This window comes from Streptomyces sp. NPDC020489 (assembly GCF_044386545.1).
Taxonomy (GTDB): domain Bacteria; phylum Actinomycetota; class Actinomycetes; order Streptomycetales; family Streptomycetaceae; genus Streptomyces.
Map to the genome: position 1 here is coordinate 193962 of NZ_JBIRUZ010000008.1, position 57671 is coordinate 251632.

Consider the following 57671-nt stretch of genomic DNA (forward strand, 5'->3'; position numbering starts at 1 on the left):
AACTGGATCCTCGCCGCCCTCAGTTGCGCGCTGTTCCTGGGCCTGGGCGCCTCGGGTGTGAACATCGACCCGACCGTGTGGCTGATGCTCTACGGCAACGCCTCCGCCCTCCAGATCGGCCTCTACGTCTGGAACCGCCGGCACAACGTCTCGCCTCACGAGCCGGAGGGCTCCGGCGGTGTGGCCGGCATGGTGATGTCCGCGCTGTCCGCCCCGCTCTACGCCAAGGCCCTGATCGACTCCGCGCTGCGCCGCAAGAGCAAGTTCGTCGTCACCCCCAAGGGCGACTCGGCCAGCCCCGACCGGTGGTTCGGGACCTTCCGCTACCACTGGTACTTCATCGCCATCTTCGGCGCCTCGATCGCCGCCGGCTTCGTCTACGGCCACTCGCACCCCGCGATGATCATCTGGGCGATCTTCGCCATGCTGATCACCGCGACGCCGATCCTCGTCTGGCGGCACATGCTGCGTCAGGAGAAGAAGAAGCCCGCCGCGGAGCCGCAGAGCCCGGCGGCCCCGGCGCAGCAGCAGTACCAGCCGCAGCCGCTGCCGGCCCAGCACGCCCCGGCGCAGAAGCCGAGCTGGGCCGCCTCGAACGCCCCGCACGACAGCGGGAGCGGCGCAGGCGGGGGCAACGACCAGACCATGCAAATCGCCCTGGGTGGACTTGGGGGACGTAAGGAATGAACGACCGTGCCGGACGCCGTCGGGCCCGTCGCCTAGCGATAGGCACGGCGGTGGTACTCGCACTGGCCGGGATGAACGGGCCGTGGCTCTACCGCTTCGGGACCGAGAAATACCACCAGTACCAAATCAACAAACCGGAGTACAAGGCCGAGAACGGCAAGTGGGAGGTCGTCGACTTCCCCGAGGAGTACCGGCAGAACACCATCCACGCGGCGCTGCTGCGCACCGGCAAGGTGCTGCTCGTCGCGGGGTCCGGGAACAACCAGGACAACTTCGACGCGAAGAAGTTCGACACCCGGATCTGGGACCCGGTCAAGGGCACCATCAAGAAGGTGCCCACGCCCACCGACCTGTTCTGCACCGGCCACACCCAGCTGGCCAACGGCAACCTGCTGATCGCGGGCGGCACGAAGCGGTACGAGAAGCTGAAGGGTGACGTCACCAAGGCCGGCGGCCTGATGATCGTCCACAACGAGAACCCGGACAAGCCGATCACGCTGCCCGCGGGCACCAAGTTCACCGGCAAGGAGAACGGCAGGACGTTCGTCTCCAAGGACCCGGTCGTCGTGGAGCGGGCCACCAAGGTCTTCGACAAGAAGACCGGCGTGTTCCTGCGCAACGACCCCGGGCTGGGCCGGATCTACGTCGAGGCGCAGAAGTCCGGCGCGAAGTACGAGACGGGCACCCAGGACAACTACCGGATCCAGGGGCTCTCGGGCACCGACGCGCGCAACACCTACGGCATCGCGCAGAAGCTCGCCCTCGACAAGAAGGACTTCCAGGGGATCCGGGACGCCTACGAGTTCGACCCGGTCGCCGAGAAGTACATCAAGGTCGACCCGATGAACGAGGCCCGCTGGTACCCGACGCTCACCACCCTCAGCGACGGCAAGATCCTCAGCGTCTCCGGCCTCGACGACATCGGCCAGCTGGTGCCGGGCAAGAACGAGGTCTTCGACCCGAAGACCAGGACCTGGACGTATCTGCCGAAGACCCGCCAGTTCCCGACGTACCCCGCGCTGTTCCTCATGCAGAACGGCAAGGTCTTCTACTCGGGGTCCAACGCGGGCTACGGGCCGGACAACGTCGGGCGTGACCCGGGCGTCTGGGACGTCGACACCAACAAGTTCACCAAGCTGCCGGGGCTCAGCGACCCCAAGCTGCTGGAGACCTCCGGCACGGTGCTGCTCGCGCCGGCGCAGGACGAGAAGTACATGGTGGTCGGCGGCGGCGGGGTCGGCGAGTCGAAGCAGTCCAGCGACAAGACCCGGATCATCGACCTCAAGGCGGACGACCCGAAGTTCGTGGACGGGCCGACGCTGGAGAAGGGCACCCGGTACCCGAACATCTCGGTCCTGCCCGACGACTCCGTGCTGGTGTCGGGCGGTTCGGAGGACTACCGCGGGCGCGGTGACTCGAACATCCTCCAGGCGCGGATCTACCACCCGGAGACCAACACCTTCGAGCAGGTGGCGGACCCGCTGGTCGGCCGGAACTACCACTCCGGGTCCATCCTGCTGCCCGACGGCCGGGTGATGTTCTTCGGCTCCGACTCGCTCTACAGCGACAAGGCCAACACCAAGCCGGGCGAGTTCGAGCAGCGCATCGAGATCTACACGCCGCCGTACCTCTACCGGGACTCGCGGCCCTCCCTGTCCGGCGGTCCGCAGACCGTCGAGCGCGGCGGGTCCGCGACGTTCACCTCACGGCACGCCTCGACGATCGAGAAGGTGCGGCTGATCCGGCCGAGCGCGGCGACGCACGTCACGGACGTCGACCAGCGGTCGATCGAGCTGGACTACAAGGTGTCCGGCGACAAGATCACGGTGACGGTGCCGAAGAACAGGAACCTGGTCCAGTCGGGCTGGTACATGCTGTTCGTCGACGACGACCAGGGGACGCCGAGCAAGGCCCAGTGGGTCAAGGTGCCGTAGAGGCCGTCATCCGGCTGCGACGCCGTCGTGGCCGGTCGCACAAGTCCCCGCGCCCCCCAGGGGCGCGGGGACTTGGCGTTACTTGGAAGCCTTCGCCAGGTTCAAGGCGTACGCCGGCCACCACTGGCCCGCCTTCGGGCCGCCCTTGCACTCGCCGTCCGACTCCCCCGGGCGCTTGACCCAGACGTACGCGTCGACCAGCGGGTCCGCCGTCTTCGTCGTCGGGGTCTCGCCGAGCGCGCGGCCGGGCGGGTTGCACCAGCGTTCGTCGGCCTTGCCCTCGTTGTAGGGGCCGTTGCCGTTGCGGCTGGTGTCGATCACGAAGTGCTTGTTGCCGACCTTCGCCGACAGCTGCTTGCCGTAGGCGATGGAGTCCTCGGTGGAGTAGAAGTTGGAGACGTTGACCGAGAACCCGTCGGCCTTGTCGACGCCCGCCCACTTCAGCGGCTCGAAGATCTGGTCCGGATGACCCCAGCCGGCGTTGCCCGCGTCCAGGTAGACCTTGGTGTTCTTCAGGGACTTCAGCTTGCTGATGGCGCCCTGGAGGAGGTCGTAGCGCTCCTCGTGGAACTCGTCCTGGGTGCAGCCGTCGACCAGGTGCAGGATCGCGTCCGGCTCCAGGACCACCGTCGCCGCGCGGTCCCCGATCCCCGCGGCGACCCCGTCGATCCAGCTCCGGTAGGCATCGCCGTCGGCGGCGCCGCCCTGCGAGTACTGACCGCAGTCGCGGTGCGGGATGTTGTAGAGGACCAGCAGGGCCGTACGGTCCGCCTTGTCGGCGGCCTCGGTGAAGCCGCGCGCCTCCTGCTCGGGGTTCTCCGTGCCGATCCACTGACCGGTGGGCTGCTCGGCGATCTTGCGGATCTGTTCGGCGTCCGCGTCCTTGCCGGCCTTCTCGTACTCCGCGACCTGCTGGGCCGCGTTGCCCTCCGGGTTGACCCAGAACGGGTCGGTGCCCTTGGGCTGTTGCGTGATCCTGGCGCCGGACGACTCGTCCGGATCGTCCTTGTCCCCGGAGGAGGAACATCCGGCGATCAGCAGTGCCGCCCCCAGCACCATCGCGGACGTCCTCATTCCGGCCCCCCTCGTGCCGTACATCAAAATCCCCCTCGGTGGGCAGTCCAAGGGTCAATCCTGACATACGTGCCCTGAGGCCAGGAGATCGCCTGCGGCTTGTCGGGGAGCTGTTACAGCGGTGGTGGGCAAGCAGGGGGGCGTCGGGGGGTGGGGGTTGTGGGGCGGGGGTGGGGGTGGGGGTGGGCGTTACGGGGCGGGGGCGGGGGTCGCGGGGCAATTCGCGGTGACATGTATCGCCGGCACATGGTGGAGAAGCGGCGCCGGCCGACCTGGCGTCAAACGGCCTCTAGGCCTCGGGGGTCATCGGCTCTACAGTTTCCTGGAGAAGGCTTCAGACCCCGGCCTACTGTCCACCACATCTGGCTTGCGAACCTCCCGCGTCCGGCGCCGGGTTACTCCCGCATCCCGTGCGCCCGCGGTTGAGGACCAGCCCGGTCGGCGGCTTCAGGGGGAGCGGGCCGCCGACCGGGACTGGTTTTGGGGGCGTGGAGCGCCCGGGTGGGTGGATCTCCGGGTGCGTGGATCGCTGGGTGGGTGGATCTCCGGGTGCGTCGCCGGTTTCTAGAGGCCGGTGCCTGTCAGGTATGCCGAGACGATCACGTTCGCCGTGTAGCTGCGGGTCGACCGGTCGAAGGTGCCGCCGCAGGTGATGAGGCGCAGTTCCGAGCGGCCCCGCTCATGGGTGGCGTAGGCCTGGTGGGCGTCGAAGCGGTCGCGGGCCACCACCTGGACGTCGTCCACCGTGAACTCCGCGACCCTGCCGTCGTCCCGGATCACCCGGATCGTCTCGCCCGGCTTCAGCGCGCTCAGCCGGTAGAACACGGCGGGGCGGGTCTCGGTGTCCACATGCCCCACCATCAGCGCGGCCCCGGCCGCCCCCGGCCTCACCCCCGCCGCGTACCAGCCGACCACGCCCGCCTGCTCGAACGGCGGCGGGTCGATCGCGCCGTCCCGGTCCAGTCCGCGCGCCACCACCGGGGCCTGCACACCCAGCCCGGGGATGTCTACGCGCTGCGGCAACGCCGGGCCCAACGGCCTTACCGCGGGCGGCAGATCGACATCGGGCGGGCGTCCCACCGCCGCGACGTCGCCGGTCGTCGGGGCGGATATCCCGTGCCGTACGTCCGTCACCTCCCGGCCCCACAGCCACAGGCCCAGCAGCAGCATCGCCCAGGCCACCCCGGTCAGCAGGCGGCCCGTTCCCCAGGGGCGCACGTCAGTCCGTCCCACGGCCCCGGCGGACCCTTCGCAACGCCACCGCCGCCGCGGCCACCGCGGCCAGCACCAGGCCGGTCACCGCCTGCGCGGTTCCCGGGCCGGCGTCGTCCACCGACGCGAGATGGGCGGCGCCGCCACCGCCTGCGCGGACGGGCGCGGTGGGGGTGGTGGGGGGCGCGGGGGTCGTGGTGGGGTGCGGGGTCTTGTCCACGACGTTCAGTGCCGACCTGCGGGGCGTGTCACCGCAGGTGAACTCGACGTCGTAGGAGCCTGCCCTGAGGTCCGTGCGGATCCGGGTCTCGCCGGTGAGGGTGCCGGCGGTGCCGGAGAGCCGCACGTCGGCGACGAAGGCCGTGGAGGTCGCGGTGCCCGTCCTGGTGGCGCAGCCGTTCACTCGGAGGGCGATGTCGGTGCCGGGGAGGGGGGTCGAGGGGGTGACCGTGACGTCGGCGCCTTCGGCCGCGCGTGCCGCGTGTGCCGCGGGGGTGGTGACGGTGGTCACGGCGGCGGTGACGGCCGTGGTGACGGTCAACAGTCCGGTGCAGAGCGTGAGGCGTAGTGGACCCATCGTGAACCTCCAGATATGTGGAGAGTCCCCCGGGGGCGGCGGGCCCGCATCCTCAGGGGGCCGCCGCTGCTCCGTATGAGTCGTCGCGTTGTGGTGGGGGGTGCGTTTTGGGTTCGGGGTGCGTTTTGGGTTCGGGGCGCGTTGTGGGTTCGGGGCGCGTTGGTGCGTTTCCTGTCAGATGCGGTCTACGAGGTCCGCGATCGAGTCCACGATCTTGGACGGGCGGTACGGGAAGTTCTCCACCTGGTCCGGGCGGGTCAGGCCGGTGAGCACCAGGAAGGTCTGCATCCCCGCCTCCATGCCCGCCAGTACGTCCGTGTCCATACGGTCGCCGATCATCGCGCTGGTCTCCGAGTGCGCGCCGATCGTGTTCAGGCCGGTGCGCATCATCAGCGGGTTGGGCTTGCCCGCGAAGTACGGCTGCTTGCCGGTCGCCTTGGTGATCAGGGCGGCGACGGCGCCGGTGGCGGGCAGCGCGCCCTCGGCGGAGGGGCCGGTCTCGTCGGGGTTCGTGGCGATGAAACGCGCGCCGTCGTTGATGAGCCGGACCGCCTTGGTCATGGCCTCGAAGGAGTACGTGCGGGTCTCTCCGAGAACGACGTAGTCGGGCTCGTGGTCGGTCAGGATGTAGCCGATGTCGTGCAGGGCGGTGGTCAGACCCGCCTCGCCGATGACGTACGCCGTCCCCTCCGGCCGCTGGTCGTCCAGGAACTGCGCGGTGGCCAGGGCGGAGGTCCAGATGTTCTCGATCGGGACGTCCAGGCCCATGCGGCGCAGACGGGCGTGCAGGTCGCGCGGCGTGTAGATCGAGTTGTTGGTGAGGACCAGGAAGGGCTTCTCGGACTCGCGGAGCCTCTTGAGGAAGGCGTCGGCGCCGGGGATCGGTACGCCCTCGTGGATGAGGACACCGTCCATGTCGGTGAGCCACGATTCGATGGGCCTGCGGTCTGCCATGTGCGGGATCTCCTGCCGTACGCATGTACGCGGTGCTGCGTCGGGCCCAGCCTAGACAGTGGCCGGATCTTGAGGGAATGGCCGACTTCGGGTCGGTTCATCGGCTCATCGGCGGCGGGTCAAGAGGAGGGTGCCGCCGGTGGTGAGGAGGAGGGCGGCGGCGAGGGTGCGGGCGGCAGTGGGGGTGGGGGCGGTGAGGCCGGTGCCGGCCAGTTCTTCGCGGTGGGGTGGGGTGGGGGTGCGGGGGCTGGGGCTGGGGCCGGTGGGGTCGGGGGTGGTGGGTGAGTCCGGCTCGGCCTCGATCGTGAAGCGGTAGTCGTTGGACTGGCCCACCCAGTCGCCGTCGTCGTCGTGGCGCTGGACCACGGCCGCGTTGGCGGTGATCTCGTTCGGTACGGCGTCGGAGGTGAGGGCCAGGCGGACCTTTACGGTGAGGGTCTTGCCGGGGCCTACCGTGACGCCCTTTCCGCCGAAGGCGCCGACGAGTTCGTCCTGGTCGGTGGGTTCGAGGCGGACTGGGCGGGGGGTTGTGCCGTCGTAGAACTCGAGCTGGGGCTGGTCGCGTTCGAGGGTGTGCTTCTCGTCGACCAGGACGATGACCGGGTGGATGTCCTCGCAGGTCCGGCGGGTGGTGTTGGTGAGGTCCAGGTACCAGGTGCCGTAGCCGCCGCCGGCCTCGTAGGTGTCCGGGCCGCCGTGGATGCGGGTGGTGAGGGGGAAGGTGCGGGTGTCGTGGGTGGTGCAGGTGGTGGGGGCTGGGGCCGCCGCGGCGTGGGTGGAGGTGGGGAGGAGGAGGGCGGCTGCTGCGGCTAGGGGGAGGGAGAGGGGCGTGAACAGTCGCATGAACACATGACCATGACGGGTGGGGGGTGGGATTGGGGGGTGGCGCTCCGGGTGGGGGTGGAATGCCGCCCGATCGGCGGGTGGGGGTTGCGTCTCCGCGGTGCGTTGTGGGTCGGGGCCGCACCGGGGGGTGTCCGTCCTCGGTCGGGCGGAACTGCGGGACCAAGCTGTGCCGTAGGTCGGACGCCCGACACTGCGGGCGGGCACCCCCCGGTACGTCCCCTTCCGCCGTGGCGCCAGTGCGGGTCACCTCCGGCCCGCGTCACCCCTTCCCGCCGTGGCGCCGGTGCGCATCTTTCAGCCCGTCCGGCGTTTGAGGACGAGGCCCCTTCAGGGCCGATGGGGGTCTGGGGGCGCAGCCCCCAGGGTTTGGGCGGGGGTGGAGGGGCGGCAGCCCCTGGGTATGGGACGGGTAGGGGCGGCGGGGGCGAGGAGGGCTTGAGGCAGTCGCGGCGGTGGCGGTCCGTGGGGGCGGGGCCCAGGCCCCGGTGCGTTTCAGGCCTCTGGTCTGCCGAACAGCGGGGCCAGTACGAGGTGCGCGGCGCCCGAAGCCACCTCGCGGCCGGTGTGGGTGGCCAGTCGTACCGGCACCGGCGCCTCCCCCACCCTGCGGGCCCGCTCCGCGAGGACCGCCGCCGTGCCCCGCGTGAAGCGTTCGGGGTGTTCTGCCACGGTGCGGCCGCCCAGCAGGACGATGTCGATGTCCAGGAGGGCGACCAGATTGCCGGCCCCCGTGCCCAGGACGCGCGCCGCCTCCTCGATGTCGCCGCGCGCCACCGCGGCGAGGCACAGCGCCTCCACGCATCCGCGGTTGCCGCAGCCGCACGGCGGACCGTCGAGCTGTACGACCTGGTGGCCGAACTCGCCCGCCCCGGTGCGCGCCCCGCGGTGCACCGTGCCGCCGAGGACCAGGCCTCCGCCGAGGCCCGCTCCGAAGTGCAGGTAGGCGAAGGACTCCCCCGCGCCGGCGACCGCCAGTCCGAGGGCCGCCGCGTTGGTGTCCTTGTCCACGACGACCGGTGCCCCGAGTTCTCGTTCCAGGGTCTGCCGTAGCGGAAAGCCGTTCCACTCGGGGAAGCCGGTGACCCGGTTCAGCGTGCCCCGGGTGTGGTCCAGGGGGCCGGGCAGGCCGATGCCCACGCCGAGCGGGGGCGTGGAAAGGGGCTCGGTGAGTGTCGCCACCTCGCGGGCCACGCCCTGGACGACGGCCTCCTCGCCCGCGGCCAGGCCCAGCGGGGCGGTGCGCTCGGCCAGCACCGTGCCGGTGAGGTCGACCAGTACCGCCCTGAGCTCGTCGCGGTCCAGGTGGACGCCGACCGCGTGGCCGGCGTCCGGTACCAGCCGTAGGACGGTGCGGGGTTTGCCGCCGGTGGAGGCGCGGTGGCCCGCTTCGGCGGCGAGGCCCTCCTCTCGGAGGCGCGCGGTGATCTTGCTGACGGCCTGGGGGGTGAGGCCGGTGCGGTCGGCGAGTTCCAGGCGGCTGATGCCCTCGGGGCCCGCGGTGCGCAGGAGGTCCAGGAGCAGGGCGGCGTTGTGGGTGCGCAGGCCGAGCAGGTTCACTCCGGGGAGGTGCCTGCCGCTCGTCGCCTTCTTCGTCCTGTCCACGCCGCCATTCTCCCCGGCGCTTGCACTTTGGCAACAGCGTTGCGAAAGTGGGACGCATGACTGGTACCCCTCTCCGCGTGGGCCTCGTCGGTTTCGGCCTCGCGGGCTCCGTCTTCCACGCCCCGCTGATCGCCGCCACCGAGGGCCTGGCGCTCGACACCGTGGTCACCTCGAACCCCGAGCGCCAGGCGCAGGCCCGCGCCGCGTACCCGGACGTGACGGTCGTCGCCTCAGCCGAGGAGCTCTTCGAGCGGCGGGCCGGCGAGCTGGATCTGATCGTCGTCGCCTCGCCCAACAAGACGCATGTGGCCCTCGCCACCGCCGCCCTGGAGGCGGGTCTGCCCGTCGTCGTCGACAAGCCCGTCGCCGGTACGGCCGAGGAGGCTCGGAAGCTGGCCGCGCTCGCCGAGGAGCGGGGGCTGCTGCTCTCCGTCTTCCAGAACCGGCGGTGGGACAACGACTTCCTGACGCTGCGAGGGCTCCTGGAGCGCGGCGAGCTGGGAGACGTGTGGCGGTTCGAGTCGCGGTTCGAGCGGTGGCGGCCGCAGCCCAAGGGCGGGTGGCGCGAGTCCGGCGATCCCGCAGAGATCGGAGGTCTGTTGTACGACCTCGGCAGCCATCTCGTGGATCAGGCGCTCGTGCTCTTCGGCCCCGTCAGCGCCGTGTACGCCGAGTCCGACGTCCGGCGGGCCGGCGCCGAGGCGGACGACGACACCTTCATCGCGCTCACCCATGCCAACGGCGTGCGGACGCAGCTGTACGCCACCGCCACCACGGCCCAACTCGGGCCCCGTTTCCGGGTGCTGGGCTCGCGGGCCGGCTATGTGAAGTACGGGCTCGATCCCCAGGAAGCGGCCCTGAAGGACGGCGAGCGGCCGGGCCGGGCCACCGAGTGGGGCGTGGAGCCCGAGTCGATGTGGGGCCGGGTCGGGGCCGGTGAGTCGCCGGTGACCGGGGGCGGCCGGGCCGAACCGACCCTCCCGGGTGACTACCCCGCCTACTATGCGGCCGTGGCGAAGGCCCTGCTCGACGGCGGTCCCAACCCGGTGACCGCACTGGAGGCGGCCGCCGCTCTCGACGTGCTCGAGGCGGCCCGCCGTTCGGCCCACGACGAAGTGGTGGTGAAGCTGTGACGCACAGCGGCGAGTTGACCCCGAAGTTCCACCCGGAACTGACTCCGCCCCTGGAGGAGTTGGAGGCCCAGGAGCGCCGCCTGGTCTTCCGCCGGTTCACCTACGAGGACGCGTGGGCGCTGGGTTCGCTGCTGGTGGAGATGGCCCGCGAACGGCAGGCCCCCGTCGCCGTCGACATCCACCGCGCCGGTCAGCAGCTCTTCCACGCCGCCCTGCCCGGCTCCACCCCGGACAACGACGCCTGGATCGACCGCAAGCGCCGGGTCGTGGAGCGCTACGGCTCCGCCTCCTACCTGGTCGGCGCCCGTTTCCGCGCCAAGGGCACGACGTTCGAGGACAGTTCACGCCTGGACCCCGACGCGTACGCGGCCCACGGCGGTTCCTTCCCGATCAACGTGGAGGGCGTGGGGGTCGTGGGCACGGTGACGGTGAGCGGCCTTCCGCAGCTCCAGGACCACAAGTTCGTGGTGGAGGCGTTGGAGCGGTTCCTGGAGAAGGACTCCTAGGCCCGCTGCCCGTGGGGCTCGGGGAACTGCGCGGTCGCGCAGTTCCCCGTCCCTCAGGCGTCCTTGAGTTCCTGCCGCTGACGTCCGAGGCCCTCGATCTCCAGCTCCACCACGTCCCCGGCGCGCAGGAACGGCTTGGGCTCGGGCTGGCCGAGCGCGACCCCGGCCGGGGTGCCCGTGTTGATGACGTCCCCGGGGTACAGGGTCATGAACTGGCTGACGTACCGCACCACTTCCGCCACCGGGAAGATCTGCTCGGCCGTGGTGCCGTTCTGCTTCAGCTCGCCGTTGACCCAGAGCTTGAGGGAGAGGTTCTGCGGGTCGGGGACCTCGTCCGCCGTGACCAGCCAGGGACCCAGCGGGTTGAACGTCTCGCAGTTCTTGCCCTTGTCCCAGGTCCCGCCCCGCTCGATCTGGAACTCCCGCTCGGACACGTCGTGCGCCACCGCGTACCCCGCGACATGCGCGAGCGCCTCGGCGTCGGACTCCAGGTAGCGGGCCGTACGTCCGATGACCACCGCCAGCTCGACCTCCCAGTCGGTCTTCGCCGAGCCGCGCGGCACGAGCACGGTGTCGTTCGGGCCGACGACGGTGTCCGCCGCCTTGAAGAAGATCACGGGCTCGGCGGGCGGCTCGGCCCCCGTCTCGCGGGCGTGGTCGTGGTAGTTCAGGCCGATGCAGACGATCTTGCCGATGCGGGCGAGCGGCGGTCCGACGCGCAGCCCGGTGGTGTCCAGCGACGGCAGTTCGCCGGCCTCCGCGGCCCTGCGGATCCGCCCGAGCGCGGCGTCGTCGGCGAGCAGGCTTCCGTCGATGTCCGGGACGAGACCGCTCAGGTCCCGCAGCGTCCCCTGGGCGTCGAGCAGCGCGGGCGTCTCCGCTCCGGCCGTACCGACTCGCAGCAGCTTCATGATCACAATCTCCCTCGATCGCGGGCCGCCATCCCATGGGTGCAGCCATCGGATGACTGGTCGATCCTCCAAGGTCGGCGTCCGGTCCGCAATACCCGGTTCACGGACTGGACCGCCGACCTCGCGTGGCCGGCGGGGCTCAGCGGTACAGGCAGGCCCGCTCCACCGCGCTCCAGGTCGTGCTCGTGACGACGTACAGCGCCGCCGCCAGCGGCACCACCGCCACGGTGAAGAGCGTGAAGAAGGACATGAACGGCATGACCTTGGTCATCGCCCCCATGCCGGGCACCGGTTGCCCGTCCATCACCGGCACCGCCGGGTTCGCGGCCATCATGCGCCGCGTACGGCGGAAGTTGAACGCGGCGACGGCGGCGACCAGCGCGAACAGCCCGACGTAGACCAGCCCGGCTCCGCCGAACATCCCGCCGCTGTCGAGCGCGTCCGCCCAGTGGGCGCCGAGGGGTGCGGCGAACAGCTGGTGGGTGAGCAGCTCGTTGTGCGTGTTCGAGAACAGGTGGTAGAGGAGGAAGAAGGCGGGCAGCTGGCACAGGCTCGGCAGGCAGCCGGACAGCGGTGACACCTTTTCCTCGGCGTGCAGTTCCAGTACGGCCTTCTGGAGCTTCTCGGGGTGCTTGGCGTGCTTCCTGCGCAGCTCGGCGATCTTCGGCTGGAGTTCGGTCCGGGCCTTCTGGCCCCGTGCCGCCGCCCGGGACAGGGGGTGGACGAGGAGCCGTACGAGTGCGGTGAACAGGACGATCGCGCCGGCCGCGGCGGACGCGCCGAGCAGCGGCTGGAGGAGGTCGGCGAGTTGCTCGACCAGGGTGGCGAAGACGGACATGGGTGAGCCCTCCGGGGGTCTCGTCAGTGCCGGGGCGGGCCCGGATACGGCGATCCGGGGTGGTGAGGCGGCATGACGACCCGCGTGGGGTCACCCGTGGGTGTGCGGTGCCCTACGCGGCGGTCGTCCGGAGGGCGTGTCCGGGGGCGCGGGGCCTGGTGCGGCCCTTGGCGTCCGGGTCGCGTTGCGGCAGGAAGGCCGTACGGCGGTCGCGGTCGCGGATGGCCGTACGGACCCGGGTGGGCGGTACGGCGGGCGCGCAGCGCGAGACGACGAGGGAGCAGGCGGCGAAGGCGGAGCCGGCCGCGGCGGTCGCGGCGAGCGCGACGGTGGCGGAGAGGCTGCCGGTGTCGAGCAGGGCGACCTGGAGGACCAGGAGCAGCAGGGCCACGGCGGGCCGCGGGTTGCGGATCATCGGCTGCTCCCTTCCGTCTGTCGTCGGCCGTCTCGGGTGCCGCTGTCGGTTATACCTGATCGACGACGACCGGCTCCAGCAGCCGCTTGGGCTTCAGCAGCGCCCGGCTGACCGGATCCGCCGGGTCCGGATCGAGTCCGGGGCCCGGCACCATGAGGACGTCGGCGGGCGGTACGACGGTTGCGCAGGCGGGGCACTCGCCGTACCCGCCGAGTTCGGTGCCGCACTCGGCGTGCCGGAAGATCCGCAGCACCGTCCTGTCGTAGTGCTCACGGCCCCAGCGGCCGAGCGCGCGGACCACGTGCCACAGTTCGGTCCCGCGCGCGGTCAGGACGTACTCGTCGCGCGGTGGCGACTCCTGGTACCGGCGTCGCTCCAGGACCCCCTCCTGCGTGAGCGTCTGGAGGCGGGAGGCGAGGACGGCGCGCGGGATGCCGAGATGGACGAGGAAGTCGTTGTAGCGCCGCACGCCGTAGAGCGCGTCGCGGACGACGAGGAGTGTCCAGCGCTCGCCGACGATCTCCAGCGCGCGGGCCATCGAGCATTCCTGCGTCACGTAGTCCTTGCCCAGTGCCATGACGTCCACCTTAGCCACTTTGCGAACTGTTGGTTCGGTGATTGAACCGACGCTGTTACGGTACTCCGCATGACTAGGTTCATTGAACGAACCGTGACCGTGGCGCGGGACACGGCACCGGTGACCACCGCGAGACCGGGCGCCACGCTCGCCCTGACCAGCGCTGCCACCGCCGTGGCCCTGATGACCTACACCGCGCCCATGGTCACGCTCCCCGACATCGCCGCCGCCCTGCACACCCCGCTCTCCGCGCAGGCCTGGCTCCTGAACGGCACCCCGCTCGGCCTCGCCGCCCTCCTGCTCGTCGCCGGCACCCTCGCCGACGACTACGGCCGCCGCCGGGTCTTCGTCGCCGGCACCCTCGCCCTCGGCCTCACCACGGTCCTCGGCGCCCTCGCCACCACGACCTGGCTGTTCACCCTGGCCCGGGTCGCCCAGGGCGCGGCCAGCGCGGCACTGCTCGCGAGCAGCCTCGGCCTGATCGTGCACGCCTTCCCGACACCGGCCGGACGGCTGCGGGCGACCGGGGTGTGGGGCGCGTTCGTGAGCGGCGGGATCGCGCTGGGGCCGGTCGTCGTCGGCGGGATACCGAGTTGGCGACTCGCGTACGTCGTCCTCGGCGCGGCCGCCGTGGTCGTGGCCGCCTTCTCCCTCCGCCGGCTGGCGGAGTCCCGCGCCCCGCGCGGCGGCCGCCCCGACCTCGGCGGGGCCGTGACGTTCGGGCTGGCCCTGGTCGGTCTGGTCGCCGCCCTGACCCTCGGCCGGGACGGCTGGCTGCGGGCGCCGGTCGGGCTGTTGCTGCTGGCGAGCGTCGTCCTGCTGGCCGTCTTCGTCGCGGTCGAGCGGCGTACCGCGACCCCGATGATCGACCTGGACCTGTTCCGCCGCCCCCGTTTCCTCGCCTCGTCCGTCAGCGGGCTGTTCACGGGCCTCGCGGTGATCGGCCTGTTCAGCTTCCTGCCGGCGCTGCTCCAGCAGACCCTGGGGCTGTCCGCGATGGACACCGCGTGGCTGTTCCTGCTGTGGTCCGGGCTGTCCTTCACGGTGGCCCTCCAGGCCCGCCGGCTGTCGGGACGCGTCTCGCCGCGGCACCAACTCGCCCTCGGTTTCCTCCTGCACGCGGCCGGGGCGCTCTCCATGCTGGGCGCGCTCGACGCGGGTTCCTGGGTACGGCTGCTGCCGGGACTCGTGGTCGCGGGCATCGGCAGCGGCCTGCTGAACGCCGCGCTCCCGCTCCTCGCCGTGGACTCCGTACCGGCCCAGCGGGCGGGGATGGGGTCAGGAGCCCAGCAGACCTTCCGCTACGTCGGCTCCTGCGCCGGCGTGGCCCTGACGATCGCCCTCGCCACGTCGTCGGACGGCGGGCTCGCGCGCGGTGCGGACGTGGCGATGGTGGTGTCGGCGGGGTTGGCCGTGGTGGCGGCGGGGGTGGTGGGGGCGTTGCGGGAGAGGGCGTGAGGGGTGGCCGCCTGGGCCGCCCCTCGGAGCCGAGGTTGTCAGTGGGTCCTGCGGCCGGGCGCCCCTGGGGGGCGACGGCGTCGCGGCAGGCGGCCGGGGGCTGCACGCCTGTGTTCGGACGCTTACCACCGGGGCGTGCTCCCGCTGGAGAGGCGGCGCCAGGGAGGACGCGACGATCGGTCTGGGGCTCGCGGGGCTTGGGGCCCGGCGGCGGGGGGCGCGAGCGCTGGAGGTCAGGGCGCGGGCGACGCCCTACCGGGGGCGAGAAGAGACCAACGTGCCCCACACCACCAGGCGGTAGCGGGAGGTGTACTCCGGGGTGCAGGTGGTGAGGGTGAGGTAGTGGCCGGGCCGGGTGTAGCCGTGGGCGGGGTGGACGATCGAGCGCGGGATCTCGCGGAGCACTCCCGAGTCGCGGGCGGAGGTCTGGGCGAGGGTGGTGTCGACGGCGTACGTGTAGACGGCGGTCCTGGTCTCGACCTCGACGGTGTCCCTGGGGGCGAGCCGGTCGAGGTGACGGAAGGGCTCGCCGTGGGTGTTGCGGTGACCGGCGAGGGCGAAGTTGCCGGACTGGCCGGGCTGTTGGGTGCCGGGATAGTGACCCACGTACCCCTTGTCGAGCACGCCCCGCCTGGCGATGCCCTCGGCCACGGGGACACGGAGGCCGAGGCGGGGGATGGTGAGGATGGCGTAGGCCTGGGACCCATCGGGCCGCTCCGGGCGGGTGCCGGCCGACACGTCCTGCCGTGAGGCACCCGGCCGGGAGGCGTCCCCGGACCCGGCACCGTGAGCGGGTGCCCCGGACTCGCCCCCGGGAGCGGCGACTTCGGAGCCGGAGGACGAGTCGGTCCCCCACTCCCGCTCCAGCGCCTCCACCGTGCGCTCGGCGCCCCGCCTGGCCTCCTCGTTGGTCCACCACAACTGGTGCGCCACGAGCAGCAACAGCACGACCCCGACGGTGACGAGGAGCTCGCCGCCCGTCCACCACACGCGCCGTCGGCGGGCCCGTCGACGCAGGGTGCCGTGCCGCACGACGGGCACCCGCATGACCCCCATCGCCATCCACCGCCCTCCACCGCGCGGACCGCTCACGCCCGGCCCGCACGATAGGCGCCGCCTCATCAACTCACCAGCCTCGCCACCTCATTGACCGTAAGGCCGACTGCCGAGGCGCGGCCCCGAAGGCTGGCGCGCAGGTGGGCGCGTAGGTGGGGGTACGGGCGGATACGAAGTCCCCGAGGTGTCCGTGGCGCTCGCCGTCCCGCGTCCCGCCCCGCGTCCCGCCTCGTGGCTCGAGGAGGGGACGGCCGGCCACCGCCAACCACCACCCCTTCTCATAACCGTTGGAGAAATAGAAAGCAGGACAGAAAGAAAGCGCTGTCGCACCTCTCGACAACCCCACGCACCACACCCGATGCTTCGTGATGGCACGCGGGGGGCGCGTGGGCGAGCCACTACGTCGAGCCCCACCGAGAGGCGGACAGGACAGCCATGATCCGACGCAGAACGCTGCTGACAGCCGCAGGAGGCACCCTCCTCGGCAGCGCCATGGCGACGGGCACCGCACGCGCGGACGCCACGATCGCCGTCAACCCCGGGACCTCGTACGGCACCTGGGAAGGTTGGGGCACCTCCCTGGCCTGGTGGGCGAACGTGTTCGGCGCCCGGAACGACTTCGCCGACCTGTTCTTCACCACCAAGTCAACGACGTACAACGGCACTTCACTGCCCGGCCTCGGGATGAACATCGCCCGTTACAACCTGGGCGCGTGCAGCTGGAACACGGTGAACGGCTCCTCCATGGTGACCTCTCCCAACATCCCCGCGTTCAAGCAGATCGAGGGCTACTGGCAGGACTGGAACAACGAGAGCCCCACCTCCTCCGCCTGGGACTGGACCGCGGACGCCACCCAGCGCGCGATGCTCACGAAGGCGGTGGCGCGCGGCGCGACGACCGAGCTGTTCGCCAACTCCCCGATGTGGTGGATGTGCCAGAACCACAACCCCTCGGGTGCCTCCGGCGGCGGCAACAACCTCCAGTCCTGGAACTACCGCCAGCACGCCTCCCACCTCGCCACCGTCGCCCTCTACGCCAGGAACAACTGGGGCGTGAACTTCGCGACCGTCGACCCATTCAACGAGCCCTCGTCGTCCTGGTGGACCGCCACCGGCACGCAGGAGGGCTGCCACATGGACGCGACAGTCCAGGCGGCCGTACTGCCGTACCTGCGCAGCGAGTTGAACAGCCGCGGGCTGAACGGCGTGCGGATCTCGGCGTCGGACGAGACCAGTTACGACCTCGCCCGCACCACCTGGAACTCCTTCAGCGCCACCACCAAGGGGTACGTCGACCAGGTCAACGTGCACGGCTACCAGGGCGCGAACGGGCGCCGGGACCTGCTGTACTCGGACGTCGTCACGACCTCCCGCAAGAAGCTGTGGAACTCCGAGACCGGCGACGGCGACGGCACCGGCTACACCATGGCCTCCAACCTCCTCTACGACTTCCGCTGGCTGCACCCGACGGCCTGGGTCTACTGGCAGGTCATGGACCCGACCGCGGGCTGGGGCGTGATCAAGTACGACGCGAGCACCCTTCAGGCCGGTGCGATCGAGACCAAGTACTACGTGCTGGCCCAGTTCAGCCGCCACATCCGCCCCGGCATGCGGATCCTCGACACCGGCGTCAGCTACGCGACGGCGGCCTACGACGCCACGGCCAAGCGCCTGGTCATCGTCGCCCTGAACACCTCGACCTCGGCCCAGACCCTGACCTTCGACCTCTCCCGCTTCACCACGGTGACGGGCGGCAGCGGCGGCCTGACGCCCCGCTGGAACACGGTGACCACGGGCGGCGACAAGTACGCCTCGTACTCCAACACCTTCCTCAACGGGAAGTCGGTGGCGGTGCCGTTCGCGGCGAAGGCGGTGCAGACGATTCAGGTCGACGGGGTGACGATCTAGGAGGGGAGCGGCGGCCGCTGCCGCGAGGAGGGCGGCGGTCGCCGTGAGGGTGGCGGCGCCTGCCGCGAGGGCGGCGGTCGCTCGCCCCCGAGCGGGTGGAGCTGCCAGGCCGTGATCGCCACGGCCGTCACCACGACGGGGCCTTACCGGCCGGGCAGGGTGAGGCTGCCTCGTACTCCCGACAGCGCTCGGTGTCGGAGGGCAGCCAGACAGAGAGGGCGAAGGGCCTGGCCTGGGTGTATCTCTCCTCCGTGAGCCAACGGCAGTACGGTGTCCACCATGCGCCCCGACACGCCTGCCGAGAACGTCGACCACACCGCCGAAGCGGCACGCCTGGAGCGGACCGCCGGCCTGTACCCCGAGGATGCCGAGGCCCTGCTCCTCCAGGCCGCGGCCCACCTGGAGCTGGCCGGCGACCGACCCGCCGCGACCGCCCTCTACGACAGCCTGCTCGCCTCCCCGACCGGCCTGGAGAACCCCTTCCTGGTACGCGCGCTCAAGGCGTCGAACCTGTGGGAGTACGGGCACGAGGCGGAGGCCCGCGCCATCATCCAGGGCGTCCGGGCGGCGGCGCCGCGGGACCCCGCGCCCTGGGTGATCGTGGCGGAGGCGCTGGAGTCCCACGACGAGCTGGAGGCGGCCCAGGAGACGTTCACCGAGGGCGCCCGGCTGCTGCTCGTCGAGGGCACGCCGCCCTCGCACTCCCTGCAGTCCCTGCTCTTCGGCCGCCACCGGGTCCGCCGGATGCTGGGGATGGGCCACGACGAGTGGGACATGCTCGCGGACACCCTGCACACCTCCCCCGTCTCCCTGGACGAGCTCCACGACCCCAAGCGCGTCTGGTCGCTGGGCTCGGACAACCCGGCGGAGCTGGCCGCGGAGATCTCCCGGCTCCACGCCGAGCTGGGCGCGTACCGCCAGGCACTGTCCCGCCCCTTCCCGGTGGCGGTGCTGCACTGGTCGGCGCCGGAACTCGCGGAGCTGGTGCAGGCGTACCCGACGCTGGCCGACGAGTACCCCTCGCACGAGGAGCACCTGGCGACGATAGAGGCCTCCCTGCGGGAACTGGCCGCCTCCGGCACACCCAACCTCGGCATCGTCACCGGCACGGTCCCCTCGTACGAGGCCTTCGCAGCCTCCGAGAGCGCCTCCCCTGCCGACGCCACCCTCCTCCCCCAGTACGCGACGACCCTCGCGGCCCGAGGCCGAGCCGTGGCATGGCCGCCGCCGCGTGGGGCGTCCTGCTGGTGCGGATCGGGACGCGGCTATGCGGAGTGCCATGGAGCGCGGGGGTAGTTGAGCACGCCCCCCCCGGGCAACACGGGTCCCGCGAACCGACTGGTTCGCGGGACCCCTTTTGTTTCTGGGCTACTTGTCCGCCGAGTCCGGCGCCGACGGGCGCAGTCCTGTTCCCTCGAAGCAGCGCTGGGAGCCGACCCAAAAGCCCTCACACAAAAGGGACTTATCGAACCAGTTCGGCGTTCTACCTCCTTCTATGTCCTACCTTTGCAGTACGGTCACAGCTACCTTCTGAGCTGAAGGGCTCACGCCTTCGGAGTGGCCCTGACCTGTGCACTTTGAGGAACCGATGCCCTACGAATCCGGCACCGTCTGGCAGTACGACGTCCCCATCACCGGCAGCACGCACCTGCCGCCGGACGCCGGCTACGGCAGAGCTCTGACCAACCAGGGCTACGGCTTCGAAGTCGCCGTCGCAGACCTCATCGACAACTCGATCGACGCGGGCGCGGACAAGGTCGTCGTGCACTTCCTGCGTGACGCGGAGCGCGTCCTGACCCTGCTGGTCATCGACAACGGCAAGGGAATGGACGAGACTGGGCTGGACGACGCGATGACGGTCGGACGGCGCCGTACCTATGGCGACAACGCCCTTGGCATGTACGGAACCGGTCTGAAGGCCGCCTCGCTCTCGCACGCGGCCTCCCTCACCGTGGTCAGCCGGACGAAGCGCAGCCGTGCCGCGGGCCGTCGCCTCACCGCGGAGGGCATCGAGGACGGCTTCCGCTGCGACACCGTCGACCCTCGCTACGCCCAGGATCTCGTCGACCGGTACGACGGCATCATCGAGTGGCACGGCACGGTCGTCCGCTGGGACCAGGTACGCGCCTTCGAAACGGTGGCGCCCGGGCAGAGCGACCAGTACCTTTCGCAGGCGATCGCCCGATTGGAGAACCATCTCGGTCTCTACCTGCACCGGTTCCTTCAGCGCGGTCTCCAACTGGACATAGCCGTGTGGGACGTGAGCAGCAGCGCGGACGAGCTCGGCGAAGAGGTGGACCACATCGCCGTGGAGGCGCTGGACCCCTTCGGGTACAAGGTGCCCGGCAAGAAGGGGTATCCGAGGCAGTTCACCGCGTCCGTGGAGGGTATCGGGGACATGCGCCTCACCACCCACATCTGGCCGGCCAAGTCGAAGCAGGCGGGCTTCCGGCAGATCGGTGCACTCGCGGAGCGTCAGGGCTTCTACTTCTACCGGAACGACCGCCTCGTCCAGGCGGGAGGCTGGAACGGTCTGCGCAACCCGGAAGGTCACCTCGCACTGGCCCGGGTGGCCGTGGATCTCCCCGCGCACGGGAACAGCGTCCTGAGTCTGGACGTGAAAAAGGAAAAGGTCACGGTCACTCCTGCCTTCACGCTCGGCGTGGACAAGGCCGTGGACGCCTCCGGAAACACCTTCCACCAGTACCTCGGCGACGCCGAGACCGCCTACCGGGACGGATCGAGGCGGACAGAGATCGTCCGGAAGTCGGTCACTCCTCCGGGCAAGGGGCTCGACCCCAAGGTCAAGCGGGTCATCAAGGAGGAGCTGCCGGAGAAGGCGGGCGAGGAGCCGATCGCGTTCACCTGGGGAACGCTTCCGCAAGACCGGTTCTTCGACCTTGACCGCGAGAACAACACCGTCATCCTCAACAAGGACTTTCGCGAGGACCTCAACGACGGCAGACGGGGTGGAGCGAACGACGTTCCCGTCACAAAGACCCTGCTGTATCTCCTTCTCGAGGACTGCTTCGGGCTCGGACGCTGGGAGCGCAGCCGCCAGGACCGCGTGGACTACTGGAACACCATCCTCCTGGCCTCCGCGGAGGCGCACCGCGCACGCCGCACACAAGCGCCCTCCTGACAGCCGTGGCGCAGCACCCCTGGCTCTCCTTTCCCCACTGATCGCCGAGTGAGGCCCCTCCCATGAGCGACACCCCTGCCGACGTCCTCCTCGAGATCCACGCTGCCGCGCTGGCCGGCATGGTCAACGGGCCCAAGCAATTCGAGCGTTGGGCGGCGCTGGCCGCCGACGAGGACCACCCGGACGCCGATCTCGGCGAAGAGCGCTTCCACGAGATTCTGGTCGGCGAGGACGGGGCACTCACAGCCCTCTGGAGCCGCCATCTCACCGCGTGGGACTTCGCGGAGGAGCCACAGTGGGCGCTCGACACCCCCGCCCGCACCGATGCGCGACGGACGGTCGTCTACGACCGGCTCAGGCTCGGCAGCGACCTGCGAAAAGCGCTGGACGACGCCGTCCCGGTGGCGAGAGTTCCTGGGCCCACGGTGATCACTCGCGAGTTCACCCCCTGGTACACGTCGGAGCGCACGGCTGCTCGGTGCTTCTACTGGAAGGCGTACGAGGCGAAGCTCCGCGCCAAGGGCTGGTCGGAAGCCGCGACAGCCGGCCTGGACGAGGCGAGCCGTGCGGTCGTCGAACGCCTCACCGACCCCGAACAGGTCGCCGCGCGACAGGCAAAGGGCCTGGTCGTGGGATACGTCCAGTCGGGCAAGACGGCGAACTTCACCGGCGTCACCGCCAAGGCGATCGATGCCGGCTACCGCCTCGTCATCGTCCTGGGCGGCACCCTCAACCTTCTGCGCGCACAGACACAGCGCCGCCTCGACATGGAGCTGATCGGTCAGGAGAACATCCTGCGCGGTTCGGACATCAACGACCTGGACTCCCTCGTCGGCGTGGACTACGTCAGTGACGACGACGCCGACTGGCCCGACTTCGTCCGGCACGGCGGGCGCCCCTCCGCCCTGGGCGCCTTCGACATCGAGCGCCTGACGACCCGGGACGACGACTACAAGGGCCTGGCGCAAGGCATCCGGGCCTTGGAGTTCGAGAAGCGTGAACCCACTCGCCCCCTGTACGACCCCGCGAACCTCCATCACGCCGCAGCTCGCATTCTCGTGGTGAAGAAGAACAAGTCCGTCCTGACCAAGATCGTCAAGGACCTGAAGCAGATCCACGGCCTGCTCGGCGAACTCCCCGCCCTGATCATCGACGACGAGTCGGACCAGGCGTCCGTGAACACCCTGGACCCGAAGAAGTGGGAGGCCGGTGCCACCGAGCGCACGGCGATCAACGGGCTGATCTCCCAACTGCTCAAGCTCCTGCCGCGGGCGCAGTACGTGGGTTACACGGCGACCCCGTTCGCCAACGTGTTCGTCGACCCTGGGGACGAAGAGGACATCTTCCCTCGCGACTTCCTCATCTCGCTCCCTCGTCCGACCGGTTACATGGGCGTGCAGGACTTTCACGACCTGGACGACGACGGGACGGGACAGGCCGAGGCGGCTCACGTCCGTGGCATCTACGACTCCACCGGCGACCGCCTCCAGGAGGCCATGGACGCCTTCGTGCTCACCGGAGCGCTCAAGCTCTACCGGACCGCGCACGGCCTTCCCGAGGGACCGTTCCGCCACCACACCATGCTGGTGCACGAGTCGGTCAGGATGGCCGAGCAGGCCGCGCTCGCTCAGCGCATCAGCACGATGTGGCACAACGGGGCGTACAAGGGCACCGAAGGCCACACCCGTCTGGCCTCTCTCTTCGAGAAGGACTTCCACACCTACGCCGACGGCGCCCTGCCCACGCCCAAGACGTATGCGGATCTCAAGCCGTACATCTCCCGCGCCCACCAGCTCATCAGCAAGGGCGGCACTCCTGCCATCGTCGTCAACGGTGCCAGCGAACGCGACTACGACCAGCCCGACCTGGACTTCGACCGCACCGAGCACGTCTGGAAGATCCTTGTCGGGGGCACCAAGCTCTCCCGTGGCTTCACGGTCGAGGGCCTGACGATCTCCTACTACCGCCGCACGACCCAACAGGCCGACACGCTGATGCAGATGGGCCGCTGGTTCGGCTTCCGGCCGGGATACCGGGATCTCGTACGGCTGTACATCGGTCGCGAGGAAACTCTCGGCCGAAGCCGCAACGCCAGGACGGTCGACCTGTACGAGGCCTTCGAGGCGATCTGCCGCGACGAGGAACTCTTCCGCGCGGAACTGGCACGGTACGCGCCGCTGGTGGACGGCCGTCCTCAGGTGACGCCCGCACAGATCCCACCGCTGGTGGCCCAGCATCTGTCGTGGGTGAAGCCGTCGGCCCGGAACAAGATGTTCAACGCGGAGCTGGTGGAGGTGCGGTCGCCGGGAACGTGGGTGGAACCCACGGCCTACCCGGACACCCCGGAGGAACTGGCCCACAACACGGAGGCCTGGGAGCCGGTGCTGGCCGCGCTGGGCGACGCCCCGGTGCGGTTGGCGGTCGGGGACGACGTCGGGTACGAGGCACGGGTGGGAACGGTGTCCCACGAGACGCTGATGCAGGTGCTGTGCGACCTGCGGTGGTCCGTCCCCAGTCGGTTCTCTCCGCATCTCGAGTTCCTGTTGCGGGCAGGGCAACAGCCGGCGACGATCGACGACTGGTTCGTGATCACGCCTCTGCAGTCCGCCGCCGGTGGCAGGCAGGGTCGCATCCTGGGGCGGGGTCCGTTCACCCCTGTTCGACGGACACGTCGTCGTGCCCCGCTCTTCGGCGGGATCAGCGAGCCGAAGCATCGCGCCGCCGCACTGCGGATCGCGGGTGCAGTCACGACGACCGGGAGCGCGGCCGTCGAGGAACACGTCCGTCCCCGCAGGGGCGCCCTGGTGCTCTACCCCGTGGTCGAGTCCGAGTTCAGGCTCACAGCCGACGGATCGGTGGAACCACGCGACCTCGTCATGGCCTTCTCCGTCGTGGCCCCGAAGTCGTCGGTGGGGCCAGGCAGCCCGCTGGTCCGGTTCCGCGCGATCGACTCGGGCCGGCAGGATGCAGTTGTCATCGACCGAGACGACGTACGGCCCTGAGGCGCGACAGCAGTGAACGACTTGAGACCTTCCTCACCGGAGATCTCCGCCCGTATGTCCCGGCAGCTCAGCAAGGACACAGGGGCCGAGCTGGCGGTACGGCGCCTGCTCCACGCGGCAGGCCTGCGCTACCGCGTGGAGTACCCGGTGCCCGGTATGGCCCGACGCCGGATCGACGTGGCATTCCCCCGGGCCAAGGTGGCGGTCCTGATCGACGGCTGCTTCTGGCACGGATGTCCCGTACACGCCACTCACCCCAGGGCCAACGCGGACTGGTGGCGGCAGAAGCTCGATCGCAACATGGCCCGGGATGTCGAGACCACCGAGCATCTTCGGGCCCAAGGGTGGGAAGTTCTGCGGTTCTGGGAGCACGAGTCTCCCCGGCACGTGGCCGACGAGGTACGTAGAGTCGTGATGCGACGAAGGAGCGAGGGCGGGCAGTGGGGGATCTGACGTTTGTCGACGTGTGTGCCGGAGCAGGCGGGCTGGCCATCGGGCTGGAGCGAGCGGGATACAGACCGACGTTGCTCCTGGACGAGGACGCGGACGCCTGCCGCACCCTCTCGATGAACCGGCCCCATTGGAACGTGCTGCAGGCGGACCTCGTCGACTTCGATCCGAGCGAACATCCCGAGAGCCAGGACGTGGATCTGCTCTCGGCCGGGCTGCCGCGAGTGAAGTCCAACGCCACGATCACCCGGACCGAGACAGGCCGGGAGGAGCAGCTGCTCAAGGCCACGGTCTATCTCGTGCATGCGATCCGCCCCCGGGCACTGCTCCTGGAGAACGTGCCCGGCCTGGCCGACTCGGACAAGTTCCGTGAATTCCGCGACTTCGCCCGTGCCGAACTGGAGCACCTCGGCTACGAGTTCAGCTGGTTCGTCCTCAACGCCGCCGACTTCGGCGTTCCGCAGGACCGCAAGCAGGGTGTCCTCGTCGCCATCCAGCGGCAGTGGTTCAGCGGGTTCCGCCCGCCCGCACCGACCGTGACCGAGCACGTGTCCGTGGGCGAAGCCCTGGGCCCGTCGATGCGATCCCGCGGCTGGCCGGACGCCGAGCGATGGGCGGCTCAGGCGACCTCGGTCGCACCGACGCTGGTCGGCGGGTCGAAGAACCGTGGCGGGGCCGACCTCGGCCCCAGGGGGACGAAGCGCAAGTGGGCGACGATGGGAGTGAACGCCCAGTCACTCGGGAACGAGCCTCCCGGACCGGAATTCGTGTGGGACCCGGAACAGGGCACGGGCGGCATGGTGCAGGTGACCGTGGACCAGGCCGCCGTCCTGCAGGGGTTCCCGGACGACTGGACGGTGTCGGGCAAGAAGACGCCCCGGTACCGGCAGATCGGTCATGCGTCCCCTCCTCAGGTCGGTGAGGCACTCGGTCTGGCCATCGCTCACGCCCTGGAGCGGAATCCGGATTCGGCGATCTCCGCGGCCGGCTAGACTTCCACCTCATGACCAGCACGGCGCCCCACCAGTCCATCCTCGACAAGCCTTTTGTCCTGGATCTCTTCGCAGGCCCTGGGGGGCTGGACGTCGCGGGACACGCGCTCGACATCCCGAGTCTCGGCATCGAGTGGGACAAGAGCGCATGTCTGACGCGATACGCGGCTGGACTGGACACCCTGCACGCCGACGTGAGCGCGGTGCGCAGGGACGCCTTCGAGTCACTGCCGCCAGAGATCAACGTCCTCGCCGGTGGCCCTCCCTGCCAGACCTACTCGGTGGCCGGGCACGGTGCTGGGCGCAAGAACCTGGAGAAGGTCAAGAAGTACATCGAGAGGCTGACGGCAGGCGAACCCGACGAGGCGATCGACGAGGAGCTCAAGACGCTGAGCGACCCTCGCACCGCGCTGGTCCTGGAGCCCCTCCGATACGCCATCCAGGCGACGAGGAGCCCGAACCGGGGCAGGCGCCCGTACGACGTCATCGTCCTGGAACAGGTCCCTGCGGTCGAAGAGCTCTGGTATCACTACGCCAAGGTGCTGCAGGAGACAGGCCTCCCCGACGGCACCAGGTACAAGGTCGTCGTCGGCGTTCTCGACACCGAGGCCTACGGGGTGCCCCAGAGGCGATCCCGCGCCGTCCTGATCGCCCGCCGTGAAGGACTCGTCGCCCCTTCGCTTCCGGTTCCTACCCACCGTTCCTACGACGCCAAGGAGTGGAACCGGAAGAACAAGAAAGCAGAGGCTGCGGACCAAGCGCGTCAACCGACCCTTGACGAGGGCACTGCGCCGGAGATCGACGAAGGCCATGTGAGCGGCGTCGAGAGCCTGCAGCCCTGGAGGTCGATGGGTGAGGTGCTCGCCGACCCGGTGGGCACGCACCCCGGGCGGGTCACTCCTTTCCTGGTGCGTTCGAACTACGGCAGCTCCGGAGTCTCGGGGAGGCGTGGGGTCCGGAGCGACCAGCAACCGGCTTTCACCGTCACCGGCCGCATCTCCCGTTTCGTGGTCTTCCAGCACCTCGACGAGGAGATCGTCTACGAGGGTCCGCGGTTCAGCATGAACGAGGCGGGGATGCTGCAGAGCTTCCCACCGGACTATCCGTGGTCCGGCAAGGCGCAGGCACAACAGGTGGGCAATGCCGTACCGCCGCTGTTCGGGGCGCATCTGCTCAGCGCCGCGCTCGGTCTTCCCGCACCGGACCCGAAGGTGCTCAGGGAGCCGTGGCAGCCGGCCTCGGAGGAGAAGCGGGCCAAACTGCGAAGCGACGGCTGTGGGGCACCTGACGACTGCACCGCCAGGTGCCCGCGGTCCGAGGACCAGGTGGCGCCTCCTTCTTCCGAGCGTCCGCGCAGGACGAAGAAGAAGACGCCGGCGGAGTAGTTCCCCACGAGTGCGGCACCGGGGGCCCGGTCACCCTTCGCTCTTCCTGCCCCTGATCGGCGCAGTCTCGAACAGCTCGGCGAAGTACTCGGTGAGCGCGACCACCGAGTCTTCCGGAGCGGGGTCCTCGTCGGGCCCTTCCGGGAGGTTGTGTCGATCCACCGGTGGGGCCGATTCCGCCGCTGCGATCCAGTCCCTCAGTCGGGCCGGGTCCCGGGGCTCGTCGGGTCCGAGCACGTCGTACACGAGGGTCGCGCCTGCTGCGTTGATCGCGACGCTGAGCCCGTCGACCTGCCGACCGGTGGTGACCAGCCCACTGTTCAGCAGGCGGATCAAAGCCTGAGCGGTGGGCCGGTGGTCGATCATCTCCTTCTTCAACACGCTGTGGATGAGGTCCTGGTTTCCGCAGGCGATCACCACCGGCTCGTAGTCCGACCCGTTCCGGAAGAGTTCGGCCGCCCACCACAGACGAGAGAAGCACTGACGGTCCGCGGGTCCGCGAAACCGCTCGGCGGGGATGCGTCTTTCCGGCCTGTCCGCTTTCGGCTCCGACAGATGGCGCCAAGCGACGTAGTCGGGAGCGACCGCCAAGGCGAGATGGTTCCACAGACGCTTGTCAGCGGCCTCTCGCCGCGTCAGGCGCAGCGTGGCATGGAGTCGCGGCGCGAGCCAGGCGTCGGCACGGGTCCGGTCACCCCGGAACGCGAACATGGCATCTTCCACCAGGCTTCGGATCGGCTCGACCGACCACCTGGCGTCGTCCTCGGGAAGCGGCTCGACGACCTTGGCGAGATCGATGCCGCCGTGCACCTGTTCGGCCTTGAGCAGCGCCTCGGTGAGGAACGGATCGACGTCCGAGGCGGCGAGCAGCGCCAGGCGCTCCGGTACATGGGTCGGTGCGGTGATCACGTGTCACTCTCTCGGTTCATCTGCTCAAGGCTTCGGATGGCATAGGCGAGCGCTCGTTTGGCATCGGCACGACGAACCGCCGCGAAGTGGATGCGGGTCTGAAGTTCCGCCCAACCCGAGTCGCCGGTACGACGGCGATGCACCTGTCGCAGGGCTTCCTCGACGTGCACCCCGGGGATCACGTCCGGGAGCATCTCCCGCAGCACCTCGCCCTGCCAGTCGGTCGGGAAGACCGGACCGCCGCCGGGTTCCACCTCCAGATCGCCGATGGCGCCGTGGAACACCGCCGTCCAGACGTCGGTGGCCATCTGGGCGACCAACAGATCACGCACCTTGCTGTCGACGCTGGAACCGTTGCTGTCCAGCAGTCCATAAACACCTTCGACATCGGTGTTCACGAACACGGTGGGCACCCTGGCCGAGACGTCCACGATCCAGGGCGCGTCAGCGCAGGCCCGCAGCAGCTCGCGGGAGCTTTTCGTGAACGAGGCCTTCTGGACGTCCAGTCGGAGTCCGCTCACCGGTTCGTCGGAGACCGTGTCGACAGTCCAGCTCTGGTGGGTCTCGGCGATCGAACGTCCTTGCACGCCGTCCACCGTCCCGACGGCGTGGACGGCGAGCGAGGCACGTCCCACGTGGTCGTCCCGATGCACCTGCAGGGAACCCGACCAGTCCAGACCGCCCTCCGCGTCACGCGTCAGGTTCACGGACGTACGTACGTTGGTCTCACCGTCCGTCAGCACGGCGAGGACGTGCAGGTCGGACCAGGCCGCGTCCGGCGCGTTCGCCCCCGGCGGGAGCGTCGCCGAGAGGCTGATCGTGGCGCTGACCCAGTCGGCGTGGCCCGCGATGCCGAGGGCGACGGCCTGCTGCTGGGTCGAGTAGGCCGCGGTCTCCAGCTGGTCGCGGGTACCGTCGGGGAGGCTGAGGGAGACCGACGTCACTCTGAGCGTGATCGGTCGGTTGAGCCTCTTGTACGGGTAGAACTTCACGGGTCACTCCCCCTTGCCGGCGCGCAGTTCGACGACGAGGCGCGTGAGAGCGGTCCTGACCGGATGGCTGGTGACATCGGTGGCCCCTCGGAACTTCGCGCGCCGTGCGCCGGGGGTGAACCGAAGGACGCCGTCCTCCACCTCGCAGCCCTCGACCGCCACGAGTTCCGCCCAGTCCAGCTTCGGGCGGCCGCCGGAGCGGACGTCCAACTGGGCGACCGGCACCAGAGGGACGATTTCGTCGCCGCGCGGGATGCTCACCTCGGCGGTGATCCGCCACTCCCCGTCGTCGCCGATGGTCGCGTCGAGGCCGCTCAGCTCCGGAACCACCGGCCCGGCGGGCGCCTTGGCCTTGGGCCTCTTCTTCACGGTCAATGCCTTGCGGAGGGCTTCCCCGCCCTCGCGACCACCGCGCTTCGGCCGCGCGACGAGGTCCCTGGCAGCGGTGTTGGCCTCGGAGGTGAAGGCGTTGATCCGCCGGTACGCGGACGGTGACCACCGCAGGGTCAGTTCCTCCGTCTGTCCCCAGCGATCGTGCTCAGGCGGTTCTGCGGCGCGTAGGAACTCCTCGGCCTCCTGTGCGAAGGCAGCTGTCTCCCCGGCGGCTTCACCTGCCAGGAGCACGGCCTGGAACGGGTTCGCCCCGAGCGGCAGGTTCGGGACCGTCGACTTCTTGACGGTCATGCCGTTGCCCCGAAGCGAGTGAATTTGGTTCTTCAGCCCGTCCTTCTCCCGCTCCGCGTCGGTCAGGGACTCCGTGACCAACAGGATCGCTTGGTGCGTCCCGAGAGTTCCGCGGGCGCCTCCGAGAAGAGGCAGCTTCAGTGGAACGCTTCGCGCGGCCACCTGCCCGGCCTCGGTGAGCCGGTCCACGGTGGCGCCCTCGTAGTACGCCCGCAGGGCACGGGTCCGGGTGGGCTGCTCGACGGACGGGTCCACCTGCACTTCTTCCACGACCGTTTCACCGTCGTTGCGTACGGCGCGGACGAAGACCTCCAAACGAGGCAGCTTGCCTCCACCGCCGGTCATGGCGGCCCAGAAGTCGCGTCCCAAAGCCTTGACCAGACGCCGATGCATCCTGCGGAGGTCCCGCGTGTCCTCGCCGCCCTCGTCCTCCGCGTCCATGGTCTCGTCGTCGACCTCGAATGCGTCGGACGACTTCTCGTCGAGGCTGGCGACGTCGTGCGCTCCGACGATGAGGAAGGAAGTGCCGGGTTCGTCGTTCTCCCGTGTCAGGTGCAGGCGTGCCACGGTCTCCTCGTCCGCCCACCAGGAGCGGGTGACATCGGCGCCCGGTGAGTCGGGATCGGGGCGACCGAGCCAGGCGGGCCCCGCGAAGGCCTCACCGTCGACCTCCCGCCAGGGCAGTTCGAGTCGGCCGATGAGCCGACGCTCTCTGCGGCCCTCGTGCGCCTCGGACAGGGTCGAGTTGATGAGCACGAGCCCCAGGGCGCTGGTGGCCCACAGGGTCGCCTTGCCCAGGCCGTACGAACCGCCCGCGTTGTGCCCGGACTTGAGGCTCTCCAGCTGCCGCCGGACCACGGCGGCGAACTTGCCGTCCGCGTAGTCGTCGCCGGTGAGGCCGGAGGCGTTGTAGTCGTCGACCCGCAACAGGACCAGGCGGCCCTTCTCGTACATGTCGCGCACCCCGGCGTCCACGACCCGCCCGACCTTCTGGTGACCCGCGCTCTCCGAGACGGCGGAGTAGTGCGGGAAGAGTTCGTTCCAGAGAATCGCCTCTCGGAAGTCGTCCAGTGCCTTGCCGGTCAGCTCGTGCAGGGTGTAGCGGACGCGCACGGGACGACCGTTGTCCAGCCGCTCGTCGAGGCTGTTCTGGCAGGTCTCGCGAGCGAGGACCTGAACATCGGCGTCGAAGGCGAAGGCGGCGGCGTTGCCCATGTCCCGGCCACCGTCGAGGTAGCCGCGGCGGTGGTGCCAGATGACCGGGAGGCCGGCCTGGGTGTCGGTGGTGCGCGTGTGCACCGTCCCGACGTCGGTGCCGAGCGCCTTGGCGATGTCGGTCATGACGGTCGGGCGAGGTGTCGACCTTCCGGTGATCCAGGCGGAGACCGCCGCCCGGGTCAGACCGAGCTCCTCGGCGAGTTCTGCCTGCGTCTTCCCTGCCAGCTTGAGCTGCCGGGACAGCCAGGGCCCGAACTCCTCACCTGTCTCCACGTGCCACCCGTTCTTCCCTCGGAGTCACATGCGGATCCTGTGCCGCACACCATGAGGCTAATTTGACAGACTCGGGCGCGTCAACCAACAGTTGATCGGGCTGGACGACCTCGAACACCTTGAACTCTTGCCCGATTTGCTCAGAATCGACGATCTCGCACCACTCTGCCCTCGGCCTCTGCGGGCCTCGACGAGCGGGCAGGTCAACTCCCCTCAGCGGCAAGGGAGTTCGGGGTTGCACCTCGGAGTGACTACCGCTAACTTCGGTGACGATGGCGGGTCTCATCCCGCTCGTGAACCTCGAAATCGGGGAGGACGGGCGGCCTGGGGAGAAGTGCGCCCGGATTCAGCACCGAACCTTGCGCAGAAACAATTCCCCAAAAATCATTGACACTCGAACAGGTCCACCCGGTAGCGTGATCGCCGAGAAAATCTGCTCACCCAGGAACAATTACTTCTACTTTTTCACGGGGGCACGTGCACCTGAAACCCCTGTGCGATCAGGGCATATCGAACAGGGGTGGACCACTTCATGGATGAATACTGTCACAGCGACCTCCTGCACTCGTCCCGGGAATTGAGTTCGTTCTACCTGGAAATTGATACGGCCAAGAGCAGGGTCGAGGTCGTGAAGATTCTCCATGGATACAACCTGTCCGAAGAGGTCTTCGCGGAAGGATTCCCCGACTTGGCGAAGGCTGTCCAGGATCTGCCGGACGACGCCTCCACCACGGCCTGACCAGGCAATGGCGAGCCACGGATCCAGGTCTCCCAGTACGGGCCGGCTGATGTCAGCAGTCGTCCCGTCGCTCACGCTTTCGTCGAACCTCGATAACCCAGGAGCGCAGAAGCAGTGTCGTCTTCGTCCTCTCCGGTGATCCAAACCGTTCTCGAACAATCCTCCCGCGTCCTGCAGACCTACGCCGTGGACCCTGGACTCGTGGCCGAACACGCCAACGGCGAGCGACGTATCACGCAGGGCGGATATGGCGATCGCCAGCTTTTCGAACTCGTTCAGAACGCAGCGGACGAAATCGCCGACGAGCCGGGCGGTCGGGTTCACGTGGTCCTCACGGAGTCACATCTCTACTGCGCGAACGAGGGAAATCCGATCACGCCGGAAGGCGCCGAGACAATCCTTCGGATGAGCATGTCGAAGAAGCGCGGAGGTCAGATCGGGCGATTCGGCGTCGGCGTGAAATCTGTTCTCGTGGTGACCGACGCACCGGAATTCTTCAGCCGCACCGGAAGCTTCGGATTCGACCGCGCCTGGTCGTACGAGCAGATCAGTGCAGTCCCCGGTGTCAGGGAGCGGTACGGATCGACGTTCGACGCCCCCGTCCTGCGCATGGCCCGCCCCCTCGACGAGGCGGCGGAGCGCGCCGCCGACCCCGTCCTGAACGAACTGCTGGCATGGGCGACGACGGTCGTCCGCCTCTCCCTGCTGCCGAAGGCCGACGTCCGGCTGGGCAAGGACATGCACGGCGGCCGTGCCAAGGACCACGGCGAGCCCCGTGAGGAGTTCCCGGTCGGCTTCCAGCTCTTCTCGCCGCACGTCGCGAAGGTCGTGCTGGAGGATCGCCGGCCCCGTCCCCTGGCCCGCCGGGTGCTCACCGCCCACCGGAGCGGCGACCTGCACACCGTGATCGAGGAGCGGACCGCCAAGGCCACCGCGACGGATCGCTGGCGCGTGTTCACCACCACTCACGAACCCGGTCCGGCGGCCCGCGCGGACGCCGGCGAACTGCACGACCGGCTCTCGCTCGATCTCGCCTGGGCTGTCCCCACCTTGGAGAAGGATCCCGAGAGCGGTCTGTACGTCAGCTCACGAGCGCGTGGACGCGGCAAGTTCTGGTCCTTCTTCCCCACCAAGTACGAGATGTCCCTGAGCGGCGTCCTCAACGGCGCGTGGAAGACGAACGAGGACCGCCAGAACCTCCTCGACTCCTCTCCGTTCAACCAGGAGATGATCCGGGTGGCGGCGCAGTTGGTGGTCGACTCGTTGCCCGCCCTGACCCCCGCAGAGGACCCCGGCGCCTACCTCCCGCTGCTTCCCGGCCGCGTGAAGGAGTCGATCAGCTGGGCCGACGAGTTCCTGACCCGGGAGATCTGGAGTCGCGCCGCGATCGGCCCGTCACTGCCCGACCAGGACGGTGTCCTGCGCGTCCCGACCGCGCTGCAGGTCCACCCGCGCCCTGACAAAGACCTCAAGAGTCTGCTCCGTTGGCTGCGGATGTGGCACGAGTGCCCCGGTCGCCCCTCGAACTGGCTGCACCCCAGCGTCGAGGTCGACAGCCTGCGCTCCGGAAAGGTCGTGCACGTCCTGGAGGCGGCCGGGCACGAGCGAGCCGACGTCCGCGAGTGGCTGGAGGCTCTGGTCGAAAGCGGGAGCGTCGAGGCGTCGAAGACGGCTGTCCGCATCCTCGCGGACATGATCGAGGTCGGCTCCCCCCTCGCCGAGCAGGCCCGCAAGGCCCACATCGTGCTCACCGAGGAGCATGGACTCGTCCCCCCCGTGCCCGGCAAGGTGTTCCGCCGCGTCGACCAGGGCGGCCTGCGCGAGTCCACCGTGTACGTGGTCGACGAGATCGCCCAGGACCCGTCGCTTGCCCACGCCCTCAACGTCCTCGGCATCCAGGAGGCCCACGCCGAAGGCCGGTTCGTCAGCGTGCTCGACCAGGGCTTCGACCACTACGCCCCGTCGGATTGGGAACGGTTCTGGGAGTTGTTCCGCCAGGCCGGTGTCCGTCGCCTGACCCAACGGGTCCTGGAGCGGGTCCCCACTCCTCGCTCGACGCTCCGCGTGCGCACCACCTGCGGTCGGTTCCGGCCGATCGAGGACTGCATGCTGCCGGGCCCCGTGGTGAACGCCGAGCGCGACCCGAGCGTCGCCGTCGACCTGGGGTTCCACTCCGACGACATGTCCTTCTTCTCCCAGGTCGGTCTGCGGGAACGACCGGCCGGCGGAGTGCAGCCCCAGACGGGCGAGGAGTGGTTCGAGGCGTACCGGGAAGCCGTCCACGCCGCCTACCTGCGCAGTCTGGCCGCCGACACACCGCGCCCCTCTTTGAATCGGATGAAGTTCGAGGGTGCCGCGATCGGCGGCCCGCTCCACATCTTCCGCGCGCTGTCCGAGGAGTCCCGCGCGGCCTTCCTGAAGGCGTTGCCCGACGAGGCCGTGGTGGACAGCTGGACGCTCCAGGTCGGTGCGCAGACCGGCACCCGGCAGGCGGTGATCTCACCGATCCGCTGGATGCTCAAGAAGCACGGCACGGTCTCCACCTCCCAGGGGATCAAGCCCTTGACGGAGGCCGTCGGTCCGCAACTGGCCGACTACCGCGACGTGCTCCCGGTCGCCGACGTCTCCCCCGAGAAGGCCCGCAAACTGCGACTCCCGACCACCGTCGACGAGGTGCCCGCAGACCGCTGGGACGCGCTCCTCGACGACGTGTCCCGCAGCGAGGACGACTCGTTCGTCGGCGCCACCTACGTGATGCTGACTCGCTTCGGTGCGGACTTCCCCGAGGACTCGCTGACTCGCTGCCGGATCGGCGATACATGGGGCACCCGGCCCGACGACGAGATCACCCTCGCCGTCGGCGCAGCGGAGTACCGGATGCTCCGCGCCGAGCAGCTCCCGGCGCTGCTCGTACCGACTGCCCAGGACGCCGAGCTGATGATCGAGAAGTGGGGCATGCTCCGCTTCGCAGACGTGATCAGCAAGGAGACTCGCGAAGTGCCGGAGGGCGACCCCGTGCCGCTGGTCGAGCTGTTTCCCGCTCTGCGGCAGCGTCTGAACAGCGGGAACAGGAACAGCCTGGTGCAGCGGTGCACCGAGCTGGAGGCGGTCACCCGCACGCCCAACGGCACGCACGCCTCCCCCCTGGACGCCGTGCGCCAGGGCGGCACCGTCAAGGTCCGTGTGCCTCTGGACCCCGAGCCGATGCTGCGGCTCGTCGACCGCGAGCTCGGCCTCGGTCTCGGAGCCGCCGGCTGCCGCACGGTGCTGGAGCATCAGGACCGCATGGCCCGGGACAGCGAGCTGAAGGCGGCTCAGGCAGCGGTTCGGGAGGCCGAGGACGTGGTGACCAAGGTCGAGCTGCTGATCGGTGCGGACGCGCTCCGGGCCGGGCTCCCGGAAGGTCTCGTGGAGGCCGAACTGCAGGCGCACGACGGTGTGGAGCCGTCCGGGCGTCGGATCGCACAGATGGCGTTCAATGCTCACGGCGACGGTGTGCTCCAGCAGCACGCCCGGGACATCCAGGCCCGTTTCCCCAACGCGCCTGTTGCGTACGGCGGGTCGTCGGCAGCCATCGCGTTCGTCTCGGACCTGAGGCTGCCCGTCGCCTTCGCCGGTTCGCGGACTCCGTCACCGCCTCCCTTCGAGACGGTCGCGGGCCCGCGAGACTTCCCGAGCCTCCACGACTACCAGGAGGACCTGGTCCGGAACATCTCCACCATGCTCGACCGGCTGGCCCCCCAGCGCGGCATGCTGTCCCTGCCCACCGGCGCCGGCAAGACCCGGGTCACCGCCGAGGCCGTGATCCGCTGGGTGAAGCGGGTCGGCGACCTCGAGGGCCCCGTGCTGTGGATCGCGCAGACCGAGGAGCTGTGCGAACAGGCGGTACAGAGCTGGAAGTTCGTCTGGAGCAAGGTCGGTGCGGAGCGGCCGCTGACGATCAGCCGACTCTGGAGCAGCAACGAGGTGGGGAACGTCGTCGACCACCCTCACCTGGTGGTCGCCATCGACGCCAAGCTGGAACGGTGCCTGGGCATCGACCAGTACGCCTGGCTGCGTCAGGCCGCGCTGGTGATCGTGGACGAGGCCCACACCGCCATTTCCAAGCGGTACACGGAGATCCTCGGCCAGTTGGGCCTCACCCAGTACGAGACCGGTCGTCATCTGCTGGGCCTGACCGCCACCCCGTTCCGCAACACCAACGAGGACGAGACCCGCCGTCTGGTCAACCGCTTCGGCAACAGACGACTCGACCAGGGGGTCTTCCCGTCGGGTGACCCGTATCGCGACCTCCAGGAGTGGGGCATGCTCGCCCAGGTCGAGCACCGCACTCTCGAAGGCGGCCGGATCGAACTCACCCGGGACGAGAAGACGCACGCCGACCGCATGGCGATGCTCTCCCGCTCCGCCGAGCAGCGACTCGCCGACGACCACGCGCGCAGCCGACGCATCGTGGATTCGGTGACCGAACTGCCGGACGACTGGCCGACGTTGCTGTTCGCCACCTCCGTCGACCACGCCAAATATCTGGCGGCCATGCTCAACGACCAGGGTGTCCCGTCCGCCGCGGTGGATTCGACGACGAGTCCACAGGATCGCCGCACCCGCATCGAGAAGTTCCGAGACGGACGCATTCGTGTGCTCACCAACTACGGTGTGCTCACCCAGGGATTCGACGCGCCGGCCACCCGTGCCGTGGTCGTGGCCAGGCCGGTCTACAGCACCAACGTGTACCAGCAGATGATCGGTCGGGGACTGCGCGGGCCACGGAACGGCGGCAAGGAAAGCTGCCTGATCCTCAACGTCAGCGACAACATCGCGAACTTCGACACCCAGCTCGCCTTCACCCAGTTCGAGCATCTCTGGAGCCGTACGTGACCGACACCTACCTCGACAGCCCTCCGCTCACCGACGAGCAGCGGGCCGTGGTCGAGCAGCCCTGGGACGCACGTGTCCTGGTCACCGCCGGTGCCGGGGCCGGCAAGACGCACACGCTGGTGCGCAGGCTCGACGCGCTGTGCGGCGCCGAGGACCCGGAGGAGACACTGGAGGCCGCCGAGATCCTGGTGCTCACCTTCTCCCGGGCCGCCGCCCGGGAGTTGCGTGAGCGCATCTCGCGGCACGGCGAGCGGGCCCGCCGAGTGCGCGCCCAGACGTTCGACGCCTGGGCGTACGGAGTGCTCGTCCAGGCGTACCCGGACGGCGAGTGGGGTGCGGTCGGCTTCGACGAGCGGATCACGGCCGCGGCCGAGGCGGTGGAGAAGGGGGCGCTGGAGGCAGGCGACGCCGTCCCGCCCGCTCATGTCGTGATCGACGAGGTACAGGATCTGTTGGGCGGCCGGCGAGAGTTGGCGGAGGCACTGCTCGACCGGTACCAGGACAGTTGTGGCTTCACCGTGGTCGGCGACGCGGCCCAGTCCGTCTACGGCTTCCAGATCGGCGACCCTGCGGAGCGCTCGGACGAAACGGGCCGATTCTTCGACTGGCTGCGCTGCTCGTACCCCGACGACCTGGTGGAGCTGCGTCTCACTCAGAACTTCCGGGCCACCACGGGCGAGGCGCGGATCGCGCTGACGCACGGTCCCCGGCTCCAGCAGGTCGGCGACCCGGACGAGGCGGCGATCCTCTACACGGAACTGCGCGACCTGCTCCTGGAGCCCGCGAACGGGGCGGGCGACCTCACCGACCCGTTCACTCTGGACGGCTTGCGGAACCTCGCCGACACCTGCGCGATCCTCACCCGCGACAACCGACAGGCGCTGGTGGTCTCCGGCCTGCTCCATGAGAACGGCGTCGAGCATCGGCTGAGGCGTCCCCTCGAGGAGCGACCGGTGCCGTACTGGGTCGCCGAGCTGTTGCGCCGCACCGGGGCGACGGGCCTCACCGAGGACCGGTTCCGCTCTCTGCTCCTGGAGATCCCTCTGCCCTACGAGCCGAACGTGAGCGTTCTGTGGGCGGTGCTGCAGCGGGCGACGCGTTCGGCCGCACGAAATGTGCTCGACCTGGAACGGCTGCGGCGCCTGGTAACCGACGGCAGGTTCCCCGACGAGGCAGCCGACCCCGAGTCCACGCGGATCGTCGTCTCCACCGTGCACCGGGCCAAGGGCCTCGAATTCGACCGGGTGATCGTTCTGGCCCCGCCGACCGTCGCCGAGCTCCAGAGGCAGTACAAGGACGAGTTGGACCTCCCGGCCGAGGCTCGCGCCTTGTACGTGGCGATGACGCGCGTCCGCCAGGACCTCTACCACGCCCCTCCTCCCGAACTGCCGATCATCAAGAGGGCCGGGGGCAGGAAGAACGGTCGCCGATACGTCGGTGGGTGGCGGTCGTACGACCGGTTCGGCATCGTCGCCGAGGCGGGCGACGTCTGCCGGGACGACCCACCCGGTCACGGGACCGACGCGGTGGGGACGCAAACGTACCTCCTGGAGCGGGTCGGCTCCGGGCACGAGGTGATGCTGCGCAGGCGTCACGACCTACCGATGGGGGAGTGCCAGAGCCCGCCGTACGCCTTGCTGCACGAGGGGCGGGAGATCGGCGAGGCGTCGGAGCGGTTCCGTACGGATCTGTTCCAGGTGCAGAAGGTCAACCGCACGTGGGAACCGTGGTGGCCCGACGAGATCCACGGCCTGCGCGTCGACGTCCTGGAGACCGTGTCGGGGAGTACCGCCGCGGGCGTCAACGCCGGCCTGGGCGACCGTGGTGTGTGGATCGTGCCGCGGATCACCGGCATCGGCAGGTTTCGGCGGGCCGACGACAACGAGGAGCAGAGCGCATGACGCACACGACAGGTCGGCACTCCGAGCACTATCGGGTCCGGGACGAGGAGCTCTTGGTGGGGCTGCGCCGCGAGCTCCTCGGTCCCGCTCCGGACGCCGCACCGGAGGACCGGGACGAGGTCCTGACCGAAGAGGCCCCGATCGACCGCTACCTGGCCGGCGTCCTCTACCCGCGCGCGGCGAACGCGGCCGCGCAGGAGCAGCTCCGCGCGGACGACGGCGAGCAGGACGGTCTCGACATCGCCCCGCAGCGCACCCGCGACGACATCGAGGAGTCCGGCACCGCCCAGGAGGTGGGGGCCGCGGGATCCCGGCGTCCGTCGTCCATGGGCCTCACCTTCGCGGTCGCTCCCGCCGTGAGCGAGGCGATCGTGATCTCGGCGCGTGCCGCCGTCTACGAGCCCACCGATGCCGACGGCAGGCCGATCCCCGCTCGCCGCGCCGAAGCACGCACCGTCTCCGAGCAGCGGGAGTGGTGGCGGCGCAAGGAACTCGTCCTTCCGGACACCACGGTCGACGTGACCACGCCCGATCCCGACAAGAAGGTCGAACTCGGTGGCGGGGCCGCGCTGCGCGTCAACGTGAGGCGCTACGACCCGACGACCGGGACGGTCACCGTCACGGTCACCCTGGTGAACACCCACCGCGTCGGCGAGCGGGAACTCCAGGACGCGTTCTCCCTGTTCCAGTGCGGCCTCACGATCCGCGCCGCCAACGGCTCCACCGCCTTCGTCGATCGGCCCGCCCCGGCTGCCTCCCATGACGACGAGGTCGCGACCAGCCGCCTGTTGCACCGCCACGCCCCGACCTTCGCCGTCGGTCACGGCTGCGCCGCCGAGTGGGACTGGACTCCGCCGCCGATCGGCGTCACCGACACCGTCCCCGCCGCTGTCACCGAGGTGCGCAGCGAGTTCGTGCCCACCGTGGAGGTGTTGCTCACCGACTCCAACCCGGAGATCGACAGCTCGGCACTGTCCATGCTCGGCCTGGCGGAGCGGACGGACGCCGAGATCCTGGCCGCGCTGAGGGAGCTCGCCACGGGCTACGAGCGTTGGATCGACCGCAAGGAGATCGAGGCCGACGCGCTGACCGGCACCACGTACGAGAAGCCGGCGCGGGCCCAGGTGCGGGCGTGCCGCGAGGCGCTCGGGCGTGTGCGGGAGGGCATCGAACTCCTGGGTTCCAAGCCCGACTTGATGCAGGCTTTCCGGCTCGCCAACCACGCCATGGCCGACCAGCGGGCCCGCAGCGCCTGGGTCAAGAGCGGTCGCATCGGCTCCCCCGACCCGACTGCAGGTCGGTGGCGCCCCTTCCAGATCGCGTTCCTGCTCCTCTGCCTCGCCGGGATCGACGACGCCGAGCACCGCGACCGTGCCGTCTCCGACCTGCTGTGGTTCCCCACCGGTGGTGGCAAGACGGAGGCGTACCTCGGTCTCATCGCCCTCACGTCGTTCCTGCGCCGCATTCGCAAGGGACCCGACGGCGCCGGTGTCACCGTGCTCATGCGCTACACCCTGCGCCTGCTCACTCTCCAGCAGTTCGAGCGTGCCGCCATCCTGATCTGCGCCATGGAGCACATGCGGCGCACCAGGCCCGAGTTGGGCCTCGTGGAGTTCTCCATCGGCATGTGGGTGGGCCGCTCGGCGACACCCAACACCTTGGCGGAGGCCGAGAAGAGGCTCGGCGAACTCCGCGGCGACCTCGACAAGCGTCTCGCCACCGAGAATCCCGTCCAGCTGCACGCCTGTCCCTGGTGCGGCACCCGCCTCGACGCCCGCGCCTACGAGGTCGACGAGGACGCCAAGCGGATGCACGTCCGCTGCCCCGGTACCGACTGCGCCTTCGACGACGGCCTGCCCGTCCACCTGATCGACGAGGCCGTGTACGACGCCCGTCCCACGCTGGTGATCGCCACCGTCGACAAGTTCGCGTCGATGCCGTGGCGTCCGGCCACCGCCGCACTCTTCAACCGTGACGACCCGGGCGACCGAACCCCGCCCCCGGAGCTGATCGTCCAGGACGAACTCCATCTGATCTCAGGCCCGTTGGGCACGCTCACCGGCCTCTACGAGACCGCGGTGGACGCTCTCGCCGACCGCCCGAAGGTGATCGCCTCCACGGCGACCATCCGCCGTGCGGCGGACCAGGGCCGCCACCTCTTCGCCCGTGACGTCCGCCAGTTCCCGCCCGCCGGCCTGGACTCCCGGGACTCATGGTTCGCCGTGGAAACCCCGCGCGAGGAGAAGGCGAGCCGCCGCTACGTCGGGCTCCTGGCCCCCGGGACCAGTCAGTCCACCCTCTTGATCCGTACGTACGCCACCTTGCTGCACCGGGCCGAGCAGGCCAGGACCGAGGACGAGGTACGCGACGCGTACTGGAGTCTCGTCGGCTACTTCAACAGTCTCCGGCTGTTGTCCGCGGCCGAACTACAGGTGCACGACGACGTGGTGGCGTATCTGGGAGTGCTCGCCGGACGCGAGGGCGTGGCCGCCCGTGCGGTGGCCAACTACTCGGAGTTGACCAGCCGGATCGACGCCAGCGAGATCCCCACCCGGCTCAAGGGCATCGAGAAGAAGCTGCCCGACGAGGACACCGTGGACGTCCTCCTCGCCACCAACATGATCGCGGTCGGTGTCGACGTGGACCGGCTCGGACTCATGGCCGTGATGGGCCAGCCTCAGACCACGGCCGAGTACATCCAGGCCACCAGCCGAGTCGGCCGAGCCCACCCGGGGTTGGTCGCTGTGATGCTCAACGCCACCCGCTCCCGCGACCGCTCCCACTACGAGAACTTCCTGCACTTCCACTCCGCCCTCTACCGCGAGGTCGAGTCCACCTCCGTCACTCCCTTCTCCGCCCGGGCCCGCGAGCGGGGCCTGCACGCGGTGATCGTCGCGCTGGCCCGCATCCTCGTCCCGGCCGCCCGCGCCAACGACTCCGCGGGCCGGGTCGAGTCCTACGAGCACCTTCTCCGGGAGGAGGTCAGGCCCATCCTTCTCAGCCGTGTCCAGGACGTCGCCCCGGAAGAGGTCGACGCGGTGGGCCGCGCCTTCGACGAGTTCGTCGATTGGTGGTGCGACGAGGCCGACACGCACGGTGGCCTCCTCTTCGAGCCTGTCAGGGGCAGTCGCACCCCCTCGCTCCTGAAGTCGTACGACGACGAGTCCGAGGACGCCGAGGCATGGCGCACTCTGTGGAGCCTGCGCGATGTCGACGCCGAGTCCGCTCTGTTCATGGAGGCAACCCGATGACCCCGCCGCCCCCCGCTCGTCGCCGCCGGACCGGCACGGACAGCGCCGCGCCCGCCCGCAACCTGCCCCGTCGCGGCGCGGTTCGTCGGGCTCAGGCGATCACCACGTACGGAGTGGGCTCGCTCGTCGCCGTGGACCAGGAGTCCTTCATCGTCTCCGGCCTGGACGGCGCCGACGAGCACTGGAGCGTCGACGAGTCTCCCCGGATCCATGAACGGCGCCTTGCCCGTCTCCTCGACGTCCAGCACTTCCGGCTGCCCCCCGCGTCCGAGGACACCAGCAAGGACGGCATCCGGGTGCGTCGTTTTCCCCTCATGCACTCCTGTCCCCGGTGCAACGACCTGCGGCGCCACCGCGACTTCAACCCTCCGGCAGGCCGGAGCATCTGCGGCTCGTGCGAAGCCGACCTCGTCCCCTCCCGTTTCGTGATCGCCTGCGAGGCCGGACACCTCGACGAGTTCCCTTACTGGCAGTGGGTCCATCGAGGCTCCGGTGCCGGCGCCACGACTGCCGGACGGTGCGGTGGAACCCTCAAGATGCGTACCTCAGGGCGTAGTTCCTCACTGCGCGCGATCCTCGTGTCCTGCACCTGCGGGGTGCCCGAGGTCTCGATGGAGGGCTCCTTCCGTAAAAGCGCCCTCAAGGACCTGGGGCTTCGTTGCCGTGGCACGCGTCCGTGGCTCGGTACGTCGGTCCCCGCCCAGGCCTGCGGCATGACTCCGCGCACGTTGCAGCGTGGTTCCTCGGCCGTGTGGCAGCCGGTGCTGAAGTCGGCGCTCTCCATCCCGCCGTGGAGCGACGGCCGCGCCGATCCGCTCGCTGAACACTGGCCCCGACTTCGTGGTCTCAGCAGTCGCGAGGAGGTGGCGGGAGCCCTCAAGTTTCTCTTCGACGGAGAGAGCCCGGTCCCGCTCGACGAGGTGATGGATCTCTTGGACGCGGAACGAGAGGAGGACCCGAGCGGCGATGACGTGCCCACCTTCGACCACCGCTATCGCGCGCTGCGCAACAAGGAGTACGACCGACTCTGCGCGGGCAACGACGAACGCGAACGCTCCCGGAAGGAGCAGTTCATCTGCGAGACCCCGCTCGGCGACACGAGCGTCCTCCACCCCCTCGGGATCACGGGTCCGATGCTGGTGAAGAAGCTCCGCGAGGTGCGTGCGCTCGCGGCGTTCACTCGGCTCGCTGATCCCGACGCGACGACCGAACCCTGTGAAGTACCGCTCTCCGACACCCCTCTCCCATGGCTTCCTGCGATGGAGGTGCGGGGCGAGGGGGTCTTCCTCCGTCTGGACGAGAGGCGACTCGAGGCGTGGGAGAAGGGTGCCGCGGTCGCCGCTCGGGTCGAGCGGATGCGCACGGCTCACCAGCGGGTGATGGAACAGCGCGCCGGGGATCCGAGTCGCGTTCCCCCTTCCCCGGCCACGCCGCGCATGGTGCTGCTGCACACATTGGCCCACGTACTCATCAACGAATGGAGCCTGGAGGCCGGTTATCCCGCCGCCGCACTGCGTGAGCGCTTGTACGCAGCCGACGGCATGGCAGGCGTGCTCGTCTACACGGCGACCAGCGACTCGGCGGGCAGCCTTGGCGGCCTTGTCGCTCAGGGTGAGCCGGACCTCCTCGACCGGACGATCCGTTCGGCCGTCCGCCGCGCCGAGTGGTGCTCCTCCGATCCGCTCTGCGTCGAGTCCGAGGCGTCCGGCACCGGTGGGACCAACCTTGCCGCCTGCCACGCCTGCGTGATGCTTCCTGAGACGAGCTGCGAGCACAACAACGTCCTGTTGGACCGCGCTCTGCTCGTCGGCACACCTGACGACCCGGACGTGGGCTTCTTCGCGCGAGTGCTCACTCACTGACAGCCCGGACGCGAGCGGCGAGTTCTCCACGTGGTCGTGGACGCGGCCCCCCCCGGGAAGGACAGCCTCCCGGGGCGGTCGTGTCGATGCGGTCCACGACAGCGCGCACTTCAGGCCGTCATAGGGCGCTCTTGAAGAACTCGTCCAGCGTCCACGCCAGCCGCTCCGGCTGTTCCAGGTGTACGTCATGGCCGGCGTCCGGGATGACGGTCACATGGGTGTTCGGGCGCAGGGCCTGCATGTCGGTGGCCTCGGTGGGGGGCATGGTGCCCTTCTCGCCGCGGACCAGGAGCGTGGGGCAGGTGATGCGCGTCCATTCCGGCCAGTAGGCGTGCTCGGCCAGTTCCGTGAGGGACTCGACCATGCGGTCCCGGTCGAAGCGGGGCCGCCAGCCGTCGGGGCGCCTCTCCAGCCCTCTCGCCCACCCCTCGTGACCGAGGAAGGCCTCGGCCTCCTCCAGGGATCGGAAGGGGGTGGGCCAGTTGTCCAGCCAGGCGCCGATCTGCGCGGGCAGTTCCGGGCTCGGGCCCGCCGGGCCTGCCTCCACGAGGACCAGCGCGGCCACCAGCTCCGGGCGGGCCGACGCCAGCAGCATCGCCGTATGGCCGCCCAGGGACTGGCCGATCAGGGTTGCGGGGGCGAGGCCGAGTTCCTCGACGAGGGTGGCCGCGTCGTCGACGTACGACCGGCGTGTCACCGTCGGTGGGCGGCGGGTGCTCGCTCCGTGGGCCCGGGCGTCGTACGTCACCACGCGGACGCCGGAGGCGAGGAGCGGGGGCAGGAGGGCGTCCCACTCGCCCATGTGGCCCGCGAGGCCGTGCAGGAGCAGGGCCGTGCGGGTCGGTGGCCCGGGCGGGGAGTGGTCGCGGTAGGCCAGGCGCGTGCCGTCGGGCAGGGGGAGGTGGGGCAAGTGTGCTTCCTCGGAGGAGAGTTGTGCGGTTGTACTGGGTTTCCGGTACGAGACCACATGCAGCACTGCACAGGCGAGACCTCCAGGCCGCACGGGGGTGCCCGCGGCACGCCGGCGGGGTCGTCCGTGCGGTCAGGCCGCCTGGACCAGCTCTGCTCTGCCGAACAACAAGGCGTAGCCGGAGGGGAGTTGGTGGAGGATGCGCTGGACCAGCCCCTCGCCCACCACCCCCGGCAGCACGCTCAGCACCGAGCTGACGTCCCAGCGGGCCGTCGCCGGGGTCGCGCCCTCGGTGCGGGCCGCGACCGACTCCACGAACTGTGCCGCCGGCAGCGGGCGGCGGGCCGGGATCTGGTCGGCGACGATCCTCGCGGCCTGCTCCGGGAGGGCTCGGGCGAGGTCGACGCGTTCGTCGCCGGTGACATGGCCGCCGAGGGCCGACAGGACGACGCGGGTGACGCGTTCCGCCTCCTCCGCCGTCGGGTAACGGCCCGATTCCCTTACCAGTTCCACCAGTTCAGTCCAGCTGCCCATGTGTGGCTGTCTCTCCTCCGTCCATCGCCGGGAGCGCCCCGCGCAGTGGCCCGCAGGGCGCTCGCCGGTGTGTGATCAGTTGCTCAGCTGCTTGCGTCCCTGGCCGTCGCCGGAGATCTGGATGCGGCGCGGCTTGGCCTGTTCGGCCACGGGGATGCGCAGGGTCAGGACCCCGGCTTCGTACGAGGCGTCGATGCGTTCCGTGTCGAGCGTGTCGCCGAGGAAGAGCTGGCGCGTGAAGGTACCGGTCGGACGTTCGGCGACGATGGTCTCCGCACCCTCGGGGGCGGGGGAACGGCGCTCGGCGCGGACGTTGAGGACGTTGCGCTCGACGTCCAGGTCGATCGTCTCGGGGTCGATGCCGGGGAGGTCGAAGTGGACGATGAAGTCGTCCCCCGAACGGTAGGCGTCCATCGGCATGGCCGCCGGGCGGGTGGCGCCGAAGACCTGCTGCGCGAGTCGGTCGAACTCGCGGAAGGGGTCCGTACGCATGAGCATCACAGGTCACTCCTCTCCTCAGGAACTGGGGTGCGATGCCCTGACGCCTTCTTATATAACTCGGAGGAGGAAACTTGACAAGCCCCGACTCAGGTCCGGGTCGGGGGACGGGGTCGAGGTTAGCCTCGGAAGCTCCGGACCTCGGGAAACACCCCGAGGGACGAGGCTCGCGGGCCGCGGTGATCACGATCGGCAGGAGGCAGACATGGCGGACAGGGCGAAAATTCCCAGCGCGGTGGTCGCGGCGGGCGGGCTCGTCGGTGGGTACGGCGTGGCGCGCTGGACCAGGAAGCGGCAGCTGGGCGGGGTCGTGCTGGCCGTCGCCGGGGCCGCGGCCGCGCGGCAGTGGCGGCAGCAGGCGGGCGGCGGGGCGGCCGGGGCGCTGACCGCCGCGTATGTCGCCGCCTTCGCCGGGTCGCATCCGCTGGCCAAGAAGGTGGGGGCCTGGCCGGCCGTGTTCGGGGTGGCGGGGGCCGTCGCGCTCGCCTCCTGGGCGGTGGCGGACCGACAGGGCTGAGCGTCGGCAACGCGGGCGCTGGGGAGGCGGGGGATCGATGCGACTGCACGTCACGGAACATCGGGTGCGGCTCGGGCCGGACGAGTACCGGGTGCTGCGCGCCACAGGGCTGCGCCGTGCGCTCTGCTACGACGCCGAGCACTGGCTGGACCTCAGGGTGGACCGAGCCGCGGCGGCCGAGCTGGCCGCGGCCTGGCTGCTGGCCGCCCGGTCCCCGCGCTCACTGGTCCACGTCCCGCTGCGCCGGCACGGCGAGCGGCCGGTCGGGCAACCGCTGCCCGAGCCGTACCGGGCCCGCGATCTGCTGCTGGTGCACCACTCCGCGCAGTTCCCCGCCTCCCGGTGGAAGGACGTGCGCGGGCGGCTCGGGCGGGGCAGCCCGCACACCGTCGAGTTCCGGCGTGCCGACTTCCGCCCGGACACCGACCGTGCCGTGCCCGGCGCCCACCACGCCGGTTTCCGCGACCGCCTCCGGCTGACCACCGCCGCCGACACGCTCGTGCTGAGCGGCAGCGCCCTGCCCTTCGCGGACGCCGGCGCGGACTTCCTCGACCTCGCCGACACCGGGCCCGGCCGGGACCGCCGCACGCGCCACTTCGCCGGCCACGCCTGCGCCGAACTGCACCCGACCTCCGGCCTGTTGGACCGTACGGTCCCCCTGGTGCACGTCGAGTACTGCCCGGAGTGGGAGCCGGCGACCGAGGGCGGTCGAGCCGGGGCGGAGGGTGGCGGCGGTTAGCCACGCGGTGCCGAAACCGACCGCAGCCGGCCCGACGCCGAGATCGACGGCAGCCTGCCCGCCCCCGAACCCGACCGCAACCGGGGACCGGCCCATACCCCCGCCCACACCCCCGCCGCTCCTACCCCCCGTGCGTCAGCACGTTCACGATCCGCCCGTTGGGGTCCCGGACGAAGAACCGCCGTACGCCCCACTCCTCGTCCCGCAGCTCCCGTACGACGTCGGCGCCCGCCGCCACGAGCTCCGCGTACACCGCGTCGACGTCCTCCACCTCCACGCTGAGGTCGGGCACGACCGGTGCGGTGCGCTCCTCGGTGAAGAAGCTGATCTGGGCGGTGGGGTTGGCGGGTGAGGCCAGGGTGACGACCCAGCCCATGTTCATGGCCTCCCGGAAGCCGAGCAGGCCGTAGAAGTCGGTGCTCGCCTTCATCGCCTCCTCGGAGTCGACCTGGAAGTCGGGCACGATCCGGCGGATGGTCACGGGTGGTACCTCCTCGTAGTCGGCGCCGACTGTCTGTTGTCCGCGCCCCAGCCCCCCACCCTCGCGTCTCCGCACCATCCAGGGCCAGAGGCACGTAGGGGCGCCGGGAACCTCCCGCCCCCGGCACCCCGGGCGCCCCCGGCACCCCGCGCCCCCGCAGTAGGAACCGCCCAAGCCCTACCCTCAGCCGTTCGGCGACGACGCCGTCAGCGGCCGGGCGATGTCCTCCAGGGACCGCCCCTCCGCCCGGACCGCCAGCAGTACCGCCACGAGACCCGCCAGGCACATCAGCGTCGCGCCGATCTGGAAGGCGAGGACCGTGTCGCCGACCTTCCCCGTCTCGGTGAGGTCGGCGAAGATCAGCGGGCCGCTGATGCCGCCGGCCGCCGTGCCGAGGGCGTAGAAGAAGGCGATGGACATGGCGCGGGTCTCCATCGGGAAGATCTCGGAGACCGTGAGGTACGCGCTCGACGCGCCGGCCGAGGCGAAGAAGAGGACCGCGCACCAGCAGGCCGTCAGGGTGGTCGCGTCCAGGGCGCCGCGGTCGAAGAGCCAGGCCGTGCCGAAGAGGAACAGGCCCGACAGGAGGTAGGTCGAGGAGATCATCACTCGGCGGCCCACCGTGTCGAAGAGCTTGCCGAGCAGCAGCGGGCCCATGAAGTTGCCGATCGCGATCACCGCGAAGTAGTAGCCGGTGCTGCCGGTCGGGACGTCGTAGAACTTGGTGAGGATCGCGCCGAAGCCGAAGGTGATGGCGTTGTAGAGGAACGCCTGGCCGATGAAGAGGGCGAAGCCGAGGATCGCGCGGCGGCGGTACTTGGAGAAGACCGTGCGGGCGATCTCCGCGAAGGTCACGCCGCCCCGCTGGTGGATGGTGAGTTCGGCGTCCGGCGAGGGCTCCGGGAGGCGTTCGCCGCGTTCCGACTCCACCTGCCGCTCGATCGAGGAGACGATCTCCTCCGCCTCCTCCTCACGGCCGTGGATCAGCAACCACCGCGGGCTTTCGGGGACGTGACGGCGTACGAGGAGAATCACCAGGGCCAGGACCGCGCCCAGCGCGAACGTCAGGCGCCAGCCCACGTCCTTCGCCAGGACGGACGTGTCCAGCGCGACGATCGACAGCAGGGAGCCGCCCACCGCGCCCAGCCAGAAGCTGCCGTTGATCATGAGGTCGACGCGGCCGCGGTACTTCGCCGGGATCAGCTCGTCGATGGCGGAGTTGATCGCCGCGTACTCGCCGCCGATCCCGAACCCGGTCAGGAAGCGGAAGGTGAAGAACCACCAGGTCGAGAAGGACACCGCGGTGAGTGCCGTGGCCGCCAGGTACACGGCCAGGGTGATCATGAACAGTTTCTTGCGGCCCCACTTGTCCGTGAGCCGGCCCCAGAAGAGTGCCCCCGCGCACGCCCCCGCGACATACAGGGCCGCGGCCAGCCCGGTCACCTGGCCGGAGGAGATCGGCAGGCCGCTGCCCGGCTCCGACAGCCTTCCCGCGATGTTGCCGACGACCGTCACTTCCAGGCCGTCGAGAATCCATACGGTTCCTAGTCCGATGACGATCGTCCAGTGCCAGCGCGACCATGGCAGGCGGTCGAGTCTCGCAGGGATGTTCGATGTCACGGTCCGGCCGGTCCCGGCCTGTGCGGTGGTCATGGGCCCCCTCCACGTCGAGTGAGAACCCGGTTCGGGTGCCCGCGAAGGAGCCGTTCTACGCCCGTCGCCCGAGCCCGCGGCCAGGGCCTGTTCGGACAGTGGCCTCGTCGCCCGGAGGGCGGCTACTGTCGCAGGCCCTACGCCCCCAGCGCCCGGGCGAGCGTGTAGATCAGCAGGCCCGCCAGCGAGCCCACCACCGTGCCGTTGATCCGGATGAACTGAAGGTCCCGGCCGATGTGGGCCTCGATCTTCCGGGTGGTGTGCTCGGCGTCCCAGCCCGCCACCGTGTCCGTGATCAGCGAGGTGATCTCGTGGCGGTACGTCGAGACCACGTACACCGCGGCGCCCTCGACCCAGCCGTCCACCTTGGCCTGGAGCCGGGGCTCGACCGCCATCCGCGCCCCGAGCGACAGCAGCGACGCCCGTACCCGCAGCCGCAGTTCGCTGCGCTCGTCCTCGGCGGCGGAGACGATCATCGAGCGTACGGCGGTCCACGCGGACGCGATCAGGTCCTGGACCTCGCCCCGGCCCAGCACCTCGCCCTTGAGGCGCTCGACGCGCGCGCGGGTGTCGGTGTCGGACTGGAGGTCGGAGGCGAAGTCGGCCAGGAAGCGGTCCAGCGCGCCCCGGGCCGGGTGCGAGGGCATGTCCCGCATCTCGGTCACGAACCGCAGGAGTTCCCGGTAGACGCGCTCGCCGACCTTCTTGTCGACGAACCGGGGGGTCCAGCCCGGGGCGCCGCCCTGGACGGCGTCCATGACCTGTTCGTCGTGCAGGACGAGCCAGTCGTGCGCCCGCGCCACCACCAGGTCCACCACCCGCCGGTGGCCACCGTCGGCGACGATCTTCTCCAGCATCTTGCCGATCCCGGGCGCGATCTCCTGGGCGTCGGCCCGCCGGGTGATCGCCTCGCCCACGACGGCCTGCACATCGGAGTCCCGCAGCACGGTCAGCGCCCCGCGCAGGGCCGCCGACAGCTCCGCCGTGACCCGGTCGGCGTGCTCGGGCTCCGCCAGCCAGGCGCCGAGCCTGCCGCCGATGCCGACCGCGCGCAGCCGCTGCCGCACGACGTCCTGGGAGAGGAAGTTCTCGCCGACGAACTCCCCCAGCGACACCCCGAGCTGGTCCTTCTTCGTCGGGATGATCGCGGTGTGCGGGATGGGCAGGCCGAGCGGCCGGCGGAAGAGCGCCGTGACGGCGAACCAGTCCGCGAGCGCGCCGACCATGCCCGCCTCGGCGGCCGCGGCGACATACCCGGCCCAGGCGCCCGCGCCGTGGTGCGCGGCGACCTCGGCGAGCACGTACACGACCGCCACGAACAGCAGCAGCCCGGCCGCCGTGAGCTTCATCCGGCGCACGCCGCGCTGCTTCTCCTCGTCGGCGGCGCTGAACGCGGTCATCGCGCGGTTACCGGCGGCGACCGGACGGGCATGCTGCCCCACGTCCGCGACATCCGCTTCGTCTGGTTTCGTGCTGTCCATCCACTCCACCCGTTCGTGATCCCCCGCACACATTGTCCCTTCCTGACCGACTCCTGGAACGGATCAGGAGTTCCCGACGTCTGTCAGGTCGGGGGGAGCTCACTGCTGAACTCCGGTGGCCCAATGGGGGGTCTGTTCAACCACCCCTCATCTCATGACGCATCATGAGGTGATCACATCGGAGCCTGGGGCTCCCATCTGCCCGAGGAGAACCGCACCGCATGACCAGGCGTCACGGTTATGCCCTGCTGTCCGCGATCGTCGCCCTGATCGTGATGCTGTCCGCCGCCCTGTACGTCGGTGTCGCCGCCGACGACGGCAGCACGGACAAGCGCGAGACACTCGCCCAGGGCCCCGGCCCGCGCAACCCCGCCGCCCCGGCCTCCACCGGCACCTGGGTCGGCGCATGGTCCACCTCCCCGGCCGCCGCGGAGCCCGGCACGGAGACCGAGGGCATGGCGGGCCGCTCGGTACGCAACGTCGTCCACACCGCCGTCGGCGGTACGAGTGCCCGCATCACGCTCTCCAACCTCTACGGCCAGTCCCCGCTGACCATCACGCACGCGTCGATCGCCGTCGCCGCGAGCGAGGACACGGCCGCCGCGGCCGGCGACAGCATGCGGCGCCTCACCTTCGGCGGCAGCACCACGGTCGTCGTCCCGGCCGGCGGGCAGGTCATGAGCGACGCGGTGCGGATCGCCATCGCCCACGGCAGCGACGTCCTGGTCACCACCTACTCCCCCACGCCGTCCGGGCCGGTCACCTACCACCCGCACGCCCGGCAGATCTCCTACGTCGCCGACGGCGACCTCACCGAGGACGTCACGGGGACGGCGTACACCGAGCAGACCCCGTACTGGCGCTACCTCACCGCGCTGGACGTGCTGAGCAACGAGGCCGAGGGGACCGTCGTCGCGCTCGGCGACTCCCTCACCGACGGCATCACCTCCACCGAGGGCGCCAACCGCCGCTGGACCGACGTCCTCGCGCAGCGGCTGCGCACCGCGATCGAGTCCGGCCGCGACCTGCCCCGCTACAGCGTGGTCAACGAGGGCATCAGCGGCAACCAGGTCCTCGCCAACGGGCCGGGCCGCCCCGCCGACAACCAGAGCGGCATCGGGCGCTTCCCGCGCGACGTGCTGGGCCGCACCAACGTCAAGGTCGTCGTCGTCGACCTCGGCGTCAACGACATCCTCCGCAACCCGGACCTCGCCGACCCCGACAGGATCCTCGACGGCCTGCGCACCCTGGTCCGCCAGGCGCACGCCCGCGGCATCAAGGTCGTCGGCGCCACCCTGATGCCCTTCCAGGGCCACCGCGGGTACACCGGGGCGCGGGAGGACGTACGGCAGCGGATCAACGCCGAGATCCGCGCCGGCAAGGTGTACGACGCGGTCGTCGACTTCGACGAGGCGCTGCGGGACCCGTACAACCCGCGCAGGCTGCGCTCCGACTACGACTCCGGGGACCATCTGCACCCCAGCGACAGGGGTTACGCGCGGATGGCGGAGATGTTCGACCTGGAGGACCTGAAGGGGTCGGCACCGGCGGAGCTCTAGAGCGCCTCCGAGGAGGACCGCTCAGTACTCGTCCCGGCGGTCGTGCCGGTCGCGGCGGTCGCGCATCAGGTCCCGGTGGCCGTCCAGCAGGTGGTGGTGCGCGTCCCGCGCGTCGTCGCGGAAGGACTCGTGCAGCTCGCGCCGGGACGACTGGGAGTCCAGCTTCCGCCGCCTGCGCTCCGCCCTGGGCAGCTTCCGGTACACCTCGACACCGCCCATCAGGGCGAGCCCGGTGACGATCACCCGCGGGGCCTGCGGATCGTCCGGCTCCTCGTGGGCGCGCTCGTCGAAGCCGCCCATGATCCCGACCCCGCGCACGACGACCTCGACACCCGGCGGCACGATCACCTCGATACCGCCCATGATCGCCACGCAGGTGATCTCGACCTCGCGGTCCGCGAAGTCCGCCTCGCGCAGGTCGATCTCACCCCCGCCCCAGAAGGCGAAGCCGGTGAACCGCCTCGGCACCGTCCACCGGCCCTTGCGCTGGAACCCGGACATCACGGCCGCGGCCCACGACGACGAACCCTCGCCGCCCGTGATCCGCGAGGCCCAACTCCCGTCCGCCACCGGCCCCTTGCTCAGGTTCACCGCCGGGACGGGAGAGGTCGGCAGATCGCGGGTGATCGGGGTCAGCTCGCCGTACGTCTTCGCCTTGTACGTGGCGTCCAGCCGCTCCTCGAACTCCTCCATGTCGAGACGGCCCTCCGCGAGGGCGTCCCGCAGGATCTCGGCGACCCGCTCACGATCGGCGTCGGAGGCCCGAAGGTCCGGGAGTTCGTCGGTCATGGAAGCAGCCTACGAGCTACGGGCGCGAGCGGCTACGAGACCGCTTTCTCGGATTGCTCGGCGTACATGGTCGCGATCACCGCCTCGATGTCCGGCTCCCGCACCGACAGGTCCACCATCGGGTACTCCGCCGCGATCCGCGCCACCAGCGGCGCCGCCGACTGCCCCGCCGGGAACGCCAGCCACTGCCGCGGCCCCTCCACCCGCACCACCCGCGCCGGCGGTGCCTCGATCGGCGGCAGCTCCCGCTCCAGGTCCACCACCAGCGTCCGCTCGCTCTCCCCCACCTCGTGCAGCCCGGCGAGCGGGCCGTCGTACATCAGGCGGCCGTGGTCGATGACCATCACCCGGGAGCACAGCTGCTCGATGTCCTGGAGGTCGTGCGTGGTCAGCAGGACCGTCGTGCCGCGCTCGGTGTTCAACTCCCGCAGGAAACCACGGACCTTGGCCTTGGAGATGACGTCCAGACCGATCGTCGGCTCGTCCAGGTACAGCACCTCGGGGTCGTGCAGCAGCGCCGCCGCGATGTCACCGCGCATCCGCTGCCCGAGGGAGAGCTGGCGCACGGGGACGTCCAACAGGTCCGCCAGTTCCAGAAGTTCGACACAGCGGTCGAGATTCTCGCGGTAACGGGCGTCGGGAATGCGGTACATGCGGTGCATCAGCCGGTACGAGTCGATCAGCGGCAGGTCCCACCACAGGGTCGTGCGCTGGCCGAACACCACGCCGATCCGGCGCGCCAGACGCGAGCGCTCACGGGAGGGGTCGATGCCCGCCACCCGCAACCGGCCGCCGCTCGGCGTGAGGATGCCGGTCAGCATCTTGATCGTGGTCGACTTGCCCGCGCCGTTCGGACCGATGTAGCCGACCATCTCCCCGCGCGCCACCCGGAAGGAGATCGAGTCGACCGCCCGCACCTCGCGCCGCTCCCGTTTCAGCCAGCCGGTCTTCTTGCGGACCTCGAAGACCTTCTCCACGCCCTCCAGCTCGATGAAGGCCTCGTCGCGTCCCTCGTCCATGACCCCTCAGTTCCCCGTGCTCTGATACGTCCGCAGCCCCACCCGCCAGCTCAGCCCCGCCAGCGCGCAGCACCCCACCGCCACCAGCGGCGACAGGAACGCCACCCAGTCCGGCAGCCCGAGCGGCAGCGGCAGCCCCAGCACATAGGTGGCCGGCAGCCAGTTCACGAAGGCCAGCGGCAGCACGAACGTCACCCCGCGCACCAGCTCCGTCGCGAACACCGTCGGCGGGTACTGGAGCATCGTCGTCCCGCCGTAGGTGAACGCGTTCTGCACCTCGGAGGCGTCCTTCGCCACGAACTGGAAGGCCGCGCCCGCGATGAACACCGCGCCGAAGATCCCGGCGCCGCTCAGGACCATCACCGGCATCAGCAGCAGCTTCAGCGGCGTCCAGTCGATGTCGACCGTGGCCAGCGCGTACCCCAGCACCATCAGCCCCTGGGTGATCCGGCCGAGCCGGCGCAGCCCGAACTGGTCCCCCGCCATCTGCGCGAGCACCGGCGCCGGACGCACCAGCAGCGTGTCCAGCGTGCCGTCCCGCACCCGCCGGCCCAGCTTCTCCATCGAGCCGAGCAGCAGATCGGCCAGCCCGAACGCGGTACTGGCCAGGCCATACAGGAACGCGACCTGAGGCAGGTCGTAGCCGCCGAGGGCGTCGACCCGGGAGAACATCAGCATGATCGCGACGAAGTCCAGCGCGGTCGCGGTGAAGTTGCCCAGCGTGGTCATGACGAAGGAGGCGCGGTAGGCCATCGTGGAGCGGATCCACATCGCGGAGACCAGACGGTAGGCCCGCAGCCCCTCCACGAACCGGCTCGGCTCAGCCACCCTGCACCACCACCCTGCGCGTCGCCGCCCCCTGCACCATCCGCCCGGCCGCCAGCAGCACCACCGCCCACATCGCCTGGAAGGCGTACGTGCCGAGCGGATCCGCGTGCCCCATCAGCACGTCCGCGGGCGCTTGGAGCAGCGAGGACCAGGGCAGCGCCCGGACGACCTCGCCGAGCGTGCCCGGGAAGACGTTCAGCGGCAGGATCATGCCCGAGCAGAACCACCCGGCGAACATCACCATCTGCGCCACCCCGGTGCCGTCCAGCAGCCAGAACGCGCTCAGCGCCACCAGGTACCGGATGCCGAAGCTGACCAGCATCGCCAGCAGCACCGCGACGAGGAACGCCGCCCACGCGGACACCTGGGTCGGCAGCGCCAGGTCGAAGACCAGCGCCCCGAACACGAAGGGGACCACCCCGCGCCCCAGCAGCTCGAACCCGGCGCGGCCCAGGTCGGCCGCGAGCCACCACAGCTGGAGGTCGGCGGGACGGTACAGGTCGATCGCGATGTCACCGGTGCGGATGCGCTCCATCAGCTCGCCCTCCACACCCCCGCCCCCGTTGGCGAGCGTCTTGAACAGCGACTGGCCGAGCCAGACGTAGGTGAGGGCCTGCGCCAGGTCGTAGCCGCCCAGACGCGGCTTCTCGTCCCACAGCGCGGTGTAGGTGTAGACGAGGATCAGCCCGAAGACGGTGTTGGTGAAGACCCCGGCCGCGGTGGCCGCCCGATAGGTCGCGTACCGTCTGAATCCCCCCGCCGCGACGGCCACGTACAACCGCCCCGAACCCATCAGTCCCAGCCCTCCTCGGCCCGCCCGGACACCGAAGCGCAGGAGCCTAGCCCCCCGGTGGTGAGGCACGCCACCCGTTTTCCGGGCAGACGCGTGCCGCTGCGCGGGAACGGAACGCCTGGTGCGAGAGTCTTCATCAGGGGACGCAGAAGGCGTACGAGGGCGTACGACGACGACGTACGACGCAAAGACGTAAAACAGGAGTCCGTGCACGACATGAGTGACGAGCCGCAGCCGCAGCAGCCGAACCAGGGCTGGGCACCCCAGGAGACCCAGGCGGCTGAAGAGCCCGGCGGGAAGAAGCCCAAGCGGCCCAGGCGCACCGGCTGGCGGCGGATCATCCCCACCTGGCGCATGGTGCTCGGCACCTTCGTCATCGGGATACTGCTGCTGTTCGGCCTGTTCTTCCTCGGCTACTCCCTGGTGAAGATCCCGCCCGCCAACGCCCTGGCCATCAAGCAGTCCAACGTCTACCTGTACGCGGACGGCTCCCAGCTCGCCCGCGACGGCGAGGTCAACCGGGAGAGCGTCGGCCTGGCCCAGGTCTCCAAGGACGCCCAGCACGCCGTACTGGCCGCCGAGGACCGCGACTTCTACTCCGAGTCCGCCATCGACCCCAAGGCGATGGTGCGCGCCGGCTGGAACACCGCCACCGGCAAGGGCACCCAGTCCGGCTCGACGATCACCCAGCAGTACGTGAAGAACTACTACCTGGCCCAGGAGCAGACCGTCACCCGCAAGGTGAAGGAGTTCTTCATCTCCATCAAGCTGGACCGGGAGAAGTCCAAGAACGACATCCTCGAGGGCTACCTCAACACCAGCTACTTCGGCCGCAACTCCTACGGCATCCAGGCCGCCGCCCAGGCCTACTACGGCAAGGACGCCACCGACCTCTCCGCGGCCCAGGGCGCCTATCTCGCCGCCCTGCTGAACGCGCCCAGCGAGTACGACGTCGTCGCCCACCCGCAGAACAAGCCCGCCGCCGTGGCCCGCTGGAACTACGTCCTGGACGGCATGGTCAAGGAGGGCTGGCTCAGCGCGTCCGAGCGCTCCGGCCTGGAGTTCCCGATGCCGAAGGAGGCCACCGTCTCCACCGGCATGTCCGGACAGCGCGGCTACCTCGTCGACGCCGTCAAGGACTACCTGGCCGACAACAAGATCCTCACCGCGGACGAGCTCGACGCCGGCGGCTACCGCATCACCACCACCATCCAGAAGAGCAAGCAGGACGCCTTCGTCGACGCCGTCAACGACAAGCTGATGGACAAGCTCGACAAGAAGAACCGCAAGGTCGACACCTACGTCCGCGCGGGCGGCGCCGCCGTCGACCCCAAGACGGGGCAGGTGGTCGCCATGTACGGCGGCATCGACTACGTGAAGCAGTACACCAACAACGCCACCCGCCGGGACTTCCAGGTCGGCTCCACCTTCAAGCCCTTCGTGTTCACCGCGGCCGTCGAGAACGAGTCCACCACCCAGGACGGCCGCACCATCACCCCGAACACGATCTACGACGGCACCAACAAGCGTCCCGTCCAGGGCTGGACCGGCGGCAGCTACGCCCCCGCCAACGAGGACGACGTCTCCTACGGCGACATCACCGTGCGCACCGCCACCGACAAGTCGGTGAACTCGGTGTACGCGCAGATGGCCGTCGACGTCGGCTCCGACAAGGTCGAGCAGACCGCGATCGACCTCGGCATCCCCGCCGACACCCCGGACCTGACCGCGTCGCCGTCCATCGCGCTCGGCGTGAACACCGCCAGCGTGCTGGACATGGCGGAGGCGTACGCCACGCTCGCCAACCACGGCAAGCACGGCACGTACACGATGATCAAGAGCCTCACCAAGGACGGCAAGGACGTCGTCGAGCTGCCGAAGCACAAGACCTCGCAGGCCGTCAGCCGTGCGGCCGCCGACACCACGACGTCGATCCTTCAGAGCGTCGTCGACAACGGCACCGCCACCGCCGCCCTGGCCGCGGGCCGCCCGGCCGCCGGCAAGACCGGCACCGCGGAGGAGGACCAGGCCGCCTGGTTCGCCGGCTACACCCCCGACCTCGCCACCGTGGTCTCGGTGATGGGCCAGGACCCGGTCACCGCCAAGCACAAGTCGCTCTACGGCGTGATGGGCCTGCCCCGCATCAACGGCGGCGGGGCGCCCACCGAGATCTGGGCCCAGTTCACCAAGACCGCCCTGAAGGGCAAGCCGGCCTCCGACTTCGACCTCGAGCTCCAGGAGGGCGCCGACGTCGTCGAGACGCCGCCGCAGCAGCCGAGCGAGGAGCCGTCCGCGGACACCGGGGACGAGGACGACGGCGGCACGACCGACGGGGGCCAGGACACGGGGGGCGAGACCGACGGCGGCACGACCGGCGACACCACCACCACGGGTGGCACGACCGGCGGTGACACCACCGCGGGCGGCGGCACCACCGGGGACACCACCACGGGCGGCGGGACGACCGGCGGCGACACCACGACCACCGGGGGCACGACCGGTGG

Annotated in this window: 45 protein-coding genes (2 of these 45 cut by a window edge); 21 read left to right on the plus strand and 24 right to left on the minus strand. The window is 70.1% G+C overall.

The features are described from left to right. Together ACH41F_RS23165 and ACH41F_RS23170 are read left to right on the plus strand one after the other, a co-directional pair. A protein-coding gene (locus tag ACH41F_RS23165) for a glycosyltransferase family 2 protein (protein WP_391235993.1) crosses the window boundary here: on the plus strand, positions 1-687 show its final stretch. It extends 1305 nt beyond the left edge of the window; only the last 687 of its 1992 coding nucleotides appear in the window; the start codon falls outside the window, past its left edge; the stop codon is at positions 685-687. Further along, positions 684-2621, plus strand: coding sequence for a galactose oxidase-like domain-containing protein (locus tag ACH41F_RS23170; protein ID WP_391235996.1), 1938 nt, complete (start codon positions 684-686; stop codon positions 2619-2621). The genes ACH41F_RS23165 and ACH41F_RS23170 overlap by 4 nt, the downstream gene beginning before the upstream one ends. A 78-nt stretch (positions 2622-2699) precedes the next feature. On the opposite strand, the gene ACH41F_RS23175 is transcribed toward ACH41F_RS23170, so the two are convergent. The 6 genes from ACH41F_RS23175 to ACH41F_RS23200 all read right to left on the minus strand — a co-directional run bounded on the left by ACH41F_RS23175 (position 2700) and on the right by ACH41F_RS23200 (position 8886). Further along, positions 2700-3719, minus strand: a complete 1020-nt coding sequence (locus ACH41F_RS23175) for a glycoside hydrolase family 6 protein (protein ID WP_391235999.1) — start codon at positions 3717-3719, stop codon at positions 2700-2702. Positions 3720-4259: 540 nt separating this feature from the next. Next, on the minus strand, positions 4260-4865 hold the full coding sequence (locus ACH41F_RS23180) for a class F sortase (protein WP_391236419.1): 606 nt from the start codon (positions 4863-4865) through the stop codon (positions 4260-4262). Positions 4866-4914: 49 nt separating this feature from the next. Further along, complete coding sequence (locus ACH41F_RS23185) at positions 4915-5484, minus strand: hypothetical protein (protein WP_398837286.1); 570 nt, start codon at positions 5482-5484, stop codon at positions 4915-4917. Between the two features lie 174 nt (positions 5485-5658). Next, positions 5659-6438, minus strand: coding sequence for an HAD-IIA family hydrolase (locus tag ACH41F_RS23190; RefSeq protein ID WP_391236005.1), 780 nt, complete (start codon positions 6436-6438; stop codon positions 5659-5661). A 105-nt stretch (positions 6439-6543) separates the two neighbouring features. Beyond that, a complete protein-coding gene (locus ACH41F_RS23195; protein ID WP_398837288.1) occupies positions 6544-7281 on the minus strand; it encodes a hypothetical protein in 738 nt (245 codons plus the stop codon). Between the two features lie 495 nt (positions 7282-7776). After that, positions 7777-8886 carry an ROK family protein gene (locus ACH41F_RS23200; protein ID WP_391236011.1) on the minus strand — a complete coding sequence of 370 codons (1110 nt, stop codon included), beginning with the start codon at positions 8884-8886 and terminating at the stop codon, positions 7777-7779. 56 nt (positions 8887-8942) lie between these two features. Between ACH41F_RS23200 and ACH41F_RS23205 the strand changes: the two genes are divergently transcribed. Further along, a complete protein-coding gene (locus tag ACH41F_RS23205) occupies positions 8943-10019 on the plus strand; it encodes a Gfo/Idh/MocA family oxidoreductase (RefSeq protein WP_398837291.1) in 1077 nt (358 codons plus the stop codon). Continuing rightward, a complete protein-coding gene (locus ACH41F_RS23210; protein ID WP_398837293.1) occupies positions 10016-10525 on the plus strand; it encodes a heme-degrading domain-containing protein in 510 nt (169 codons plus the stop codon). The genes ACH41F_RS23205 and ACH41F_RS23210 overlap by 4 nt, the downstream gene beginning before the upstream one ends. A gap of 53 nt (positions 10526-10578) precedes the next feature. On the opposite strand, the gene ACH41F_RS23215 is transcribed toward ACH41F_RS23210, so the two are convergent. The 4 genes from ACH41F_RS23215 to ACH41F_RS23230 form a co-directional block, all read right to left on the minus strand. Beyond that, positions 10579-11436: a fumarylacetoacetate hydrolase family protein gene (locus ACH41F_RS23215; protein WP_391236020.1), complete on the minus strand. Its 858-nt coding sequence runs from the start codon at positions 11434-11436 to the stop codon at positions 10579-10581. Between the two features lie 139 nt (positions 11437-11575). Next, positions 11576-12274, minus strand: a complete 699-nt coding sequence (locus ACH41F_RS23220) for a membrane protein insertase YidC (RefSeq protein WP_391236023.1) — start codon at positions 12272-12274, stop codon at positions 11576-11578. Between the two features lie 112 nt (positions 12275-12386). Beyond that, positions 12387-12689, minus strand: coding sequence for a DUF6412 domain-containing protein (locus tag ACH41F_RS23225; protein WP_391236025.1), 303 nt, complete (start codon positions 12687-12689; stop codon positions 12387-12389). Between the two features lie 49 nt (positions 12690-12738). After that, positions 12739-13266, minus strand: coding sequence for a winged helix-turn-helix transcriptional regulator (locus tag ACH41F_RS23230; RefSeq protein WP_391236028.1), 528 nt, complete (start codon positions 13264-13266; stop codon positions 12739-12741). 69 nt (positions 13267-13335) lie between these two features. Here ACH41F_RS23230 and ACH41F_RS23235 point away from each other — a divergent pair, with 69 nt between their 5' ends. After that, positions 13336-14724 (plus strand): MFS transporter, encoded by a 1389-nt coding sequence (locus ACH41F_RS23235; RefSeq protein WP_398837296.1) that lies wholly within the window; start codon positions 13336-13338, stop codon positions 14722-14724. 252 nt (positions 14725-14976) lie between these two features. Here the strand turns inward: ACH41F_RS23235 and ACH41F_RS23240 are convergent, their stop codons facing one another. Then, positions 14977-15771 (minus strand): class E sortase, encoded by a 795-nt coding sequence (locus tag ACH41F_RS23240; protein WP_398837441.1) that lies wholly within the window; start codon positions 15769-15771, stop codon positions 14977-14979. Positions 15772-16215: 444 nt separating this feature from the next. Here ACH41F_RS23240 and ACH41F_RS23245 point away from each other — a divergent pair, with 444 nt between their 5' ends. From ACH41F_RS23245 to ACH41F_RS23275, 7 genes are all read left to right on the plus strand, one after another. After that, the gene (locus ACH41F_RS23245) at positions 16216-17688 is read left to right on the plus strand and encodes a beta-1,6-galactanase (RefSeq protein ID WP_398837298.1); all 1473 of its coding nucleotides are present in this window, start codon (positions 16216-16218) and stop codon (positions 17686-17688) included. Positions 17689-17967: 279 nt separating this feature from the next. Further along, positions 17968-18984, plus strand: a complete 1017-nt coding sequence (locus tag ACH41F_RS23250; protein WP_398837300.1) for an SEC-C domain-containing protein — start codon at positions 17968-17970, stop codon at positions 18982-18984. 292 nt (positions 18985-19276) lie between these two features. After that, positions 19277-20830 (plus strand): ATP-binding protein, encoded by a 1554-nt coding sequence (locus ACH41F_RS23255; RefSeq protein WP_398837302.1) that lies wholly within the window; start codon positions 19277-19279, stop codon positions 20828-20830. 62 nt (positions 20831-20892) lie between these two features. Next, the gene (locus ACH41F_RS23260; RefSeq protein ID WP_398837304.1) at positions 20893-23832 is read left to right on the plus strand and encodes a Z1 domain-containing protein; all 2940 of its coding nucleotides are present in this window, start codon (positions 20893-20895) and stop codon (positions 23830-23832) included. A 54-nt stretch (positions 23833-23886) separates the two neighbouring features. Next, positions 23887-24285: a very short patch repair endonuclease gene (locus ACH41F_RS23265; protein ID WP_398837443.1), complete on the plus strand. Its 399-nt coding sequence runs from the start codon at positions 23887-23889 to the stop codon at positions 24283-24285. Further along, positions 24273-25274: a DNA cytosine methyltransferase gene (locus tag ACH41F_RS23270; RefSeq protein WP_398837306.1), complete on the plus strand. Its 1002-nt coding sequence runs from the start codon at positions 24273-24275 to the stop codon at positions 25272-25274. Before ACH41F_RS23265 ends, ACH41F_RS23270 begins: the two co-directional genes overlap by 13 nt. A gap of 11 nt (positions 25275-25285) precedes the next feature. Further along, positions 25286-26659: a DNA cytosine methyltransferase gene (locus ACH41F_RS23275; RefSeq protein WP_398837308.1), complete on the plus strand. Its 1374-nt coding sequence runs from the start codon at positions 25286-25288 to the stop codon at positions 26657-26659. Positions 26660-26689: 30 nt separating this feature from the next. On the opposite strand, the gene ACH41F_RS23280 is transcribed toward ACH41F_RS23275, so the two are convergent. Genes ACH41F_RS23280 through ACH41F_RS23290 form a run of 3 tightly spaced genes read right to left on the minus strand, consistent with a single transcriptional unit; the run spans position 26690 to position 30735 of the window. Continuing rightward, a complete protein-coding gene (locus tag ACH41F_RS23280; RefSeq protein WP_398837310.1) occupies positions 26690-27568 on the minus strand; it encodes a DUF6339 family protein in 879 nt (292 codons plus the stop codon). After that, positions 27565-28560, minus strand: coding sequence for a hypothetical protein (locus ACH41F_RS23285; protein ID WP_398837311.1), 996 nt, complete (start codon positions 28558-28560; stop codon positions 27565-27567). The genes ACH41F_RS23280 and ACH41F_RS23285 overlap by 4 nt, the downstream gene beginning before the upstream one ends. Before the next feature lie 3 nt (positions 28561-28563). Beyond that, on the minus strand, positions 28564-30735 hold the full coding sequence (locus ACH41F_RS23290; RefSeq protein ID WP_398837313.1) for a helix-turn-helix transcriptional regulator: 2172 nt from the start codon (positions 30733-30735) through the stop codon (positions 28564-28566). A gap of 520 nt (positions 30736-31255) precedes the next feature. Here ACH41F_RS23290 and ACH41F_RS23295 point away from each other — a divergent pair. The 5 genes from ACH41F_RS23295 to drmB all read left to right on the plus strand — a co-directional run bounded on the left by ACH41F_RS23295 (position 31256) and on the right by drmB (position 43366). Next, positions 31256-31474, plus strand: a complete 219-nt coding sequence (locus tag ACH41F_RS23295) for a hypothetical protein (protein ID WP_398837315.1) — start codon at positions 31256-31258, stop codon at positions 31472-31474. Positions 31475-31588: 114 nt separating this feature from the next. Beyond that, a complete protein-coding gene (locus tag ACH41F_RS23300) occupies positions 31589-36352 on the plus strand; it encodes a DEAD/DEAH box helicase (RefSeq protein WP_398837317.1) in 4764 nt (1587 codons plus the stop codon). Then, positions 36349-38253: a UvrD-helicase domain-containing protein gene (locus ACH41F_RS23305; protein WP_398837319.1), complete on the plus strand. Its 1905-nt coding sequence runs from the start codon at positions 36349-36351 to the stop codon at positions 38251-38253. The genes ACH41F_RS23300 and ACH41F_RS23305 overlap by 4 nt, the downstream gene beginning before the upstream one ends. Further along, positions 38250-41504, plus strand: a complete 3255-nt coding sequence (locus ACH41F_RS23310) for a helicase-related protein (protein WP_398837321.1) — start codon at positions 38250-38252, stop codon at positions 41502-41504. The genes ACH41F_RS23305 and ACH41F_RS23310 overlap by 4 nt, the downstream gene beginning before the upstream one ends. Next, the gene (drmB, locus tag ACH41F_RS23315) at positions 41501-43366 is read left to right on the plus strand and encodes a DrmB family protein (RefSeq protein WP_398837323.1); all 1866 of its coding nucleotides are present in this window, start codon (positions 41501-41503) and stop codon (positions 43364-43366) included. Before ACH41F_RS23310 ends, drmB begins: the two co-directional genes overlap by 4 nt. A gap of 118 nt (positions 43367-43484) precedes the next feature. Here drmB and ACH41F_RS23320 read toward each other — a convergent pair whose 3' ends face one another. The 3 genes from ACH41F_RS23320 to ACH41F_RS23330 form a co-directional block, all read right to left on the minus strand. Further along, on the minus strand, positions 43485-44276 hold the full coding sequence (locus ACH41F_RS23320; RefSeq protein WP_398837325.1) for an alpha/beta fold hydrolase: 792 nt from the start codon (positions 44274-44276) through the stop codon (positions 43485-43487). A gap of 132 nt (positions 44277-44408) precedes the next feature. Beyond that, positions 44409-44810, minus strand: coding sequence for a DUF2267 domain-containing protein (locus ACH41F_RS23325; protein ID WP_391236049.1), 402 nt, complete (start codon positions 44808-44810; stop codon positions 44409-44411). Positions 44811-44885: 75 nt separating this feature from the next. Continuing rightward, positions 44886-45308 carry an Hsp20 family protein gene (locus ACH41F_RS23330; protein ID WP_391236051.1) on the minus strand — a complete coding sequence of 141 codons (423 nt, stop codon included), beginning with the start codon at positions 45306-45308 and terminating at the stop codon, positions 44886-44888. A 205-nt stretch (positions 45309-45513) separates the two neighbouring features. Here ACH41F_RS23330 and ACH41F_RS23335 point away from each other — a divergent pair, with 205 nt between their 5' ends. Together ACH41F_RS23335 and ACH41F_RS23340 are read left to right on the plus strand one after the other, a co-directional pair. Then, positions 45514-45825 carry a hypothetical protein gene (locus ACH41F_RS23335; RefSeq protein WP_398837328.1) on the plus strand — a complete coding sequence of 104 codons (312 nt, stop codon included), beginning with the start codon at positions 45514-45516 and terminating at the stop codon, positions 45823-45825. A gap of 37 nt (positions 45826-45862) precedes the next feature. Beyond that, complete coding sequence (locus ACH41F_RS23340; RefSeq protein ID WP_398837330.1) at positions 45863-46564, plus strand: hypothetical protein; 702 nt, start codon at positions 45863-45865, stop codon at positions 46562-46564. 121 nt (positions 46565-46685) lie between these two features. On the opposite strand, the gene ACH41F_RS23345 is transcribed toward ACH41F_RS23340, so the two are convergent. The 3 genes from ACH41F_RS23345 to ACH41F_RS23355 all read right to left on the minus strand — a co-directional run bounded on the left by ACH41F_RS23345 (position 46686) and on the right by ACH41F_RS23355 (position 50179). Beyond that, positions 46686-47045: a VOC family protein gene (locus ACH41F_RS23345; RefSeq protein WP_391236060.1), complete on the minus strand. Its 360-nt coding sequence runs from the start codon at positions 47043-47045 to the stop codon at positions 46686-46688. Positions 47046-47228: 183 nt separating this feature from the next. After that, the gene (locus tag ACH41F_RS23350; protein WP_391236063.1) at positions 47229-48698 is read right to left on the minus strand and encodes an MFS transporter; all 1470 of its coding nucleotides are present in this window, start codon (positions 48696-48698) and stop codon (positions 47229-47231) included. 137 nt (positions 48699-48835) lie between these two features. Then, positions 48836-50179 (minus strand): DUF445 family protein, encoded by a 1344-nt coding sequence (locus ACH41F_RS23355; protein WP_391236066.1) that lies wholly within the window; start codon positions 50177-50179, stop codon positions 48836-48838. Between the two features lie 221 nt (positions 50180-50400). On the opposite strand from ACH41F_RS23355, the gene ACH41F_RS23360 reads away from it, so the two are divergent. Further along, entirely contained in the window at positions 50401-51738 is a 1338-nt protein-coding gene (locus ACH41F_RS23360; protein ID WP_398837333.1) for an SGNH/GDSL hydrolase family protein, read from the plus strand. A gap of 21 nt (positions 51739-51759) precedes the next feature. Here ACH41F_RS23360 and ACH41F_RS23365 read toward each other — a convergent pair whose 3' ends face one another. The 4 genes from ACH41F_RS23365 to ACH41F_RS23380 are packed head-to-tail and all read right to left on the minus strand — an operon-like array spanning position 51760 to position 55167. Beyond that, the gene (locus ACH41F_RS23365; protein WP_391236072.1) at positions 51760-52527 is read right to left on the minus strand and encodes a DUF1707 domain-containing protein; all 768 of its coding nucleotides are present in this window, start codon (positions 52525-52527) and stop codon (positions 51760-51762) included. A gap of 32 nt (positions 52528-52559) precedes the next feature. Next, complete coding sequence (locus ACH41F_RS23370) at positions 52560-53546, minus strand: ATP-binding cassette domain-containing protein (protein WP_391236075.1); 987 nt, start codon at positions 53544-53546, stop codon at positions 52560-52562. A 6-nt stretch (positions 53547-53552) separates the two neighbouring features. Further along, the gene (locus tag ACH41F_RS23375; protein ID WP_398837445.1) at positions 53553-54317 is read right to left on the minus strand and encodes an ABC transporter permease; all 765 of its coding nucleotides are present in this window, start codon (positions 54315-54317) and stop codon (positions 53553-53555) included. 49 nt (positions 54318-54366) lie between these two features. After that, complete coding sequence (locus ACH41F_RS23380) at positions 54367-55167, minus strand: ABC-2 family transporter protein (RefSeq protein ID WP_391236077.1); 801 nt, start codon at positions 55165-55167, stop codon at positions 54367-54369. 216 nt (positions 55168-55383) lie between these two features. Between ACH41F_RS23380 and ACH41F_RS23385 the strand changes: the two genes are divergently transcribed. Beyond that, positions 55384-57671, plus strand: partial view of a transglycosylase domain-containing protein gene (locus ACH41F_RS23385; protein ID WP_398837336.1) — the 5' portion only. Its footprint extends 91 nt past the window's final position; only the first 2288 of its 2379 coding nucleotides appear in the window; the start codon lies at positions 55384-55386; its stop codon lies off the right edge, out of view.

Bases quoted from the DNA above. Each gene is read 5' to 3' on its own strand.
- ACH41F_RS23170 (WP_391235996.1), top strand. From the start codon at position 684: ATGAACGACCGTGCCGGACGCCGTCGGGCCCGTCGCCTAGCGATAGGC.
- ACH41F_RS23175 (WP_391235999.1), bottom strand. From the start codon at position 3,719: ATGTACGGCACGAGGGGGGCCGGAATGAGGACGTCCGCGATGGTGCTG.
- ACH41F_RS23180 (WP_391236419.1), bottom strand. From the start codon at position 4,865: ATGCTGCTGCTGGGCCTGTGGCTGTGGGGCCGGGAGGTGACGGACGTA.
- ACH41F_RS23185 (WP_398837286.1), bottom strand. From the start codon at position 5,484: ATGGGTCCACTACGCCTCACGCTCTGCACCGGACTGTTGACCGTCACC.
- ACH41F_RS23190 (WP_391236005.1), bottom strand. From the start codon at position 6,438: ATGGCAGACCGCAGGCCCATCGAATCGTGGCTCACCGACATGGACGGT.
- ACH41F_RS23195 (WP_398837288.1), bottom strand. From the start codon at position 7,281: ATGCGACTGTTCACGCCCCTCTCCCTCCCCCTAGCCGCAGCAGCCGCC.
- ACH41F_RS23205 (WP_398837291.1), top strand. From the start codon at position 8,943: ATGACTGGTACCCCTCTCCGCGTGGGCCTCGTCGGTTTCGGCCTCGCG.
- ACH41F_RS23215 (WP_391236020.1), bottom strand. From the start codon at position 11,436: ATGAAGCTGCTGCGAGTCGGTACGGCCGGAGCGGAGACGCCCGCGCTG.
- ACH41F_RS23220 (WP_391236023.1), bottom strand. From the start codon at position 12,274: ATGTCCGTCTTCGCCACCCTGGTCGAGCAACTCGCCGACCTCCTCCAG.
- ACH41F_RS23225 (WP_391236025.1), bottom strand. From the start codon at position 12,689: ATGATCCGCAACCCGCGGCCCGCCGTGGCCCTGCTGCTCCTGGTCCTC.
- ACH41F_RS23230 (WP_391236028.1), bottom strand. From the start codon at position 13,266: ATGGCACTGGGCAAGGACTACGTGACGCAGGAATGCTCGATGGCCCGC.
- ACH41F_RS23235 (WP_398837296.1), top strand. From the start codon at position 13,336: ATGACTAGGTTCATTGAACGAACCGTGACCGTGGCGCGGGACACGGCA.
- ACH41F_RS23240 (WP_398837441.1), bottom strand. From the start codon at position 15,771: ATGCGGGTGCCCGTCGTGCGGCACGGCACCCTGCGTCGACGGGCCCGC.
- ACH41F_RS23245 (WP_398837298.1), top strand. From the start codon at position 16,216: ATGATCCGACGCAGAACGCTGCTGACAGCCGCAGGAGGCACCCTCCTC.
- ACH41F_RS23250 (WP_398837300.1), top strand. From the start codon at position 17,968: ATGCGCCCCGACACGCCTGCCGAGAACGTCGACCACACCGCCGAAGCG.
- ACH41F_RS23255 (WP_398837302.1), top strand. From the start codon at position 19,277: ATGCCCTACGAATCCGGCACCGTCTGGCAGTACGACGTCCCCATCACC.
- ACH41F_RS23260 (WP_398837304.1), top strand. From the start codon at position 20,893: ATGAGCGACACCCCTGCCGACGTCCTCCTCGAGATCCACGCTGCCGCG.
- ACH41F_RS23265 (WP_398837443.1), top strand. From the start codon at position 23,887: ATGTCCCGGCAGCTCAGCAAGGACACAGGGGCCGAGCTGGCGGTACGG.
- ACH41F_RS23275 (WP_398837308.1), top strand. From the start codon at position 25,286: ATGACCAGCACGGCGCCCCACCAGTCCATCCTCGACAAGCCTTTTGTC.
- ACH41F_RS23310 (WP_398837321.1), top strand. From the start codon at position 38,250: ATGACGCACACGACAGGTCGGCACTCCGAGCACTATCGGGTCCGGGAC.
- drmB (WP_398837323.1), top strand. From the start codon at position 41,501: ATGACCCCGCCGCCCCCCGCTCGTCGCCGCCGGACCGGCACGGACAGC.
- ACH41F_RS23325 (WP_391236049.1), bottom strand. From the start codon at position 44,810: ATGGGCAGCTGGACTGAACTGGTGGAACTGGTAAGGGAATCGGGCCGT.
- ACH41F_RS23330 (WP_391236051.1), bottom strand. From the start codon at position 45,308: ATGCTCATGCGTACGGACCCCTTCCGCGAGTTCGACCGACTCGCGCAG.
- ACH41F_RS23335 (WP_398837328.1), top strand. From the start codon at position 45,514: ATGGCGGACAGGGCGAAAATTCCCAGCGCGGTGGTCGCGGCGGGCGGG.
- ACH41F_RS23340 (WP_398837330.1), top strand. From the start codon at position 45,863: ATGCGACTGCACGTCACGGAACATCGGGTGCGGCTCGGGCCGGACGAG.
- ACH41F_RS23350 (WP_391236063.1), bottom strand. From the start codon at position 48,698: ATGACCACCGCACAGGCCGGGACCGGCCGGACCGTGACATCGAACATC.
- ACH41F_RS23355 (WP_391236066.1), bottom strand. From the start codon at position 50,179: ATGGACAGCACGAAACCAGACGAAGCGGATGTCGCGGACGTGGGGCAG.
- ACH41F_RS23360 (WP_398837333.1), top strand. From the start codon at position 50,401: ATGACCAGGCGTCACGGTTATGCCCTGCTGTCCGCGATCGTCGCCCTG.
- ACH41F_RS23365 (WP_391236072.1), bottom strand. From the start codon at position 52,527: ATGACCGACGAACTCCCGGACCTTCGGGCCTCCGACGCCGATCGTGAG.
- ACH41F_RS23370 (WP_391236075.1), bottom strand. From the start codon at position 53,546: ATGGACGAGGGACGCGACGAGGCCTTCATCGAGCTGGAGGGCGTGGAG.
- ACH41F_RS23375 (WP_398837445.1), bottom strand. From the start codon at position 54,317: ATGTGGATCCGCTCCACGATGGCCTACCGCGCCTCCTTCGTCATGACC.
- ACH41F_RS23380 (WP_391236077.1), bottom strand. From the start codon at position 55,167: ATGGGTTCGGGGCGGTTGTACGTGGCCGTCGCGGCGGGGGGATTCAGA.